Annotated in this window: 63 protein-coding genes (2 of these 63 only partly in view); 32 read left to right on the top strand and 31 right to left on the bottom strand. The window is 66.2% G+C overall.

The genetic code is table 11. From position 1 onward, the window contains the following. The 7 genes in view from E5673_RS04415 to E5673_RS04385 are tightly spaced (at most 28 nt apart) and all read right to left on the bottom strand, a layout consistent with a single transcriptional unit that may run on beyond the window. On the bottom strand, positions 1–105 hold the 5' end (the start) of the coding sequence (locus tag E5673_RS04415; protein WP_136189085.1) for a flagellar basal body L-ring protein FlgH. 585 nt of this gene lie to the left of the window's left edge; only the first 105 of its 690 coding nucleotides appear in the window; the start codon lies at positions 103–105; the stop codon falls past the left edge of the window. After that, positions 105–893 carry a flagellar basal-body rod protein FlgG gene (gene flgG, locus E5673_RS04410; protein ID WP_056061573.1) on the bottom strand — a complete coding sequence of 263 codons (789 nt, stop codon included), beginning with the start codon at positions 891–893 and terminating at the stop codon, positions 105–107. The genes E5673_RS04415 and flgG overlap by 1 nt, the downstream gene beginning before the upstream one ends. A 13-nt stretch (positions 894–906) precedes the next feature. Beyond that, the gene (gene flgF / locus E5673_RS04405) at positions 907–1659 is read right to left on the bottom strand and encodes a flagellar basal-body rod protein FlgF (RefSeq protein ID WP_136189084.1); all 753 of its coding nucleotides are present in this window, start codon (positions 1657–1659) and stop codon (positions 907–909) included. Positions 1660–1683: 24 nt separating this feature from the next. Next, entirely contained in the window at positions 1684–2952 is a 1269-nt protein-coding gene (locus E5673_RS04400) for a flagellar hook protein FlgE (RefSeq protein ID WP_056061578.1), read from the bottom strand. Between the two features lie 28 nt (positions 2953–2980). After that, a complete protein-coding gene (locus tag E5673_RS04395) occupies positions 2981–3661 on the bottom strand; it encodes a flagellar hook capping FlgD N-terminal domain-containing protein (RefSeq protein ID WP_136189083.1) in 681 nt (226 codons plus the stop codon). 2 nt (positions 3662–3663) lie between these two features. Then, positions 3664–4059 (bottom strand): flagellar basal body rod protein FlgC, encoded by a 396-nt coding sequence (gene flgC, locus E5673_RS04390; protein WP_107952494.1) that lies wholly within the window; start codon positions 4057–4059, stop codon positions 3664–3666. Positions 4060–4077: 18 nt separating this feature from the next. After that, positions 4078–4416, bottom strand: a complete 339-nt coding sequence (locus E5673_RS04385) for a flagellar basal body protein (protein WP_281727883.1) — start codon at positions 4414–4416, stop codon at positions 4078–4080. A 590-nt stretch (positions 4417–5006) separates the two neighbouring features. Here E5673_RS04385 and E5673_RS04380 point away from each other — a divergent pair. The 8 genes from E5673_RS04380 (at position 5007) to E5673_RS04345 (ending at position 11269) form a co-directional block, all read left to right on the top strand. Continuing rightward, the gene (locus E5673_RS04380; protein ID WP_136189081.1) at positions 5007–5681 is read left to right on the top strand and encodes a MotA/TolQ/ExbB proton channel family protein; all 675 of its coding nucleotides are present in this window, start codon (positions 5007–5009) and stop codon (positions 5679–5681) included. Continuing rightward, on the top strand, positions 5678–6199 hold the full coding sequence (locus E5673_RS04375) for a hypothetical protein (protein ID WP_136189080.1): 522 nt from the start codon (positions 5678–5680) through the stop codon (positions 6197–6199). The genes E5673_RS04380 and E5673_RS04375 overlap by 4 nt, the downstream gene beginning before the upstream one ends. Next, positions 6196–6690, top strand: a complete 495-nt coding sequence (locus E5673_RS04370) for a flagella basal body P-ring formation protein FlgA (RefSeq protein ID WP_136189079.1) — start codon at positions 6196–6198, stop codon at positions 6688–6690. The genes E5673_RS04375 and E5673_RS04370 overlap by 4 nt, the downstream gene beginning before the upstream one ends. Positions 6691–6790: 100 nt before the next feature. Then, positions 6791–7087, top strand: a complete 297-nt coding sequence (gene flgM / locus E5673_RS04365; protein ID WP_120299615.1) for a flagellar biosynthesis anti-sigma factor FlgM — start codon at positions 6791–6793, stop codon at positions 7085–7087. Beyond that, positions 7074–7391, top strand: coding sequence for a hypothetical protein (locus E5673_RS04360; protein ID WP_055881695.1), 318 nt, complete (start codon positions 7074–7076; stop codon positions 7389–7391). Before flgM ends, E5673_RS04360 begins: the two co-directional genes overlap by 14 nt. A gap of 210 nt (positions 7392–7601) precedes the next feature. Next, positions 7602–8459, top strand: coding sequence for a lytic transglycosylase domain-containing protein (locus E5673_RS04355; protein ID WP_136189078.1), 858 nt, complete (start codon positions 7602–7604; stop codon positions 8457–8459). A 3-nt stretch (positions 8460–8462) separates the two neighbouring features. Beyond that, positions 8463–10523, top strand: a complete 2061-nt coding sequence (gene flhA, locus E5673_RS04350) for a flagellar biosynthesis protein FlhA (RefSeq protein ID WP_121885746.1) — start codon at positions 8463–8465, stop codon at positions 10521–10523. Beyond that, entirely contained in the window at positions 10520–11269 is a 750-nt protein-coding gene (locus E5673_RS04345) for a FliA/WhiG family RNA polymerase sigma factor (RefSeq protein ID WP_136189077.1), read from the top strand. Before flhA ends, E5673_RS04345 begins: the two co-directional genes overlap by 4 nt. Before the next feature lie 35 nt (positions 11270–11304). On the opposite strand, the gene E5673_RS04340 is transcribed toward E5673_RS04345, so the two are convergent. The 3 genes from E5673_RS04340 to E5673_RS04330 all read right to left on the bottom strand — a co-directional run bounded on the left by E5673_RS04340 (position 11305) and on the right by E5673_RS04330 (position 14376). Next, positions 11305–12045: an SDR family oxidoreductase gene (locus E5673_RS04340; protein ID WP_136189076.1), complete on the bottom strand. Its 741-nt coding sequence runs from the start codon at positions 12043–12045 to the stop codon at positions 11305–11307. A 256-nt stretch (positions 12046–12301) separates the two neighbouring features. Then, a complete protein-coding gene (locus E5673_RS04335) occupies positions 12302–13195 on the bottom strand; it encodes a flagellin (RefSeq protein ID WP_136191344.1) in 894 nt (297 codons plus the stop codon). A 281-nt stretch (positions 13196–13476) separates the two neighbouring features. After that, positions 13477–14376 (bottom strand): flagellin, encoded by a 900-nt coding sequence (locus tag E5673_RS04330; RefSeq protein ID WP_136189075.1) that lies wholly within the window; start codon positions 14374–14376, stop codon positions 13477–13479. A gap of 284 nt (positions 14377–14660) precedes the next feature. Here E5673_RS04330 and E5673_RS04325 point away from each other — a divergent pair, with 284 nt between their 5' ends. The 18 genes from E5673_RS04325 (at position 14661) to E5673_RS04240 (ending at position 30073) form a co-directional block, all read left to right on the top strand. Continuing rightward, positions 14661–15962 (top strand): sigma 54-interacting transcriptional regulator, encoded by a 1302-nt coding sequence (locus E5673_RS04325; protein WP_136189074.1) that lies wholly within the window; start codon positions 14661–14663, stop codon positions 15960–15962. Next, positions 15959–16321, top strand: a complete 363-nt coding sequence (fliE, locus tag E5673_RS04320; RefSeq protein ID WP_136189073.1) for a flagellar hook-basal body complex protein FliE — start codon at positions 15959–15961, stop codon at positions 16319–16321. Before E5673_RS04325 ends, fliE begins: the two co-directional genes overlap by 4 nt. A gap of 1 nt (position 16322) precedes the next feature. Continuing rightward, positions 16323–17987 (top strand): flagellar basal-body MS-ring/collar protein FliF, encoded by a 1665-nt coding sequence (gene fliF / locus E5673_RS04315; protein ID WP_136189072.1) that lies wholly within the window; start codon positions 16323–16325, stop codon positions 17985–17987. Beyond that, positions 17984–18994 carry a flagellar motor switch protein FliG gene (gene fliG, locus E5673_RS04310; protein ID WP_136189071.1) on the top strand — a complete coding sequence of 337 codons (1011 nt, stop codon included), beginning with the start codon at positions 17984–17986 and terminating at the stop codon, positions 18992–18994. The genes fliF and fliG overlap by 4 nt, the downstream gene beginning before the upstream one ends. Then, the gene (locus E5673_RS04305) at positions 18987–19724 is read left to right on the top strand and encodes a FliH/SctL family protein (RefSeq protein WP_136189070.1); all 738 of its coding nucleotides are present in this window, start codon (positions 18987–18989) and stop codon (positions 19722–19724) included. Before fliG ends, E5673_RS04305 begins: the two co-directional genes overlap by 8 nt. After that, positions 19718–21043 carry a FliI/YscN family ATPase gene (locus tag E5673_RS04300; protein ID WP_136189069.1) on the top strand — a complete coding sequence of 442 codons (1326 nt, stop codon included), beginning with the start codon at positions 19718–19720 and terminating at the stop codon, positions 21041–21043. The genes E5673_RS04305 and E5673_RS04300 overlap by 7 nt, the downstream gene beginning before the upstream one ends. Before the next feature lies 1 nt (position 21044). Beyond that, the gene (locus E5673_RS04295; protein WP_136189068.1) at positions 21045–21470 is read left to right on the top strand and encodes a hypothetical protein; all 426 of its coding nucleotides are present in this window, start codon (positions 21045–21047) and stop codon (positions 21468–21470) included. Between the two features lie 33 nt (positions 21471–21503). Then, positions 21504–22661 (top strand): flagellar hook-length control protein FliK, encoded by a 1158-nt coding sequence (locus tag E5673_RS04290; protein WP_136189067.1) that lies wholly within the window; start codon positions 21504–21506, stop codon positions 22659–22661. 19 nt (positions 22662–22680) lie between these two features. Then, positions 22681–23310: a flagellar basal body-associated FliL family protein gene (locus E5673_RS04285; protein WP_136189066.1), complete on the top strand. Its 630-nt coding sequence runs from the start codon at positions 22681–22683 to the stop codon at positions 23308–23310. Positions 23311–23313: 3 nt separating this feature from the next. Continuing rightward, positions 23314–24276: a flagellar motor switch protein FliM gene (locus E5673_RS04280; protein ID WP_136189065.1), complete on the top strand. Its 963-nt coding sequence runs from the start codon at positions 23314–23316 to the stop codon at positions 24274–24276. Next, a complete protein-coding gene (gene fliN / locus E5673_RS04275) occupies positions 24273–24575 on the top strand; it encodes a flagellar motor switch protein FliN (RefSeq protein WP_055874438.1) in 303 nt (100 codons plus the stop codon). Before E5673_RS04280 ends, fliN begins: the two co-directional genes overlap by 4 nt. A gap of 6 nt (positions 24576–24581) precedes the next feature. Next, complete coding sequence (locus E5673_RS04270; RefSeq protein WP_056054129.1) at positions 24582–24836, top strand: flagellar biosynthetic protein FliO; 255 nt, start codon at positions 24582–24584, stop codon at positions 24834–24836. Beyond that, positions 24833–25747 (top strand): flagellar type III secretion system pore protein FliP, encoded by a 915-nt coding sequence (gene fliP, locus E5673_RS04265; RefSeq protein ID WP_136189064.1) that lies wholly within the window; start codon positions 24833–24835, stop codon positions 25745–25747. Before E5673_RS04270 ends, fliP begins: the two co-directional genes overlap by 4 nt. Positions 25748–25751: 4 nt before the next feature. Next, positions 25752–26021 carry a flagellar biosynthesis protein FliQ gene (gene fliQ, locus E5673_RS04260; protein WP_055874447.1) on the top strand — a complete coding sequence of 90 codons (270 nt, stop codon included), beginning with the start codon at positions 25752–25754 and terminating at the stop codon, positions 26019–26021. Between the two features lie 241 nt (positions 26022–26262). Continuing rightward, positions 26263–27036 carry a flagellar biosynthetic protein FliR gene (gene fliR, locus E5673_RS04255; protein WP_136189063.1) on the top strand — a complete coding sequence of 258 codons (774 nt, stop codon included), beginning with the start codon at positions 26263–26265 and terminating at the stop codon, positions 27034–27036. Beyond that, positions 27036–28178 (top strand): flagellar type III secretion system protein FlhB, encoded by a 1143-nt coding sequence (locus E5673_RS04250; RefSeq protein WP_136189062.1) that lies wholly within the window; start codon positions 27036–27038, stop codon positions 28176–28178. The genes fliR and E5673_RS04250 overlap by 1 nt, the downstream gene beginning before the upstream one ends. Before the next feature lie 57 nt (positions 28179–28235). Next, positions 28236–29678 carry a flagellar filament capping protein FliD gene (gene fliD, locus E5673_RS04245; protein ID WP_136189061.1) on the top strand — a complete coding sequence of 481 codons (1443 nt, stop codon included), beginning with the start codon at positions 28236–28238 and terminating at the stop codon, positions 29676–29678. Further along, positions 29675–30073 carry a flagellar protein FliS gene (locus tag E5673_RS04240; RefSeq protein WP_136189060.1) on the top strand — a complete coding sequence of 133 codons (399 nt, stop codon included), beginning with the start codon at positions 29675–29677 and terminating at the stop codon, positions 30071–30073. The genes fliD and E5673_RS04240 overlap by 4 nt, the downstream gene beginning before the upstream one ends. A gap of 144 nt (positions 30074–30217) precedes the next feature. Here E5673_RS04240 and E5673_RS04235 read toward each other — a convergent pair whose 3' ends face one another. Genes E5673_RS04235 through argH form a run of 5 tightly spaced genes read right to left on the bottom strand, consistent with a single transcriptional unit; the run spans position 30218 to position 34836 of the window. After that, positions 30218–31171 (bottom strand): zinc transporter ZntB, encoded by a 954-nt coding sequence (locus E5673_RS04235; protein ID WP_136189059.1) that lies wholly within the window; start codon positions 31169–31171, stop codon positions 30218–30220. Next, complete coding sequence (locus E5673_RS04230) at positions 31168–31941, bottom strand: bifunctional precorrin-2 dehydrogenase/sirohydrochlorin ferrochelatase (RefSeq protein WP_136189058.1); 774 nt, start codon at positions 31939–31941, stop codon at positions 31168–31170. Before E5673_RS04230 ends, E5673_RS04235 begins: the two co-directional genes overlap by 4 nt. Further along, positions 31938–33200 (bottom strand): diaminopimelate decarboxylase, encoded by a 1263-nt coding sequence (gene lysA / locus E5673_RS04225; protein WP_136189057.1) that lies wholly within the window; start codon positions 33198–33200, stop codon positions 31938–31940. Before lysA (E5673_RS04225) ends, E5673_RS04230 begins: the two co-directional genes overlap by 4 nt. A gap of 11 nt (positions 33201–33211) precedes the next feature. Continuing rightward, entirely contained in the window at positions 33212–33454 is a 243-nt protein-coding gene (locus tag E5673_RS04220; protein ID WP_056061645.1) for a hypothetical protein, read from the bottom strand. Continuing rightward, positions 33451–34836: an argininosuccinate lyase gene (gene argH / locus E5673_RS04215; RefSeq protein WP_247599572.1), complete on the bottom strand. Its 1386-nt coding sequence runs from the start codon at positions 34834–34836 to the stop codon at positions 33451–33453. Before argH ends, E5673_RS04220 begins: the two co-directional genes overlap by 4 nt. Here argH and E5673_RS04210 point away from each other — a divergent pair. Then, complete coding sequence (locus E5673_RS04210; protein WP_136189056.1) at positions 34835–35464, top strand: TlpA disulfide reductase family protein; 630 nt, start codon at positions 34835–34837, stop codon at positions 35462–35464. The two genes, argH and E5673_RS04210, sit on opposite strands and share 2 nt — an antisense overlap. Before the next feature lie 193 nt (positions 35465–35657). Here the strand turns inward: E5673_RS04210 and E5673_RS20210 are convergent, their stop codons facing one another. The 10 genes from E5673_RS20210 to E5673_RS04155 all read right to left on the bottom strand — a co-directional run bounded on the left by E5673_RS20210 (position 35658) and on the right by E5673_RS04155 (position 41325). After that, the gene (locus E5673_RS20210; RefSeq protein WP_348769888.1) at positions 35658–35813 is read right to left on the bottom strand and encodes a hypothetical protein; all 156 of its coding nucleotides are present in this window, start codon (positions 35811–35813) and stop codon (positions 35658–35660) included. Between the two features lie 33 nt (positions 35814–35846). After that, positions 35847–36155 (bottom strand): DUF427 domain-containing protein, encoded by a 309-nt coding sequence (locus E5673_RS20205; RefSeq protein ID WP_348769887.1) that lies wholly within the window; start codon positions 36153–36155, stop codon positions 35847–35849. Further along, a complete protein-coding gene (locus tag E5673_RS04200) occupies positions 36152–36514 on the bottom strand; it encodes a DUF393 domain-containing protein (RefSeq protein ID WP_136189055.1) in 363 nt (120 codons plus the stop codon). The genes E5673_RS20205 and E5673_RS04200 overlap by 4 nt, the downstream gene beginning before the upstream one ends. Next, complete coding sequence (locus tag E5673_RS04195) at positions 36511–37062, bottom strand: TspO/MBR family protein (RefSeq protein WP_136189054.1); 552 nt, start codon at positions 37060–37062, stop codon at positions 36511–36513. Before E5673_RS04195 ends, E5673_RS04200 begins: the two co-directional genes overlap by 4 nt. Before the next feature lie 148 nt (positions 37063–37210). Further along, on the bottom strand, positions 37211–38443 hold the full coding sequence (gene lysA, locus E5673_RS04190; RefSeq protein ID WP_136189053.1) for a diaminopimelate decarboxylase: 1233 nt from the start codon (positions 38441–38443) through the stop codon (positions 37211–37213). Positions 38444–38464: 21 nt separating this feature from the next. Then, positions 38465–38728 carry a hypothetical protein gene (locus E5673_RS04185; protein WP_136189052.1) on the bottom strand — a complete coding sequence of 88 codons (264 nt, stop codon included), beginning with the start codon at positions 38726–38728 and terminating at the stop codon, positions 38465–38467. Next, positions 38725–39240 carry a methyltransferase domain-containing protein gene (locus tag E5673_RS04180; RefSeq protein WP_247599571.1) on the bottom strand — a complete coding sequence of 172 codons (516 nt, stop codon included), beginning with the start codon at positions 39238–39240 and terminating at the stop codon, positions 38725–38727. Before E5673_RS04180 ends, E5673_RS04185 begins: the two co-directional genes overlap by 4 nt. Positions 39241–39254: 14 nt before the next feature. Beyond that, positions 39255–39437: a hypothetical protein gene (locus tag E5673_RS04175; protein WP_247599570.1), complete on the bottom strand. Its 183-nt coding sequence runs from the start codon at positions 39435–39437 to the stop codon at positions 39255–39257. A gap of 481 nt (positions 39438–39918) precedes the next feature. After that, positions 39919–40149, bottom strand: a complete 231-nt coding sequence (locus E5673_RS04170; RefSeq protein ID WP_168711561.1) for a hypothetical protein — start codon at positions 40147–40149, stop codon at positions 39919–39921. A 561-nt stretch (positions 40150–40710) separates the two neighbouring features. Continuing rightward, on the bottom strand, positions 40711–41325 hold the full coding sequence (locus E5673_RS04155; protein WP_136189050.1) for a TetR/AcrR family transcriptional regulator: 615 nt from the start codon (positions 41323–41325) through the stop codon (positions 40711–40713). A gap of 49 nt (positions 41326–41374) precedes the next feature. Here E5673_RS04155 and E5673_RS04150 point away from each other — a divergent pair, with 49 nt between their 5' ends. Then, the gene (locus E5673_RS04150) at positions 41375–42223 is read left to right on the top strand and encodes an oxidoreductase (RefSeq protein WP_136189049.1); all 849 of its coding nucleotides are present in this window, start codon (positions 41375–41377) and stop codon (positions 42221–42223) included. A 68-nt stretch (positions 42224–42291) separates the two neighbouring features. Here E5673_RS04150 and E5673_RS04145 read toward each other — a convergent pair whose 3' ends face one another. Next, positions 42292–43206 carry a LysR family transcriptional regulator gene (locus E5673_RS04145; protein ID WP_136189048.1) on the bottom strand — a complete coding sequence of 305 codons (915 nt, stop codon included), beginning with the start codon at positions 43204–43206 and terminating at the stop codon, positions 42292–42294. Between the two features lie 128 nt (positions 43207–43334). Here E5673_RS04145 and E5673_RS04140 point away from each other — a divergent pair, with 128 nt between their 5' ends. The 4 genes from E5673_RS04140 to E5673_RS19835 all read left to right on the top strand — a co-directional run bounded on the left by E5673_RS04140 (position 43335) and on the right by E5673_RS19835 (position 47858). Then, on the top strand, positions 43335–44042 hold the full coding sequence (locus tag E5673_RS04140; RefSeq protein ID WP_136189047.1) for an SDR family oxidoreductase: 708 nt from the start codon (positions 43335–43337) through the stop codon (positions 44040–44042). After that, the gene (locus E5673_RS04135; protein WP_136189046.1) at positions 44036–45046 is read left to right on the top strand and encodes an amidohydrolase family protein; all 1011 of its coding nucleotides are present in this window, start codon (positions 44036–44038) and stop codon (positions 45044–45046) included. Before E5673_RS04140 ends, E5673_RS04135 begins: the two co-directional genes overlap by 7 nt. Positions 45047–45123: 77 nt before the next feature. Beyond that, a complete protein-coding gene (locus E5673_RS04130) occupies positions 45124–46041 on the top strand; it encodes a TonB-dependent receptor (RefSeq protein ID WP_168711560.1) in 918 nt (305 codons plus the stop codon). A 14-nt stretch (positions 46042–46055) separates the two neighbouring features. Next, positions 46056–47858: a Ca2+-dependent phosphoinositide-specific phospholipase C gene (locus E5673_RS19835; RefSeq protein WP_210731803.1), complete on the top strand. Its 1803-nt coding sequence runs from the start codon at positions 46056–46058 to the stop codon at positions 47856–47858. Between the two features lie 72 nt (positions 47859–47930). Here E5673_RS19835 and E5673_RS04115 read toward each other — a convergent pair whose 3' ends face one another. From E5673_RS04115 to E5673_RS04095, 5 genes are all read right to left on the bottom strand, one after another. Then, on the bottom strand, positions 47931–50861 hold the full coding sequence (locus tag E5673_RS04115; protein WP_247599569.1) for a TonB-dependent receptor: 2931 nt from the start codon (positions 50859–50861) through the stop codon (positions 47931–47933). 144 nt (positions 50862–51005) lie between these two features. Next, positions 51006–51860 (bottom strand): FecR domain-containing protein, encoded by an 855-nt coding sequence (locus E5673_RS04110; protein ID WP_136189043.1) that lies wholly within the window; start codon positions 51858–51860, stop codon positions 51006–51008. After that, positions 51857–52408: an RNA polymerase sigma factor gene (locus tag E5673_RS04105; protein ID WP_168711559.1), complete on the bottom strand. Its 552-nt coding sequence runs from the start codon at positions 52406–52408 to the stop codon at positions 51857–51859. Before E5673_RS04105 ends, E5673_RS04110 begins: the two co-directional genes overlap by 4 nt. 102 nt (positions 52409–52510) lie before the next feature. Continuing rightward, positions 52511–54064: an alkaline phosphatase D family protein gene (locus E5673_RS04100; protein WP_136189041.1), complete on the bottom strand. Its 1554-nt coding sequence runs from the start codon at positions 54062–54064 to the stop codon at positions 52511–52513. Between the two features lie 92 nt (positions 54065–54156). Continuing rightward, on the bottom strand, positions 54157–54799 hold the 3' portion of the coding sequence (locus E5673_RS04095; protein ID WP_136189040.1) for a FecR domain-containing protein. Its footprint extends 329 nt past the window's final position; 643 of the gene's 972 nt are visible here — the last part of the coding sequence; the start codon falls outside the window, past its right edge; it ends in the stop codon at positions 54157–54159.

The following is a 54799-nucleotide window of genomic DNA, read 5'->3' as shown; positions in this document are numbered from 1 at the left end:
CTCGGGCGGTGCCTTCTTGCCGAACAGGCTGGCGTCCGCGGACGATGCGCCGAGACCGGCGATGACGAACGTGCCGGCAAGTGCGGCGATATGAGCGGTGCGCATCACAGGTTCTGGTTGACGTATTTGAGCATGTCGTCGGTCGCCGAGATCATCTTCGAATTGACCTCGTACGCGCGCTGCGTCTCGATCATGTCGACCAGCTCCTCGACGACGTTGACGTTCGACGCCTCGAGCATGCCCTGCTTGATGCCGCCACGACCGTCCTGGCCGGCGACGCCGACATTGGCTGCGCCACTGGCTGCGGTCTCGACGAGGTAATTGTCGCCGGTCGCCTGGAGCCCTGCCCCGTTCGGGAAGCTGGCGACCTGGATCTGGCCGATCTGCGACGCCTCGGTCTGGCCGGGGACCATCGCCGACACGGTGCCGTCGCGGCCGATCGTGATCCCCGTCGTCCCCTCGGGCACGGTGATGCCGGGCTGCACCTGATAGCCTTCGCTGGTGACCAGCAGGCCCTCCGCTGAGCGCGAGAAATTGCCGGCGCGGGTGTAGCCAAGCGTGCCGCCGGGCATCTGCACCTGGAAATAGCCGTCGCCGTCGAGCGCGAGGTCGAGGCTGTTGCCGGTCGTCTGCATCGCGCCCTGCGTGTCGATCCGCGCGGTGCCCTGGATACGGACGCCGGTGCCGAGGTTGAGCCCGGTCGCGTATTTGGTCTCGGCGGTGCTCTGCGTGCCGGGCGTCGTGACGGTCTGGTAGGCGAGCGTCTCGAACGCCGCACGGTCCTTCTTGAAGCCCGTCGTGTTCACGTTGGCGAGGTTGTTCGAGATGACGCGCATGCGCATGTCCTGGGCGTCGAGCCCGGTGCGCGCGATATGCATGGCTGCGGATGACATTCGTCTGTTCCTTCTAGCTCGGCAGGCGCATCAGCGATGCACCGCTTTCGTCGATTTCCTTGGCGGATTTCATCATGTTGGCCTGGACTTCGTAGCTGCGCTGGTTCTCGATCATGTCGACCAGCGCCTGCGTCATGTTGACGTTCGATCCCTCGATCGCGCCGCCCTGAACCTTCGCGTCCATATCCTCGGGCAGCGCCCCGCCGCCGCGCACGCGCAGAAGGTTGTCGAGGCCCTTGACCGTGTCCGACCCCTTGGTGTCGGCGAGCTTGAGCTTGTCGATCACCTGCGTATCCTTCGCATCGCCACCCTGCGGCACGATCGAGATCGTCCCGTCGGAGGAGATCGTCAGCGACTGATAGGGCGGCAGGGTGATCGGCCCCCCCGAACCGATCACCGGATGCCCGTCGCCGGTCTGCAGCACGCCCGACGGCGCAACCTCCAGGTCACCGCGGCGGGTGTACGCCTCGGATCCGTCCGACGCCTGCACCGCCAGCCATGCGGTGGTGCCGGTGATCGCGACGTCGAGCGGACGCCCGGTCAACTGGATCGCGCCGGGCGATCGATCGGCGTCGGTCACCTCTTCCGACGTCGGCGCGCGCGCCTCGATCGTCGAGCCGTCGCCCTTCAGGTTGAGCCGGTCGAACACCACGCGGTCGGCGCGGAAGCCGGTGGTCGACGCGTTCGCCATGTTGTTGGCGATCGCCGCCTGCGCCGCCATGTGCGCGCGCAGGCCCGTCGCCGCGGTGTAGACCAGCTTGTCCATTCAGGGTCCCCTGCTCGCTTTTGCTTAGCTGCGGATGTTGAAGATGGTTTCGGAGATCTGGTTGGCGGTATCCAAGGCCTTCGAGTTCGCCTGGAAATTGCGCTGTGCCGCGATCAGGTTGACCAGCTCCTCGGTGATGTCGACGTTCGATCCCTCGATCGTCCCCGACATCAGCTTGCCGAAACCGTTGGTGTCCGCCGAGCCGAGCTTCGCCGAGCCGGAGATGCCCGTCGACTGCCAATAGCTGCTGCCGAGCTGGCGCAGGCCTTCGGGGTTGGAGAAGTTCGCGAGCATCACCTGCCCGAGCACCTGCGTGTCGCCGTTCGAGAAGCTCGCATTGACGAGGCCCTTCTCGTCGACCGTCACGCCTTGGATCTGGCCGACCGCCTTGCCGTCCTGCGTGCGCGAAGCGACGTTGAACGCGCTCGACAGCTGCGTCGTGCCGCTGCCGAAGGTGAAGGCGATCGCCTGGGGATCGGTCGAGTTCGCGGTGGTGAACTGGTCGAACTTGATCGCGGCGGTCGGCGCGGTCATCTTGCCGGTCGGGTCGAACGTCATTGCCGTCCCGGCGGTGCCGTTCGTCGTCAGCTCCTTGTCGCCGACGAAGCTGTGGACTTCCCAGGTGCTGTTCGCGTTGGTCGTGGTCGGCGCCGAGGTGCGCTTGAAATAGTTGGTCAGCGTCATCGCGTTGCCGCTGGCATCGTACACCGTGGTCTGCGCGGACTGGTTGTAGCTCGACGGATCGAACCGGTCGAACGTCGCCGTCGTCGGCAACGCCGAATTGGCGTTGAGGTTGAGGGTCATCGTAACCGCCGAAGTCGGCACCGGCGTCCCGCTCGTCTCCGGCAGGCGTAGGCTCACCGCGGAATCGGAGCCGGTCGCAACCACCGCGCCCGAGCCGTCGACCGGGAACACCTGCAGATGCGAGCCCTGCGAGTCGACCACATAGCGGTTCGAATCGACCAGGAAGCCGCCGTTGCGCGTATAATTGATCGAGGCGGATTCGATGCTCGGCTTGACCGCGAAGAAGCCGTCGCCCGACACCGCAAGATCGAGGCTGTTCGAGGTTTGGATCAGGCTGCCTTGCGCGAACTGCTGGCGATTGGCCTGGACGATCGCACCCGAACCGATCTGCTGCGACGGCGCGACCGACACGCTCGAGGCGATGACGTCGGCGAATTCGGTGCGGCTCTTCTTGAAGCCGTTGGTGGCGACGTTCGCGAGGTTGTGCGAGATCGTCGACATCTCGGCTTGCGAGGCCTGAAGACCCGAGAGCGAAGTATAGAAGGACATGGCGATTTAGCTCCTGGAAACTCTGGGTTCAGCCGATCTGGCGGACGGCGCTGGCGGGAATCTCGCCGAGGCCGGGAAGCGTGAGGATGGCGGCGCCGGTGGTGGTCGACACCGACTGGACGGGGGACCAGACCAGGCCGGTCGCGCCGACCGTGGTGCCGGCATTCTGCGCGTTGACCTGAACCGTGAACGGGCCGTTGCCGGTTTCCGCACCGGCAGCGTCCTTGCCGTCCCAGTCGTAGCCGATCGTGCCCTTGGCCTGCTTGCCGAGCGACATGGTCTTCAGGACCGCGCCGTTCGCGTCGCTGATCGTGACGTTGACGTCGGTCGCGGCGCCGGCCAGCTCGACCGAACCGGCGATGCCGCCGGCTGCGCGACCATAAGCGGTGCTGCCCGGGGTCAGAACGGTCTTGCCGACATAGGACAGCGCGTCGCTGGTGCTGGTGACGCCCAGCTTGTCGGCGATCGCCTTCATCGTCGTGTTCATCTCGGAGATGCCCGAGGTGGTCGAGATCTGCGCCATCTGCGCGACCATCTGAGTGTTGTCGACCGGGTTGAACGGGTCCTGGTTCTGCATCTGCGCGGTCATCAGCTTCAGGAAATCGGACTGACCGAGCGACGTCGACGACTTGGTCGTGGTGGTCGCCGCAGCCGCCGAGGAGCGCGTGATGCCGAGGTTGGAGAGCGTGGTATCGAAGGAGGTTGCCATGATCAGCGGCCTAGCTTGAGGGTATCGATGATGAGCGACTTGGCGGTGTTCATCACTTCGATGTTGTTCTGATAGCTGCGGGCGGTCTCCATCATGTCGACCATCTCGCGGGTTTCATCGACCGCCGCCTCGAAGATGTTGCCATCCTTGTCGGCCATCGGGTTGTCTGGGTCGTAGCGCTTGGTTGGCGCTTCACCGGCTGTGACGACGCGCTCGACGTCGACCGTGGACATGCCGCTCGCCGCGTCGAAGCTGGTGCGGAACACCGGCTTCATCGTCTTGTACGCGGTCTCGGCGGAGCCCGTGGTGCCGCCGGCATTGGCGAGGTTGGACGCCGTGGTGTTCATCCGGACGAGCTGCGCGGACATCGCGCGGCCGGCGACCTGGAAGATCGTCATGGGCTGGTTGGACACGCCTTATTCCCCCTTCAGCGCACGGGTGATCTGGCCGATCCGCCCGTTCAGGAACGACAGCGTCGTCTGGTACTGGACGGCGTTCTCGGCGAACGCGGTCTGCTCCTGGCTCAGCTCGACGGTGTTGCCGTCCATCGAGGTCTGCGTCGGGATGCGGTATTTCGTGGCCGCATTGGTGCCGCCGTCATTCTCGACCGACGCGAGCGCCGACTGGAAATCGATGTCGCGCGCCTTGAAGCCGGGCGTCGAGGCGTTGGCGATGTTCGACGCCAGCACACCCATGCGCTGCGAGCGCACCTCGAGTGCCGCCCCGTGAACTCCGAAAAGCGTGTCGCCTGACACAAGCCCATCTCCTGGCGCACCCATTGCGCAACCGGACTTAAGCAATGGGCGTGCCAGTTTTCGTGGCGAGGGTGGCGGATGGTGGTTTGCCGGGTGGTGGAGGGCGGGCGGCAAGGGGAGCGGCAAGAGATTGCCGGTGTTGCAGGGGTGGACGGCAAGGGGGTTGCCGGTTGGCGTGTTTGGGGCGGCAAACCGAACCACTGCCTCCTGCCTCACTATGTTTCCCCGCGAAGGCGGGGACCCAGTCTGGGCTCCCGCCTTCGCGGGAGAACAAGGAAGCGGGTGCTGCTGCTCACCCACTGCCACCACCCCCGCGAAGGCCGGGGCCCAATTGGAAAGGTCGCAGCAACAAAGCGTACCCTCAGTTAACGACGTCTCCCAATTGGGCCCCGGCCTCCGCCGGGGTGGAGATATGAGCAAAAGCACCCTTCTCCCCCCTCCCTCGTGAAGGGAGGGGTCGGGGGTGGGTGGGCCGCTTGGCGAACTCCAGGGCCTGCAACGAGCCCACCCACCCCTAGCCCCTCCCTTCACGAGGGAGGGGAACAGAAGACTACACCAATCCGGCACACCCCTTGCATCACCCCACGCACATGATCACGCTCGCCCAACTCCTCGACCCCGCAGCACTCGCCATCGTCGCCGGCGGCACGACGCTGGCCGTCATCCTCCGCACCCCCTTGCGCGATCTCGGCCGCGCACTAGCCGCCGTCACCACGCTCGGTCGCGGACGGTTCGATGCCGATCCACTGCTGCTCCAGATCACCGCCCTCGCCCGCATCGCCAAGCGCCACGGCGTCATGGCGCTCGATCGCTCGGTCATCACCGACGCGGACGTCGCCGCGGGCATCGCCGCGATCGTCGACGGCGCCTCCGCAACCGACGTCGCGACACTCGTCCAACACCGCCGCCGCGCCCGCATCGAACGCCACGTCGCCGCCGCCGACGTCTGGGCCGGTGCCGCCGAAGTTGCACCGGCGATGGGCATGGTCGGCACGCTGATCGGCCTCGCGCAGATGTTCGCGACGATGAGCGATCCCGGCGCGATCGGTGGTGCGATGGCGGTGGCGCTACTCGCGACGCTGTACGGCGCGCTGTTCGCCAATTTGCTCTTCATGCCGATCGCCAACCGCCTCCGTGCGCAAGGGCGTAACGAGGCGTTCGAGCGGGCACGCATTGAATCACCGCTCGTGGCGCTTGCCGAACGCGAGACGCCGCGCGGCTATGTCGCGCCCAGTTCGACGCCGACGCTGGCAACCGTCGCATGAACGCCAGCGAATATCCCGACGCGCCGACCGGCAAGCCGCTCTGGCTGATCACGCTCGCCGATCTCGCCCTGTTGCTCGTCGGCTTCCTCGTGCTCCTGCAAGCCACGCAACATATCGGCGGCAAGGATCTGGCCAAGGGTATCCGCGCAGGCTTCGGCGCGAACGACACCGAGCCGACGCCGATGCCCGTCGCGGCCGCCGGCATCCTCGATTTCGCGCCCGGCTCGGCGATCCTGCCGACCACGCCGGGGGCGCTCGTCGCGTGGGCGCGGGAAGCGGCGCGCGACCCGCGCGTGATGCTCACCGTCACCGGCTCGACCGACGGCACGCCCGGCGATATCGACCGCGTTACCGGCAGCGCCGCGATTCTCGCCGCCGACCGCGCGCGCACCGTCGCCGCCGCGCTCGCCGCCGTCGCGCCGTCTCGCGTCGCCATCGTCACCGCCACCAAGCCCGGCCGCCGCGCCGCCATCGTCTCCGTCGCCTTTGTCGGCGAAGCCCCAAGGACCGCTCAATGATCATCCCGTTCCTGCTCATGGCCGCAAGCTTCCAGGATACCGCCGCGCTCGACGCTGCGGTCGCCGCGTTTACCGGCCGCCCGACTGGTGCAGAGGGGGGCGCGCGCACGCCGGTCGACGCGCGGCTGCGGCTCGCGACCTGCCCGACTGTGTCGCTGTCGTGGCGCTCCGAACAGCATGACGCGGTCGTCGTCTCGTGCGCCGGCCCCGCGTGGCGGATCTTCGTACCCGTCATCCGACCGGCTAATGCGCCGGCCGCGGTGGCCGCTTCGTTCGCCCCCGCCGCGAAGGCTGCACCCGTCATCAAGCGCGGCGATCCGATCGTGATCGAGGCGGGCACGGAGGGATTCTCGATCAGCCGCGAAGGCGTCGCGATGGGCGATGCCGCGCCCGGCGGGCGCTTCATGGTCAAGGTCGACGACACCCGCACGCCGGTTCAGGCGATCGCCGTCGATGCCGGTCGCGCGACGCTGCCCGGTTGGTCGAACTGAGCCTGATCGAACTAATTTCAGACGAACAGATTAATTTTGCTAAAGGTTTTGCCGGTGCGGCCGTTTCTCCTGATGTCAGCGCAAACCAGAGGATGCGGACATGGTGGACTCGATCGGCGCGAAGCCGTCAGTAGCAGGAGATCGTTCCGTCGCGCGCATCGCCGCGGCGACGCCGACGACGGTCGTACAGACGCCGGTTCTGCCCAGGCAGATTTCGGTGGTGCCGGAATCGATCGCGCTCGCCAAGTCGATGGCCGCCTCGCCGCCGATCGACGCGAGTCGCGTCGCCGCGATCAAGAAGGCGATCGCGACAGGCACCTTCCCGATCCTCCCCGCGACCATCGCCGATCGCCTGATGGCGCTTCGCCTGGACTGGAATTCCAATGAAACGGCGTGATGCCCTGATCCGCGTGATCGACGCGCTGCATGCCGAGATCGCCGCGCTGAAGTCGAACGACGTCGCCAGCCTGGAGCGCGCGACCGCGGACAAGCTCGCCGGGATCGAACAGGTCGCGCTGCTCGGCACCGGGCCCGCGGGCACCGAGATCCGCGAGCTGGCCGACGAGGCGAACCGGCTCAACGAGACCTGCCGGATCTATACGAACCTGATGGCGGCAAATGTTCGCCGCCGCCTGCAAACCCTGACCGGCGACGGTGCCGTTGCCGGGTATCGGCCGGGGTTGAGGGCGGCGTACGCTTAATTCTTACGCCCCTCCCTGGAAGGGAGGGGTTAGGGGTGGGTCGGCTTCCGCAAACTCCGAACCGTAGAGGCTCAAGCCGGCCAACCCACCCCCTGCCCCTCCCTTCCAGGAAGGGGAGACCGTCGCGGATCGAACGATCGTAGCGGCAACCCCGAAAACTGGCACGCCCCTTGCTGAGCATCCCCTGAACCAGGGGCACCGCACACGGGCATGACCGTCAATCCTATCACTACCGGCCGGATCCAATCCGCGATCGCGCTTGCGAGCAGCAAGACGGGCGTGGATTTCGACTATCTGCTGGGCCAGGCGAAGCTCGAGAGCGGGCTCAACGCCAACGCCAAGGCCGGCACGTCGAGCGCATCCGGTCTCTACCAGTTCATCGAACAAAGCTGGCTCTCCGTCGTCAAGAAGCACGGCGCGGAGCACGGCATGGCGTGGGCCGCGAACAGCATCGGCCAGTCGTCGAGCGGCCGCCTCTCGGTCGGCGATGCCGGCACCAAGGCGGCGATCCTCGCGCTGCGCAACGATCCCAACGCCGCCTCGCTGATGGCCGCCGAATACGCCTCGGACAACAAGGCGTCGCTCGAAGGCACGCTGAACCGCCCTGCGTCCGGCACCGATCTCTACATGGCGCACTTCATGGGTCTCGGCGGCGCGACCAAGTTCCTCAAGACGATGCAGGCCAACCCGCAGGCGAGCGGCGCGGCGCTGTTCCCCGCTGCCGCCCGCGCGAACCACAACGTCTTCTACGATTCGCACAATCAGCCGCGCACGCTGTCGGCGATCTACGACCGCTTCGCCGACAAGCTCGGCGGTGCCGCCGCCGGGGCAAGCGCGACCGCGACGCCCGCCAACTACGCCGCGCAGGCGCTCGAGCTGGGGGGCGACATGAACGGCAGCACGGTCATCACCGGCAACAACGAAAGCGCCGACGACGCGCTGGCGTGGGCGACCACCGCGATGGGCAGGTTCACCGGCAAGACGACGCAGGCCGCCGCCAGCATCCTGCGCCCGACCCCCGACACCGCGCGCCTAGCGTACATGATGCTCGCACGGCTGGGCGGCTAAGCGATGAACCGCATCCTCTCCAATGCGCGCGCGTCGGTCCTGCCGCTCGCGATCCTGCTGCTCGTGCTCGTCATGGTCGTGCCGATCCCGGCATTCATGCTCGACATCTTCTTCGTGGCGAACATCGCGATCAGCCTCGCGGTGCTGATGGTCGCGCTCAACGCGCAGAAGCCGCTCGATTTCTCCGCCTTCCCGACCGTTCTCCTGTTCGCCACCCTCTTCCGCCTAGGCCTCAACGTCGCCTCGACCCGCATCGTGCTGGTCCATGGCCACGAGGGCGAAAGCGCGGCGGGTCACGTCATCGAGGCGTTCGGCACGTTCCTGATCGGCGGCGATTACGTCGTCGGCATCTTCGTGTTCGCGATCCTGATGATCATCAACATGATCGTCGTGACCAAGGGCGCCGGCCGCGTGTCCGAAGTCAGCGCGCGCTTCACGCTCGACGCGCTCCCCGGCAAGCAGATGGCGATCGACGCCGACCTCAACGCGGGCCTCATCACCCCCGACGAAGCGAAAGCACGCCGCGTCGAAGTCTCGACCGAAGCCGATTTCTACGGCTCGATGGACGGCTCGTCGAAGTTCGTGAAGGGCGATGCGGTCGCCGCCATGCTGATCCTCGCCGCCAACATCATCGGCGGCCTGATCCTCGGCCCCGTCAGCCACGGCATGACGATCGCCGACGCCGCACACAATTACATCCTGCTCGCGATCGGCGACGCGCTCGTCGCGCAGCTGCCGAGCCTGATGCTGTCGATCGCGGCCGCCTCGATCGTCACGCGCGTCACCTCCGACAAGGATCTCGCCGGCCAGATCGGCGGCCAGTTCGGGTCGCCCCGCACCTGGACACCCGTCGCAGTGATCCTCGCGCTGCTCGGCATCCTGCCCGGCATGCCGCACATGGTGATCCTGCCCGCCGCGGCGATCGCCGGGTTCGCCGCGTGGAAGCTGCGTCAGATCGAGCGCCGCCCTGCCCCCGTCGTGGTCGTCCCCGTCGAGACGATCGACCAGTCGAAGATCGGCTGGGAGGAAGTTACGGATGGCATGCAGGTCAATCTCGACATCGGCTACGGCCTGGTGCCGCTCGCCGACGAGCGTCGCGGCTCGCCGTTGATGGGACGGATCACCGGCGTCCGTCGCCAGCTGTCGAAGGAACTCGGCTTCGTCGTGCCGCAGGTCCGCGTCCGCGACGACATCAACCTCGCGCCGTACGTCTACCGCATCCTCGTCAACGGCGTCGTCGTCGGCGAGGACACCGTGTCGCCCGACGAGATGCTCGCGCTCGATACGGGGCAGGCGTTCGGCGACCTGTTCGGCAAGAAGGTCAAGGATCCGACCTTCGGGCTCGACGCGACCTGGGTCGATGCAGGCGACGCCGATGCCGCGACCGGTGCGGGTTATCTCGTGGTCGATCCCGGCACGGTGATGGCGACGCATCTCAACCATCTGCTCGGCCAGAACGCGGCCGAACTGCTTGGCCAGGACGAGGTGCAGGCACTGCTCGACGGCCTCAAGGAGCGCGCCGCGCAACTGGTCGCCGCACTCGCGCCGCTGCCGATCACGACGCTGACGCAGGTCCTGAAAGGCCTGCTCGCGGAGAACGTGCCGCTCAAGGAATTCCGCCGCATTGCAGGGGCCATCGCGGTCGCCGCGCAGCGTACGCAGGACGCCGAGGAGATCATCGAGACGATCCGTCCCGAGCTCGGCGCGCTCATCATCCAGAAACTGTGCGGCGTGCGCGAACCGCTGCGCGTCATGACGTTGGAGGGTCAATTGGAAGGTCTGCTCGGCCAGGCGATGCGCGCCGATCAATCGCGCCGCCACGTCATCGAACCCGATCTCGGCCGCCGCATCGTCGAGGCGCTGCAACGCGCCGCCGAGCCGCTGATCGCGGAGGCGAAACCGTTCGCGCTGGTCGTCCAGCCGACCATCCGCATCGCGATCCGCAAGCTCGTGCGGACGTGCCTGCCCGATACGCCGGTCATGTCGTTCTTCGAAGTACCCGAGGAGAAGGCGGTCGAAGTCGTCGCGGTCATCGGTGCCTCGCAACAGGCGCTGGCGGCATGAGCGCCCTCCCGATGCGCGGCGCCTTCGAAGACGCCCAACCCTTGACCTATCGGCCCCATCAACGCCCCGGCGGCGACGCGGACCAGCTCGTCAAACAGCATCTCCCGCTGGTCCGCCGGATCGCCTGGCACGTCCACGGCAGCATGAGCAGCAGCGTCGAGGTCGAGGATCTGATCCAGGTCGGCCTCGTGGCACTGGTCGAAGCCGCGGCGAATTTCGACGAGCGCGGCATGCCGTTCAAGACCTACCTGATCACCCGCCTGCGCGGCAGCATGATCGACGAACTCCGCCGCCAGGCGACGTCGACGCGAGGCGCAATGCGCCGCCGCCGCCAGTACGCCGAGGCCATCTCGACGCTGACCGCCCGCACCGGCAAGGCTCCCGGAGAAGACATAATCGCAGACCATATCGGCGTCACGATCGAGAAACTCCGCACGGACTACGTCACCGCCGACTCGATCCGCTTCGACTCGATCGACGAGATGTATGCGGACGACCTCCCCTGGTTCGCCGACGACACCCCGGACGCGTTCGAGCAGCTCGCCGACAGCGACATGCGCGAAGCCCTGATCGCCGCGATCACCGCCTTGCCGGAACGCGAAGCGCAAGTGATCCAGCTCTATTACGTCGAGGAACTCAACCTCGAGGAGATCGGCGAAGTCTTCGGTGTCGGTTCGGCCCGCGTCTGCCAGATCAAGGCGTCCGCGCATGCGAAACTGAAGAAGGCACTCGCCCGAGCGCTATAGAGCGACTGATGGGCAAAGCTTCAAAGCATGCCCCTTCACGCGCTCCAGCCGCCGTCGATGTTATACACAGCGCCCGTGATGAACCCCGCTTCGTCCGATGCGAGATAGGCGACCAGCCCGGCCACCTCGTCGGGCGTGCCGTGCCGGCGGATTGCAAGCGGCGCCCTGTTCGCCTCCGCATTGGGACCGTCGGCAGGATTGCGTTCTGTGTCGACCGGTCCCGGCTGCACCAGGTTTGCGGTGATGCCGCGCGCGCCGAGATCGCGCGCCAGACCCCGGGTCATGCCAGCAAGCGCCGATTTGCTGGCGGCATAGAGCGTAACGCCCTCGCCGGGCGCACGGTCGGCGACGATGCTGCCGACCGTTATGATCCGTCCGCCGGTAGACATCGCAGCTGCAACCCGCTGCGCGGCAATGAACGGCGCACGGACGTTGACCGCAAACACCCGGTCGAACGCATCGTCGGCATAGCTCGCAAGCGTGCCGTTCTCAGACATGCCCGCGACGTTCACCAGGATATCGACCGTGCCGTAGCGCGCGATCACCGTGTCGATCGCGGCGCGCAACGCGGTGGCATCGCTCACATCGGCCTGAACCGCGAAGAGCGCGCGTCCACCGTCCTCCATTCCGCGAACGAACTGTCGCGCATCGTCCGCACGCGATCGATAGATCACCGCCAGCGACGCGCCATCGGCAGCGAGGCGGCGTGTGATCGCGGCCCCTATGCCGCGCGTCCCGCCGATCACCAAAGCGATCTTTCCGTGCAATGCCGTCATCGCTCTTCCCAACCAGCCTATGCTGCGACGCCGGTACTGGCACACACAGAGGAGGACAGTGTACGCCTAACCTCCACGTGCAGACCAGTTGCACGCTATGGGGCCACGATAACGCCTTTCCTCGATCGCCCGCAAACATGCAAAAACCCCGGCAGCTTGCGCCACCGGGGTCTTTCCCGCTCGCGCTTCGGGGAAGCGAGGCGGGTCCGACCGGCACCGTCACCCTGCGGGGGGCTGGTGCCGGTGCCGGTCCGGATTAACCCAGAAGCTTCAGCACGCTCTGCTGGCTCTGGTTCGCCTGGCTCAGCATCGCGGTCGATGCCTGGCTCAGGATCTGTGCCTTGGCGAGCGCGGTGGTCTCTGCCGAGAAGTCGGTATCTTCGATACGGCTCTTCGCGTCCGACAGGTTGGTCGCGTTCGAGGTCAAGTTGTTGACCGCCGACTGCAGCTGGTTCTGCGACGCGCCAAGCGAGGCACGACGGTTCGAGACGAGCGAGATCGCGTCGTCGTAGTTCTGAAGCGTGCCGCCCGAAGCGATGGTCGTGGTGCTGTTGGCCGTCGTGGCGACAACGACGGTGCCTACACCGCCGCCAGTCAACGAGGCGCCCGTGCCGGTTGCGACCTCACTCAGGCTTGTCCCGAGATTGAGGCTAATCGCATCAGCGGCGTTTGCACCCGCCTGGATATTGACCGTCTTGGCAACCGTAGGGTCGTTGGCGGTTGCGCCGGGCTTGCCGTCGAACAGCTTCACGCCGTTGAACGTTGTGTTGGTCAGCACGTTCGAGATCTGCTTGGCGAGCGCATCCTGCTCGGTCTTGATGTTGGCGATGTCGCTGGTCGAATAAGTGCCGTTGCTCTTCTGCACTTCCAGCTCGCGCATGCGCTGCAGGTTGTTGCTGACCTCGTCGAGCGCGCCCTCAGCGGTCTGTGCCATCGAGATGCCGTCGTTCGCGTTGCGGACGCCCTGATTCATGCCCTTGATCTGCGACGTCATCGACGACGAAATGGCGAGGCCGGCTGCATCGTCCTTGGCCGAATTGATGCGCTTGCCGGTCGACAGCCGCTCCATCGAAGTTGCGAGCAGGTTCGACGCCTTGGTCGAGGCATTGGTCGCGCGCAGCGCGGAAACGTTCGTGCCGATGACAGTCATTGTGAAACTCCAGTGATCTTCGGCGATCCCCGCCGCCCCCGTGGCGAAGGGCCGTGCCGCCATAAGAAGTAACGGCGGGATCGCATCGAACTTAAACGTGACCGGCCAAATTCTGCCGTTTTTTCTTATGGTTTACAGTATCTTGCAGGGCAACGCGCCGTGCCTAACGGACGAAACCCCCGACAGCGGATGCTGCCGGGGGCTCTCACGCGCATGATGCATGCGGCGACGTCTATCGGCGCCGTCACCCAAGGGGGGCGGTGCCGGCGCCGAAAGAGGGATTAGCCGAGGAGCTTCAACACGCTCTGCTGGCTCTGGTTCGCTTGGCTGAGCATGGCGGTCGATGCCTGGCTCAGGATCTGTGCCTTCGCGAGCGCAGTGGTCTCTGCCGAGAAATCGGTGTCTTCGATGCGGCTCTTGGCGTCCGACAGGTTGGTCGAATTCGACGTCAGGTTGTTGACGGCCGACTGCAGCTGGTTCTGCGACGCGCCAAGCGAGGCGCGACGGTTGGAGACGTTGGCGATGGCCGTATCATAATCGGCAAGGCTCGTCGACGTCGATGCGGCGGCGGCCGATCCGCTGACCACGCCGCCGATGCCACCGGAAGCAGCGGTGCCCGTCAGGTTCGAACCCAGGTCGAGCGTGATCGAATCGGACGCGTTGGCGCCCGCCTGGATCGAGACCTTGCCCGTTCCGGCAACGGCCGCGGTCTGTGGGGCGGCGGTCGTTCCGGTGCCGACGACTGCAGGCGTACCGCCGGCGCTGCCGTCGAACAACTTCACACCGTTGAATGTCGTGTTGCCCAGGACGTTAGTGATCTGCTTGGCCAGTGCATCCTGCTCAAGCTTGATGTTCGAGATATCGCTCGACGAATAGGTGCCGTTGGTCTTCTGCACTTCCAGCTCGCGCATGCGCTGCAGATTGTTCGTGACCTCGTCGAGCGCGCCCTCTGCGGTCTGCGCCATCGAGATGCCGTCATTGGCGTTGCGGATGCCCTGGTTCATGCCCTTGATCTGCGACGTCATCGACGACGAGATGGCGAGGCCGGCGGCGTCGTCCTTGGCCGAATTGATGCGCTTGCCGGTCGACAGGCGCTCCATCGAGGTTGCGAGCAAGCCCGATGCCTTGGTCGAAGCGTTGGTCGCGCGCAGCGCCGAGATGTTGGTACCGATGACAGTCATTGCGAAATCTCCGTGATCTTCGACGATCCGCGCCGCCCCCATGGCGAAGTGCCGATCCGTCAAAGTGGGTAACGGCCGGTTCGGGACGGACTTAAGCGAAAAAATGCAGCCGGGGCCGGGCTTCGCACACGCCCGTACGTGGGCACGCGCGCGCGATCGTGCGTCCGAGCGCGCGCCAGTGTGCCCGCGGAGACGCGCCCGGAAATAATCTGCCGGGGGCGGCAGGGTTTAACCGCGCGTTTACCACCAATGCTGCATTCCCCGAATCGTTCAGGGGGAACTCCATGCGTTCAATTTTTCCATCGGCTGCAGTCACTTCGCGGAAATACGCGCTTGTTTCGTCATTGCGTGCGCAGGGCTTCGGCGTGGGCTCGTTCGAGACTGCACAGCCCGGCGCGAACGACCTCTTCCTGGTTGCGGACGGCGAAGGCATCACCGCCCCTGCCCGCACCGTGGTGATCGGTTGCGAAGGGCGCGAAGTGACCCCGTCGCGTGCTGGCGCACCGGCGCGGATCAGCTTTGCCGCCGAGGATACCGCGGTCGGCAACGGCTTCGCCCGTGCCCTGATCGGTGGCCCGGAAATGCCGACTGCCGCCGACCCTGAGTCGCTCGCGCTGCTCGCCCTCGCGGAGCGCGTCGCCACCGCCGACATCACCGTGCTGATCAACGGACCGACCGGCACCGGCAAGGAGGTGCTCGCCCGCGCCATCCACAATGGCTCCGCGCGGAAGGACAAGCCGTTCATCGCGATCAACTGTGCTGCGCTCCCCGAATCGATGCTCGAGGCCCTCCTGTTCGGTCACCAGAAGGGTGCGTTCACCGGCGCGTCATCCGGCGGCGACGGATTCTTCCGCGCAGCCAATGGCGGCACGATTTTGTTGGACGAAATCGCCGAGATGCCGCTCCAGTTGCAGGCGAAGCTCCTCCGCGTGTTGCAGGAGCGCGAGGTCGTGCCGCTCGGCGCATCTGTGCCGCAGCCAATCGACGTCCGCGTGATCGCCTGCGCCAACCGCGATCTTCACGCCGAAGTCGCCGCCGGCCGCTTTCGCGCCGATCTCTATTACCGCCTTGCCGTGTTCCCGCTCGCGACCAAGTCGCTGGCCGAGCGCCCCCAGGACATTCCCGCGCTCGCCGCGACGCTGATCCTGCGTCACGCCGGCAGCCGCAACGTCATTCCCTGGCCGAGCCATGCGGCGATCGAGCTGCTGATGCTGCACGGCTGGCCGGGCAACGTCCGCGAGCTGGAGAACGTGATCCAGCGCGCGCTGCTGTTCTGCGGCGGCGATACGATCGAGGCGAACCACATTGTGTTCGACCGCCCGGTGACGATGACGTTCCAGCGTACCGCGGTGGTGACGCCGATCGCACCGGTCGCACCGCCTGCGGAGCCAGAGACGCTCGGCAACATCGTCCAGATGAGTGAGTTCGCGGCGATCCGCGAGACGCTCAAGGCGTGCAACGGCAGCCGTATCGAAACCGCCAAGCGCCTCGGCATTTCCGAGCGCACGTTGCGCTACCGCCTCGCCAAGGCGCGCGAGCAGGGCGACGATATCGGCAGCGTCCAGAACTGGGCAGCCTCGGCATGAGCGGCGTATCCGGCATCGGCGGCGGCGCGATGAGCGTCGACCGCGTCATGGCGCTGCGCTCGCAGATCCTCGAACGCAACCAAGCGCTCTCGCGCGCCGGTGCCGCCGGGACCGTCACGCCGACCGAGACGGTCAAGCCCACCAGCTTTGCCGACTCGATGGAAACCGCGCTGAAGAGCGTCAACGACGGCCAGACCCAGGCCGCCAAACTCAGCGAAAGCTATGAGCGCGGCGAGACGGTCGACATCGCGAAGGTGATGCTCGCCCGCCAGCAGGCGTCGGTCGGGTTCGAGGCAACGTTGCAGGTCCGCAACAAGCTGCTGTCCGCCTACAAGGATATCATGAGCATGCCGGTCTGACATGAGCACCGCACTCATCCCTTCGCCCGGCGGCACCGAACGGTTCGCCAATCCCCTCCAGCAGATCAAGGGCGTCATGGCGCAGCCGGCGGTCCGCCGCTCGCTGCCGATGGCGTTGATGGTCGGCCTGATCGCCGCCGCCGCGCTTGCGTGGATGAGCCTGTCGACGCCGACGCAGAAGACGCTGTTCAGCGGCCTCCCCGATTCGGACAAGGCCGCGGTGACGTCCGCGCTGACGACCGCCAACATCAAGAGCCATATCGACGAAGGCACCGGCGCGCTGACCGTCGGCGAGGACGATTACAGCCGCGCGAAGATGCTGCTCGCGGGCCAGGGCCTGCCGAAAGCGGCGCCCGGCGGCTATGCGATCCTCGACCAGCTGCCGATGGGCGTTTCGCGCGCCGTGGAAGGCGAGCGTCTTCGCCAGGCACGCGAGTCCGAGATGGCGAAGTCGATCGAGGAGATCGACGCGGTTGCCGAGGCGCGCGTGCATCTGGCCATGCCCGAAGCCTCCGTGTTCGTTCGCGACAACGCTGCGCCCTCCGCGTCGGTGATCCTGAAGCTTCAGGGTGGCCGTTCGCTGAGCGATGCGCAGGTCAGCTCGATCATCAACCTCGTCGCCTCGTCGGTGCCGGGGATGAAGCCCGAGGCAGTGACGATCGTCGACCAGATGGGCGCGCTGCTCACCAAGGCCGGCGGCAACGAAGGCGCTGGGGCGGCCAGCGATGCGCGGATCGATATCCAGCGCCGCGTCGAGGACAAGTATCGCACGCAACTGATTGCGTTGCTGACGCCGCTGGTCGGCGCGGGCAATTTCACCGCGGAAGTCCAGGCCGACGTCAATCTCGACGAAAGCCAGGCGACGCGCGAAAGCTATGAGAAGCAGGGCGTGCTGCGCGCCGAGACGGGCAACTGGACCGGCAACCAGAAGGACGGCGGCGCCGGTGCTCCCGGTGGTATTCCGGGCGCGCTGAGCAATACGCCGCCTGCCGCCAGCACGCTGTCCGCACCGCAGGCCGCGACGGGCAATCCGGGTACGGCCGCACAGCCGGTCGCCGGTGGCGCAGCGCCCGATGCGATGAAGCAGTCCGACCAGTATCAGCGCGCCTACGACCTCGGCCGCGAAGTCTCGGTCACGCGCGCCACGCCGGGCGGGGTCAAGCGCCTGTCGGTCGCCGTCCTCCTCCGCGATCCGGACAAGACCCGCCGCACAGCGATGGAGATCAACCAGATCACCGATCTCGTGAAAAGCGCGGTCGGGTTCGATCAGGCGCGCAACGACAACGTAACGGTCATCAGCCGCAAGTTCGCCGGTGCCACCGATGCCGCCGCCGGTCCCGCCTGGTACGACAACGCCTGGCTGCCGGTGCTCGCCCGCAACGGCACCGCGATCCTGATCGCGCTGCTTGTGCTCCTCCTGGGCGTCCGCCCGATCGCCAAGGCGCTGACGAAGAAGCGCGACGATGCCGGCACGCGCCCCGCGCTCGGCCAGCCGATCGGCGCGGCTGCAGACGGCATGGCGGTCGCGGCCCCCGTCAGCCTCGACCAGCTCGAGAACACGCGCGGCTATGACGACCGGATCGGCGCGGTTCGCGGCTTCACCCGCGACAATCCGACGCGCGCTGCGCTCGCCGTGCGCGACATGATCAAGGCGGACGCGAAGTGAGTGAAGTCGCCATCCGTACCTACACCGGCGTCGAGCGCGCCGCGGTGCTGATGATGCTCGTCGGCGAGGAGGAGGCCGCGGCCATCCTCCAGAAACTGGAGCCCGAGGAAGTCCGCCAGCTCGGCGCGGCGATGTTCAAGGTCGCCGACGTGTCGGAGCAGGAGGTCGAGGACGTGCTCGACGATTTCGTCGGTCGCGCGCGCGAGCGGACTGCGATCGGCTTCGACCCGCGCCCGCAGATCGAGGCGGTGATGAACCGCGCGCTCGGTCCCGAGAAAGCGGAAAGCGTGCTCGCGCGGATCACCCCGCCGGAAGCCGCGTGCGAACTCGAACTGCTCGACTGGCTCGACGCGCCCGAGATCGCCGCGATGATCGAGAAGGAGCATCCGCAGATCGCCGCGGTGTTGATCGCCAATCTCGACGCGTCGATCGGTGGCCAGGTGCTCGAACTGCTGCCCGATGCGGTCCAGCCCGACATCCTTCACCGCATCGCGCGGCTCGGGCCGATCACGCCCGAGGCAGTCGAGACGTTGAAGATCGTACTCGCCAACCGCACCGCGGCGGCGCCCGGCTCGGTCGGCGTCACGCTCGGCGGCACGCGCGAGGCGGCCAAGATCCTGTCGGGTGCGCGCAAGGCAACCGAACAGCGCGTCATGCCGAAGCTGTTCAAGATCGACCGCGAAGTGGCGAAGGCGATCGAGGAGGCGATGTTCGTCTTCGACAATCTGCTCGCGCTCGACGACAAGAATCTCGGCACGCTGATCCGCAACGTCGACAGCGAGATCCTGACCAAGTCGCTCAAGGGCGTCGACGAGACGATTCGCAACCGCTTCCTCGGCTGCATGTCTGCACGCGCGGCGGACGGCATTCGCGACGAGATGGAGGCACGCGGGCCGATGAAGCTCGCCGAAGTGCTCGAGGCGCAGAAGGCGATGATCGCGATCGCGCGTGGGCTGGCGAAGGACGGCACGATCCAGATGGGCGGGGGGGAAGACGATTATGTCTAACGGCTTCACCGCGGGCTTCGCGTCGCGTCACACGACGACGGCGAACGTCCTGGCGAGCGCATTTGCACCGCCCGCCGGGTTCGCCGCTGCGGATATCTGCGAGCGTGCGACGGTGCGTCCGACCAACTTCGCGTCCCCGAACTTCTCGTCGGAGCCGAGTTCGCCACGCCACTTCAGCCCAGCGGACAAGGACGTGAACCCGACCGCCGGCTGGGATCCGCTCGATCCGGTGAGCGAATCGTCGTTCATCGACCCGCTCGCCGACGCGCATGCTGCCGGCTATGCGGAGGGTCTCGCCGCTGCGGCCGCGGCTGCGCAGGAGACGGCTACACGCGACGGCGCGCTGCTCGGCGACCTCGCCACCGCGCTCGGCAACGACCGGATCGACCGCGACCGCGTTGCGGCGCAGCTCCGCCAGACGGTGCTCTTCCTCGTCTCGAAACTCGTCGGCGAAGTCGGCATCGCGCCTGACGTCCTTGCCGGCCGGATCGAGACCGCCGCCGAACTCCTGTCCGACTCTGCCGAATCCGCGCTGCTCCGCGTCCACCCGGACGATGTCGCGCTGCTCGAAGGCCGGTTGCCCAAGTCGATCTTCGCTGCCGGCGACCCCAACGTCGCGCGCGGCAGCTTCGTGCTCGAAAGCGCGTCGACGATCGTCGAGGACGGTCCGGAACTCTGGCTCGATCAGCTCGCGCAGGCGATCGACCGCGTGCCGGTGCCCAAATGCTGAATCGCTTTACCGCCGACTATCTCGAAACCCTCTCCAACGCCGATTTCGTCGCCAAGCCCAAGGTCTCCGGCCGCCTCGCCTCGTTCGACGGGCTGCTCATGGAAGCGGTCGGCCTGACGCTACCCGTCGGCACCGTCTGCCAGGTCGGCGAAGGCGCGGCGAGCGTCGAGGCGGAAGTCATCGGCTTCCGCAACGGCCGCACGTTGATGATGAACCTCGGTGGCCCCGCCGCCCTCCTCCCCCGCGCACCGGTCAAGCCGATCGGCGCGCCGGGCGAGGCCGAAGTCGGGGCGGCCATGCTCGGCCGCGTCGTTGACGGCGCGGGCAAGCCGATCGACGGTCTCGGCCCGATCCGCGGCGCCGGGCGCTGGCCTCTCGCGGGGAAACTTCAGTCGCCGCTCGATCGTGGCCGCGTGCTCGAACCGCTCGACGTCGGCGTGCGCGCGATCAACGGCCTGCTCACTATAGGCCAGGGCCAGCGCGTCGGCATCATGGCGGGCTCGGGCGTCGGCAAGTCGGTGCTGCTCGGCATGATCGTCCGCGCCGCGCAGGCCGACGTGATCGTGATCGGCCTGATCGGCGAGCGTAGCCGCGAAGTCGCCGACTTCCTCGAAACCAAGGTCGCGGGTGCAGCGCGGAAACGCTCGGTCGTCGTTGCGGTCCCTGCCAACCACTCCCCCGTCCTCCGCATCCGCGGCGCGCTAAGGGCGCACGCGATCGCCGAATCTTTCCGCGACGAGGGGAAGAAGGTCCTGCTGATCATGGACTCACTCACCCGCGTCGCCCACGCCGGTCGCGAGATCGGTCTCGCACTCGGCGAGCCTGCATCCGCGCGCGGCTATCCGCCCAGCGCCATCGCGATGCTGCCGAACCTGATTGAGCGCGCGGGCGTCGACGTCCACACCGGCGGCTCGATCACCGCGATCTACACGGTGCTGGCGGATGGCGACGACGGGAACGATCCCGTAGTCGACTCCGCGCGCTCGATCCTCGACGGCCACATCGTCCTCAACCGCCACCTCGCCGAGCGCGGGGTGTACCCAGCGATCGACATCGGCCCGTCGGTCAGCCGCGTGATGACCGACATCGTCCCCTCGCACCACGCCAAGGCCGCGCGGACGCTCCGCCGCCACCTCGCGACGTACGAGGAAAACCGCGATCTCGTGCTGATGGGCGCCTATCGTCACGGCGCCGATCCCGCGATCGACGCCGCCATCGCCTGCCACCCCGCAGTCATGGAATATATCCGCCAGGACGCCGACGAAAACGTCTCGCTGAACGATGCGGTCGCCGAACTGACCGGCGTTTTCGGCGGCTGAGATGGCGGATGCCCGCGGCAAGACCCTCGCGCGCATCCACCGCGTCCGCACGCTACAGCTCGGGCTGACCCGCGCAGACGAAGCGCGCGCGCATGACAAGTTCGCCAGCGAACAGGCGCTGTCCGGCCGCATCGCCTTGCTCGCCGAAGCGGTCGCGCCGGTCCATGAAACGCAGGTCGCCGTATCGCTCGGCGCCGCCGCGCACTACCGCGACCGCCTGCAGCAATCCGCCAACGCTGCCGTAGAACGCGTGCAGGCGGCCGAATTTCATGTCGAGCGCGCAGCGGAAGCAACGCGCGCCGCCAAGCGCGACCAGAGCGCGGTCGAGAAGCTCCTCGCCCGCGCCGACGCCGATGCGGTGTTGAAAGCGATCCGCGCGATGGAAGAGGCACCCGCCTTTCGGAAGGTTCGGCACGATCCTTGCTGAGTGTCGGGGAGAAGCCCGAACGCGAGTGCCCGAATGATCCAGACCGCGACCCTTTCCCGTACCGTTCCCCTCCATCCTCGCGCCTCTGCTGCGAAGAGTGGCGGCGAGTCGGGCGATTTCGCGGGCGCCTTCGAGCAGGTCAGCGACGAAGCGAAACCCGAACCTTCCGCCGTAGCGCCGGAAGACGAGCCCCGGCAGGACGACGCCGCGACCGGCAACGCCTTGCCGCTGCCGGATATTGCGCCTGACCTCACGTTCGTGTGGCAGCCGATCGTCGTAACGTCCGCCCCCGTTTTCCCTACTCCCTCGGCCGTTGCGAGCGGTGTGAGTGGAGCCGGCACCCTGCCGACGACCGTGCAACGGCCGGTGTTCACGCAGTTGCAGCCGCAAGCCGCCACGCCAACGCCCATGCCGACCGGGCCCCAACCGCCCCTGCCTTCCGCGCCGACTCAAGCCGAGGGCACACCCGCAACGCAGTTCGCCGCCGCGATCATGGCCGCGTTGCCCCCGGTAAAGCCGACCGCGCAGGCCGTGGCTATACCGACCACGGATACGCCCGCCACCGACGCGCCGCGGTGGAGCATGCCCGATACGTCCCCCGTCACGCTCGTCGCCGCGCAACCCGATGTCGTCCAGCCGCAACCCGGCACGGTCGCGTCGGCCGCGATGGTATTCGGTGCGGCGATCCAGGCGGCGACCAAGAAGCATGAAGAGCCAGATACCCTCGCCGCGCCTTCCGACACGCCGCTGACCCCGGTCGGTGCCGCCGCAGCACATGAGATCAAGGTCGCCGACGCGCAGCAGGCGCCACTAGACATGCGCCAGGAGCGCTGGCCGCACGCGATGATTGAACGAATCGAGATGCTCCGCGACGCCGCCGATGCAGTCGACACGCGCATCCGCCTTGTCCCCGATGCGCTTGGCGCGATCGACGTTTCGGTGAAGACGGAAGGCGATACGGTCCGCGTGCACTTCAACGCCGAGCAGGCCGCGACGCGGACGTTGCTGGCGGACGCGCAGCCGCGGCTCGCCGAACTCGCCGAAGCGCGCGGGTTGAAGCTTTCGCAAGGATCGCTCGGCGACAGCGGTGCCCAACAGCAGCGCGCGCCCGCGACTCCGCAAACCCCGAATCGCCCCGCGCCGGTCTCGACCGTGATCGCGGACGCGCCCGACGACATCCGAATCGCTTGAACCGAAGGACCCTGAAATCATGAGCGACACAAAAGAAACGCCCGACGCCGCCCCGAAGAAAAAGGGTAAGATGAAGACGATCCTGATCGGCGGCGTGGCGCTGCTGGTGCTGGTCGGCGGTGGCGTCGGCGCGGGCGTCTATGCGTCCAGTGCTGGGCTGATCGGCGGTGGCGGTTACGCCGCCGAAGCCGAGGATGGCAAGCCCAAGCTCGTCCCAAAAAGTGAGCAGAAGCACGCGACCGAGGGCGGCGAAGGCGGCGGTCACGGCGGCGAGGAAGCAGCTCCCGAAAACCACGGGATGAAGCCCCCCGCAGGGCAGGGCGGCGATAAATACGCCTCCACCTATTACCCGCTGGAGAAGGATTTCACCTCGAATCTCCAGGACTCGGTGCACTTCGTCCAGGTCGGTGTCGCGGTCTCCACGCCGTACGACGACACCGTCATCACCAACCTCAAGACCAACGACATCGCGGTCCGGTCTGCGATCCTAATGGCGCTCGGCGACACCACCGAGGAGCAGGTGATGAGCAGCGACGGCAAGCGCCAGCTGCAGGTCCGCCTCGCCAAAGCGATCAACGATACGCTCAAGCAGAAGGAAGGATTCGGCGGCATCGGTAACGTTTACTTTACCAGTTTCGTCGTTCAGTGAGTCATGGTTAACGAGGCCTCAGCAAAGACACGCGAGCGACGCGACCGGGATCGCTCCGGCTCGCCCAAGGAGGGCGTTCTGCATCAGGGCGTGCTCGGCGGGGCCAAGCTCAATCCGTTCGGCGACCTGCATTCGTTGCAGCACCTCTCGGCACGGTTCGCGCGCGGTTTGCGCGGCGTGTTCGAGCCGTTGCTCCGCCAGGAAGTGCGCTGCTGGGCCGAGCCGTTGGTGGTCCAGCGCTTCACCGATTACCGGGCGGAACGCAGCGATGCGCTGACCGCGTGGCTACCGCTGATCATGACACCGGGGATGGCGCAGGCGCTGTGCATCATGGACGGCAAGTTCGTGCTCGAGATGCTCGACATGTTCTTCGGCGGTATCGGTGCCGCGCCCCATACCCTGCCGACCGAGTTCTCCCCCGCCGCAGAAGCGATGGTCGCGCGGATCGGCCAGATGATCGCCGCGCCGCTGAAGACCGCATGGGAGCCGATGGCGCGGTTCGACTTCCTGCCGACTCGCGTCGAGGTGAACCCGGCGATGATCGCCGATCTCGACGGCGAGGATGCAATGATCGTCACGCGCTTCGGGATCGCCGCAGGCACCGCAAAGCCCGTGTTCCTCGATCTCGTTTACCCCGTGTCCGCGCTGAAGCCGCACGCGCCGTCGCTGACCGCGAAGGTCGTCGGCAAGTCGGCCGAGCCGGATCCGGCCTGGCGCACCGAACTGACCCGGGCCGCCATGAACGTGCGCTTCCCGATCCGCTCGGTGCTCGCCGAGCCGGTCGTCAAGCTGACGATGCTGATGGACCTGAAGCCCGGCGACGTGATCCCGATCACCATCTCGGGCGACGTGCCGGTAATGGTCGGCAACAACCGGCTCGGCTGCGGCACGGTCGGCACATCCAACGGCTTCGCCGCCATCCAGCTCACCTCGATTACAAGTTTCGACGAAGGATTTGCAGCATGAACGACATGACCGGAGGCTTCCCAGTCGACGCCGCCGTGGCCGCCAATTTCCGGCTGCTCCAGGATGTCGACGTCAAGCTGACCGTTGAGATCGGCTCGACCAGCCTGACGTTGCGCGAACTGCTCGCGCTCGGCGAATCCAGCGTGATCGAGCTCGATCGCCAGGCCAACGAACTGCTTGATGTATTCGTCAACGGCACGCTGATCGGGCGCGGCGAAGTCGTGACGGTCGGCGAGCGCTTCGGCGTGCGGATGACCGAGCTCGTCAGCCCCGACAAATCACTCGTTGGGCGCGGCTGAACCACGATGCTTTGGACCTATATCCTCAAGCTCGTCATTCTGCTGCCACTGGTGTGCGGACTGATGTTCGGCTGCCTGTACCTGTGGCGCAAGTTCGAGAGCCGGATCCCGGGCAAGCCCTCGACGCGGCTGATCGGCGTCAAGGAAACGATGATGATTTCGCCGGGCCTGCGCCTCGCGGTGATCGATTTCGAGGGCCGCCGGCTGCTCGTCTCGGTCGGCCGCGGCGGCGTGCACCTGATCGACAAGGTCGACGCATGAGCGCGGTCGCTCGTCCGACGGTGACGCGGAAAGGCTCAGGTCCTGCCCTGTTCGCCGCATCCTCCGCCAAGCCGTTTTCCCGCATACGCGGGAATCCAGGAGCCAAGCGCGCGAACGCGTGGCTGTGGATAGGCCTCGCCATTCTACTAGCCCTCTTCCTCGCAATGCCCGCCTTCGCGCAAGGCGTCCCCGCCCCGACCAACCCCGCCGTCGGCGACGCGGTCGATCGCGCGCTGGGCCAACTCGGCGGACAGGCTGCGGGCAACACCGGCCAGAGCGGCTCGCTGTCGCTCAGCTTGCAAGTCCTCATCATCATGGGGCTGCTTACGATCCTGCCGGGCATCCTGCTGATGATGACCAGCTTCACGCGGATCATCATCGTGCTCGCGATCCTGCGACAAGCGCTCGGGCTTCAGCAGACCCCGCCGAACCAAGTCCTGCTCGGGCTGTCGCTGTTCCTCAGCTTCTTCATCATGGCGCCGACGATCAGCCAGATAAACACGACCGCGATCCAGCCCTATGCCGCCGGACAACTCGCCGGCACGCAGATGATCACGACGGCCGGCGTCCCGCTGCATGCGTTCATGGTCAAGCAGACGCGGATCAAGGACGTCACGGTGTTCGCGCAGATCGCGAAATCGGGCCCCTATGCGACGCCGACCGACATCCCCTTCTCGGTGCTGCTTCCCGCGTTCGTCACGTCCGAGCTTAAGACCGCTTTCCAGATCGGTTTCCTGATCTTCCTGCCGTTCATCGTCATCGATCTCGTCGTCGCGACCGTGCTGATGTCGCTCGGCATGGCGATGTTGAGCCCGACGATTATCTCGATGCCGTTCAAGCTGCTGTTGTTCGTGCTGGTTGACGGCTGGGCGTTGACGATGGGCAGCCTCGCCAACTCGTTCGCGACCTGAGAGCATGGACGCGCAATATTTCCTGACCGTCGCCAACCAGACGATGTGGGTGCTGGCGCTCGCCAGCGCGCCGATCTTGATTCCGGCGCTATTGGCGGGGCTGATCCTCGGGATGATTCAGGCGGCCACGTCGATCAACGAGCAGACTCTGTCGTTCGTGCCCAAGTTGGTGGTGGTGGCGGTGTCGATCCTGATCTTCGGGAGCCTGATCCTGGGGTTGCTGAGCGATTTCACGATCGGGATCTTCGAGCGTATTCCGGATCTGGTGAAGTGAGGCGCAGCGCCAGCGCGGCAACGCCCGCGCTGCCAGCGCAAGCCCGGCCGGCCTCGGCACCGCCGAGGTCCGACGACGCGGCTTTGCCGCGGCGCGGCCATGCTGAACACGCGACCGCCTCTTCTGCTCCCCTTCCGCTTGCGGGAGGGGTCGGGGGAGGGGCGTGCCCCACCGACCAGACGCCAGTACGTACGTTGCACCCTCCCCTAACCCCTCCCGCAAGCGGGAGGGGAATTTTACAGTGCTAGGCTTCGGCCTCTCGATCGAGCCGCAGCTTTGGGCGCTCGTGTTCGTGATGATCCGCATCGGTGCGACGTTCATCGCCGCGCCGGTGTTCGGGTCCGTCTCGGTACCGCTCACCGTGCGCGTCACGCTGTCGGGGGCGATCGGTTTTCTCGTGCTTGCTGCACATCCAATCGTGCCGCCGCAGAACATCTTCGCGGTCACCACGATCCTCTCCGCCGCCGCCGAAGCCCTCGTCGGCCTCGCGCTAGGCTTCGTCCTTCAGATCGCGTTCGCCGCACCGATGATCGCCGCCGAAGTGATCGGCGGCGCGATGGGGCTCGGTTTCGCGTCCTCGATCGACCCGCAGAACGGCAAGTCCTCCCCCGCGCTCGGCCAGTTCTTCTCGATCATGCTGACGCTGCTGTTCCTGTCGGTCGACGGCCACCTGATCCTGATCGACCTGCTCGTGAAGAGCTATGATGTCCTCCCCCCCGGCGCCGCGTGGATCGGCGTCGAGCGGCTTAAGGCGATAGCGTTCTTCGGCGGCTATGCGTTTCTCGCCGGGCTGCTGCTCGCGCTGCCGGTCGGCTTCCTGCTGCTCTGCCTCAACATCGTCGTCGGCATGCTGAGCCGCGCCGCGCCCTCGCTAAACCTGTTCGCGGTCGGCCTCCCCGCCAGCCTCGCGGTCGGCGTCGTCACGCTGGCGATCGCGTTCCCGACGATGGGCGACTACATGCTCGTCATCGTCCGCGAAGGCCTCGCTGCCACCGATAACCTGGTCCTCGGCTGATGTCGGAGGATTCGGGCGAAAAAACCGAAGCACCAACCGCCAAGCGCAAGAAGGATGCGGTCGAGAAGGGCGACATCCTCAAATCGCGCGATTTCGCGACCGCTTTGAGCATGCTCGCCGGGGTCGCCTGGCTGATCTACGCAGGGCCGACTTTAATTGCCGCCTGCAGGGCGATCATGACGTCGAGCTTCCAGTTCACGCACGCCGACGTCGAGGATTTCTCGCCCTGGCGTCCGCTGATGGAAGCCGGCGGCAAGCTCGCGCCATCGCTCATAACCTTGTTCATCGTCAGCATCGGTGCTGCGATCCTGAGCCAGGCGGGGCTCGGGTCGCTTGGGTTCAACGGCGGTCTGCTCGCGCCCAAATACAGCCGTGTCGATCCAGCGGCTGGACTCAAGCGCATCTTCGGCGCGAACGGCTGGATCGAACTTGGCAAGTCGTTGCTGAAGGTGATCCTGCTCGGCACGATCGGCGGCTGGATGCTGTGGAACGCCGCGCATTCGACGATGGGCCTCGCCTCTTCCGCCGATCTCAACCAGGCGCTGTCGACGCTCGGCGGGATCTTCAAGGGCATCCTGATCGCGATGGCGTTCGGGCTGTGTGCGATCGCCGGCATCGACCTGCCGATCCAGATCATCCGCCGGCTAGGCAAGATGCGGATGTCTAAGCAGGAGGTGAAGGACGAGCACAAGTCGACCGAGGGCAATGGCGAAGCGAAGGGCCAGATGCGGGCGAAGATGCGCGCGATGGCCAGCGGCGGCCTGCGCAAATCGGTCGCGGAAGCGCATGTCGTGCTGACCAACCCGACGCACTTCGCCGTGGCGCTACGCTACGATCGCGGCAGGGACCAGGTGCCGGTGGTGGTCGCCAAGGGGCGCGGCGCCACCGCACTGGCGATCCGCGAACTCGCCGGCGAAGGCCGCGTGCCGATCCTCGAATATCCGATGCTAGCCCGCGCCGTCTACTACACGAGCAAGGAGGGGCAGGAGGTCCGCGACGACCTCTACACGGCGATCGCGACCGTGCTGGCGTTCGTGTTCGGGCTGAACGCGGCGGCGGGTGGGACCACGCCGGGAGTCCAGCCGTTCGTCACCGTGCCGAAGGATGCGCGCTTCGACGAAAACGGCATGAAACAGGCCTAAACATTCGCGCCGCATGGCCGTTCTAACAGACGAGCGCGGACGTGCAGGGATTTCACGATGGTAACTTCGACCACCAGCACGACCGCCACGCCGACACCGACACCCACTCCTACCGCGCAAAGTGCCGTCAACGACGCGACCCAGGCACTGCTTAAGGGGCTGAGCGCGGGCTCCGGCGTCGATACCGGCACGTTGGTCACCTCGCTCGTCTCCGCGCAGTTCGCCGCGCGGACGGCCGCGTTGAAGACCAAGTCCGATACGCTCACCGCGCAGATCTCGGGCGTCGGTACGCTCAAGAGCACGATGACCGGCTTTTCGACCGCGCTCGCCAATCTGGTGAAGGGCGGCAGCCTGCAGACTCAGCCGACCAGCTCGAACGGTGCGATCCTGTCGGCCACCGCGCAGTCGGGTGCCAAATTGTCGGGGCTGTCGTCGAGCATCACGGTGACGCGCCTCGCCACGGGACAAGTTGCGCGGACGACGACACCGGTCGCCGCGGCGGACCGCACCAAATCGCTGAACACCGGTGCGCTAACGCTGACCATCGGCGGCAAGGACACGGCGATCGACGTCGGCGACGGCAGCATCGACGCGATCGTCGCAGGTATTAACGCGTCTAAGACCGGCGTCACCGCCTCGGTCGTGACCGACGCGAACGGCGGCGCGTATCTCTCGGTCAAGGGCGCGACCGGCAGCGCCAACGCCTTCACGCTTAAGGGAGAGAAGGGCGACGCGCTCGACATCGGCGGCTTTGCGACGAAGACCAGCCTCGTCTCCACCGCGCAGAACGCACAGCTGACCGTCGACGGGATCGCCGTCGAGCGCCCGAGCAACACCGTCAGCGACCTGGTGACCGGCGTGACGCTCCAGCTCAACGGCATATCCACCGTCCCCGTTTCGCTTACCAGCACGCCCCCGACCGACGCGCTAACGCAAGCGGTCAACGATGTCGTCACGACCTATAACGAGGTCCTGAAGACAATCACCGAACAGACCGATCCGATCACCGGCAACCTTCGCGCGGATCCCGCCGCGAAATCGCTGCTGCGGTCGTTGCAGGCCCTGGTGTCGAAGCCGCTGGTCGGTGGCGCGATCGCCGGACTCCCGCGGTCGCTGTCGGAGATCGGCGTCGCCACCAACACCGATGGGACGCTACGGGTCGATTCCGCGCTGCTCGCCAAGCAGCTCGCGGCGAACCCCGACACGGTCGAATCGATGTTCGCGCCGTCGGGCACCAACGCGCTCGGCCTGTCCGCGACGTTGACGGCGTTGACCACCAGCGCGACCAGCACGGTGACCGGTCTCGGCGCATCGACCGTGCGCTACACCGCGGCGGAGGCCGATGTCGCCAAGCAGCAGGACAAGGTCACCGACCAGTCCGCGCAGCTGACCACGCGCCTGACGCAGCAATATGCCAGCATGAATTCGCGCGTGTCGGCGTATAAATCGACGCAGACTTTCCTCACGAACCAGATTGCCGCGTGGAACAAGGATTCGTGACCTACGCCAGCACGTTGATGCGCGACCCGTTCGCGACCTATCGCCAGATCGACGCGGTCGGCCAGACTGCTACCGCGGACGGCCCTGCGCTCGTCCAGTTGCTCTACAAGGAACTGGTCGCCGCCCTGCGCGCTGCCGCATGGGCCTGCGAAAAGCGCAAGTTCGCGATCAAGAGCGAGCGGATCACCCGCGCCACCGCAATCCTGTTCGCACTCGAAGCCGGCCTCGACTTCGAGAAAGGCGGGCAGGTCTCGGAAACGCTCGCACGACTATATGGCGGCGCACGGAAGACCGTGATCAACGCCTCGCTGGGCCACGACCCGCAACCGTTCCGCGACGCTGCCGACATGCTCGACGAGATCGCGCAGGCGTGGCGAACCGCCAGCGCAGCCTGAGCTTTCCATCGTCCCCCGCAGGGGGAGGTGGCTGGCGCTTGCCAGATGGAGGGGGCGAACACGGAACAGCGGTTGTCGCCCCCTCCCCCTCCGTCGCCGTTGGCGCCACCTCCCCCTTGCGGGGGAGGATTGACGGTAAAAGTCCTAACGATTGAACCAGTGGCGCATCGAAAAATACGCCACGACACCGACCGCAATCAACACGCAGGCTCCTGCAATCGCATCGAACGCCCAGGGTTCCTCGGCATAGGGCAGGCCCTTGACGTTCATGCCGTACAGGCCGGTCAGGAACGTCAGCGGCAGGAACACCATCGCCGCGATCGAGATGATCAGCGAGCGGTTGTCGATCTGTTCGGCGCGCAGGTCGGTCAGCGTCTCGTGGATCAGCGCCGAGCGTTCGCGGATCGATTCCAGTTCCTCCGCCATCCGCGCGGCGCGGTCCGCCGCCGCCGCCAGATGCAGCCGGTCGTCGTCCGCCAGCCAGTCGCCGGGTAGCGCGGCGAGCTTCTCGAGCGCCGCGCGTTGCGGGCTGAGGAAGCGTTTGTAGCCGATCGCCGCGACGCGCACCTTGCTGACCGCGCGGCGCAGTTCGAACACACGGTTGGCGTCGAGCTGCTCCTCGCAATCGTCGAGTTCGTCACCGAGCGTCGCCACATCGGGATCGAGATCGGTGGTGATCGCGGTGGCGAACGCGGCAATCAGGTCGCCCGGATCGCGCACCTCATGGCGCTCGACCATCTTCTCGACCTCGGCGACCGCGATCAGCGGCTTCCGCGTGACCGAATAGACGCGGCCCTTCACCGCCCAAATCCGCACCGACGCGAGCAGGTCGGAGGTGTCGAGCTCCTCCTTCGATCGCCCGCGCAAATTGAGGAACGCGCCATCACCGACCGCCTCGCAGCGTGGCCGGGTCTCGGTCGCGGTGAGCGCATCGACGACATAGTCGAGCAGCTTTGCCTCGTCGCGGAGCCAGGTCTGCGCATGTTCGGCGGTGGTCGACAAATGCACCCAGACGAGGTCGGCGGTGCAGGTGAGCGCTTCCTTGACGTCGACGCGGGTCGCTTTCCCATCGACGATCCGGAATGCGAAACCGCTCATCGTGCCATCTCGACTTCGACCGACAGGCCGGTGCCGGGATCGGCGGGCATCGCCTCGCACAGTCGTGCGGCATCGGCGCGGGCGCGGTCGAGGATCACCGCGGGGACATCAGCGCCGTGATAGACCCGGTCGGCGCTGGCGAGCGCGCGCGCCTGGCGGAGCGTCAGGTCCTCAGGATCGTCGGACAGGAGAACGAGGGTTATCGCTACGTCGCGCTTTCCAGGTAACTCAGCGGTTGGGGCCAGCCATGCGTCGACATCATGCGTCGGCGATAGCGGGTCGAGCATACCGCCCGCCCCCATCGCCGTAGCAAGCGCACGGCGGCGCTCCCCCATGTCGGGCCAGCGCTTCCGCAACGCGCCACGCGCAGCCTGCAACGCCAGCGCGAGCTTGCCGAGATCGGCCGGAATGAGTGCCTCTAACCGCTGCCGCAACGCCGCCGCCAACCCGGCCGATACGCCGCTCGTGCCGATCGCGATCAGCACCGGTGCGCGGTCGACGATCGCGGGCAGCGTGAAGTCGCAATAGGCCGAGCGGTCGACCGCGTTGACCAGGATGCCCCGCGCCTTCAGCCGCGCGACTGCCGCGAGCGCGTCGTCCTCGTCGTCGATCGCGACGATCGCGAGCGCGGCCGGAGCATCCTCGCCGACGACGTCCGCGCCTGCACGATTGAGCAACCGCCGTTTCGCATCCGCCGCCTCACCCTCGCCCAGCAGGATTACCGGGCGACCCGCCAGCCTCACGAACAGCGGCAGGCTTTGTAACGTCACCGCTTCAACCATTCCGGCACGCGCTCGGCGGCCAGGATCGTCTCGGGGTGGATGCGGTCGGCGACCACCGCGAACCGGTCGCCGTCCACCAGCACTTCGGGCACCAGCGCGCGACTGTTATAGGTCGACGCCATCGTCGCGCCGTACGCGCCGGCGGTGCGGAAGATGCCGAGATCGCCCGACTTCACGACATCGATGTCGCGACCCATCGCGAACGTGTCGCCGGTCTCGCACACCGGCCCGGCGATGTTCGCGGTCATCCGCTCGCCAGTCGGTTCGACCGCGACGAAGTCGTGATACGCGTCGTACATCGCGACGCGCGCGAGGTCGTTCATCGCCGCATCGACGATCACGTACGGGTTCACCACGCCCGGCTTTACCCAGATTACTTCGGTCAGAAGCACACCGGCATTGCCTGCGATCACGCGACCGGGTTCGAACATGAGTTCGACGTCCCAGTCGGCGGTCGCGCGGGCGACCATCGCGCCATAGTCGGCGGGGCTCGGCAGCACGTCGTCGGGCTTGTAGGGAACGCCGAGCCCGCCGCCAAGATCGACGCGCCTGATCGTGTGACCCGCAGCGCGCAGTTCGGCGACTAGCTCGCCGATCCGCGTGTAGGCGGCCTCGAGCGGCGCGAGATCGGCCAGCTGGCTGCCGATGTGGATCGCGACACCGCGCAGGTCGAGGCCGTCATGCTTCGACAGGCGGTCGAACATCGCCACAGCCTGGTCGATTGCGACGCCGAACTTGTTCTCCTTGCGCCCGGTCGATATCTTTGCGTGCGTGCCGGCATCGACGTCGGGGTTCACCCGCAGCACCGTCGGCGCGCGTTCGCCGCGCGCATGGGCGAGCGCGGCAAGGACTTCGCCCTCCTCCTCCAGCTCGAGATTGAACTGGCCGATCCCCGCATCGAGCGCCTGCGCCAGTTCGCGCCGCGTCTTGCCGACGCCCGAGAACACGATGTCCGACGCAGGAATACCCGCCGCGAGCGCGCGCTGCATCTCGCCGGCCGAAACGACGTCGGCGCCGTAGCCCTCGTCGGCGAGGACGCGCAGCACCGCGACGTTGGGGTTCGCCTTGATCGCATAGGCCAGGTGGACGCGCCCGGCGCCCTTCAGCGCGTCGCGAAACACCTGTGCGTGACGGCGGAAGGTGGCGGTCGAATAGACGTAGACGGGGGTGCCGACGGCCTCGGCGATCGCCGGCAGGGCGACGTCCTCGGCGTGCATGACACCGTCACGATAGGCGAAATGATCCATGGTTCAGGTCTTCAATTCGGCGGCGGCAGGTCGAACTCGTCGCTGCGGCGCGGCTGGGACGTGGTGAGCAGCTCGTCGCTGCGCTGAGGGCGTTGCTGCGTGGTGGGGGTCAGCAACTGCTCGGGAGTCGGCGGCGTTTTCGCACCGTAAGGCGCGATCGGGAGCGTCTTGCCCTCCGCCGGCACGAGGCCGTCCGCTGCGCCGCAACCCGACAGGGCCAGTGCCAATCCCACGATGCCGAAAAGCCGTTTCATGCTACCTCCCCCCGCGCCGTACGGATCGCAGCGCGCACATTGTCCGGCGCAGTGCCGCCGAAGCTGGTCCGGCTGGCGACCGACGCATCGACCGAGAGCACGCCGTACACGCGTTCGTCGATCCGCGCATCGATTGCCTTCAGGTCCTCGATCGGCAGCGCATCGAGCGCGACTTTCCGGTCCTCGGCCAGCTTCACCGCGCGCCCGGTAACATGATGCGCCTCGCGGAACGGGAGCCCCGCCTCGCGCACCAGCCAGTCGGCCAGATCGGTCGCGGTCGCAAAGCCGCTCTCCGCCAGCCCGCGCATCCGATCGGTGCGGAACGTCGCGCTCTCGACCATGCCGGTCATCGCCGCGATCGACAGCGCGAGCAGGTCGTGCGCCTCGAACACCGGCGGCTTGTCGTCCTGCATGTCCTTCGAATAGGCGAGCGGCAGGCCCTTCATCGTCACCATCAGCGCAGTCATGCAGCCGAGGATGCGTCCGGCATGCCCGCGCACCAGCTCGGCCGCATCGGGATTGCGCTTCTGCGGCATGATCGAGCTGCCGGTCGACCATTGATCGCTCAGCGCGACGAACCCGAACGGCTGCGACGCCCACAGCACGAACTCCTCGGCGAGCCGCGACAGATGCAGCGAGGTCTGCGTCGCGGCGGTGAGATACTCGATCGCGAAATCGCGGTCGCTGACGCCGTCGAGCGAATTGGTCATCGGCCCGTCAAAGCCTAGCGCCTCGGCGGTCATTTCGCGGTCGATCGGGAAACCCGTGCCTGCAAGCGCAGCCGAGCCCAGTGGCGAGCGATTCATCCGTGCTCGGGCATCCGCGAACCGCCCGACGTCACGCGAAATCATCGCGTGATACGCCATCAGGTGATGCCCGAGCGTCACCGGCTGCGCGGACTGGAGGTGCGTGAAGCCTGGCATGACGCTCGCCGCATGCTCTTCGGCCCGCGCCAGCAACGCGGCTTGGAACCCGGCCAGCGCCGCCAGTGCCTGGTCGATCGCATCGCGCACCCAAAGCCGGAAATCGGTCGCGACCTGATCGTTGCGCGAACGTGCGGTATGCAGTCGCCCCGCAACCGGCCCGATCGCATCCGCCAGCCGCGCCTCGGTCTGCATGTGGATGTCCTCGAGAACCAGATCCTCCTCGACGCCGTGCTCGGCATAATGCGCTGCCACCGTATCGAGGCCTGCCGAGATCGTCGCGGCGTCCTCGGCCGAAACGATGCCCTGTCTGCCGAGCATCGCGACATGCGCCTTCGAACCGGCAATATCCTGCTGCCAGAGGCGCTTGTCGAAGGGAATGGAGGCGTTTATCTCGCGCATGACCGCTGCCGGCCCCTCGGCGAACCGCCCGCCCCACATCGAATTGGAACCGTCCATGTTCTCGCGTCCTGTGTTCAATTCGCGCCCAATCATCTGTTTCGTCGGGATGGGCCTGCTGGTCGCCGGCTGCGATAGGAAATCGCCCGCGCCGGAGCAAGCAAACGTCGTCGCCGCGAACACGGTGTCCGCCGACGAGGTCGCGTCCGGCCCAGCCCCCGACGAAGCCACCGGGCCTGCCGCCAGCACAGAAAAGCTCGACCGCAGTTACAAGGGCGAGAGCGGCCCGACGGTCGCCTTCACCGCGCCCGACGGCAAGTCGGTCACGCTCGCCTCGTTCAAGGGCAAGCCGTTGCTGCTCAACATGTGGGCGACCTGGTGCGCGCCGTGCGTCGCGGAAATGCCGACGCTCGACGCCGCCGCCAAGTCGCTGGCCGGCAAGGTCCAGGTGATCGCGGTCAGCCAGGACATGCAGGGCGCGGAGAAGGTGACGCCGTTCTTTGCCGAGAAGACGTTCACGACGCTCAAGCCGTATCTCGACCCGAAGCTCGGGCTCAGCCTCGCCTACCAGGCGAACCTGCCGACCACGATCCTGTACGATTCGGCGGGCAAGGAAGTCTGGCGGATGACCGGCGGCTATGAATGGAACACGCCCGCCGCCGCAAAGCTGATCGCCGAAGCATCGTAACGCGTTGATCCGACCCACTGATGTTGAACAGGTTGTGCCGACCCGCCTTGGTGACGAGCCAAAGGTTGATGGCGAGCCGGCACACCCCTCTAACGCGTCCGGCTATGCCAAAGGCGTAAACAACATCGAAATGCGATGAACCGAGTAACGCCCATATTGGCAGGCGAACGCATACGGGTCGTCGCGCGGCGACCTACCAGTAGCGGCTACCCGGCACGCCCTTGAACGGTCCGGCGAGATCGGCGGTGATCCAGCCGCCGTAAAACTCGCCGGGTTGTGGGATTACCCGTTCGCCGTCGACGAAGCAGCCGTCGAACGGGCCCGCATAGAACGCGATGTAGTCGCGCAAAGTTGCAAACGCAGCGGTCGGCGACGGATAGCTCTAGGCGACATCGCGCAGGACATCGCCCGCGATCTCGACGTCGTAATAGATCGCGTTGCCCTTCCATTCGCAGAAGGATTGCCGGGTGGAGCGCCGAAGCGCCGACATCAGGATATCGGAGGGCGGGATATAATAGCTGGGCGGATGGCTCGTCTCGATCGTGCGGACGCTGTGCCGCGTGTCGGCGAGCGTAACCCCGCGGTGCTCGATCAGGACATTACGATCGCTGCGCTGCGCGATCGCCGGACGCGGATAGTCCCAGACGCTTTCTTGGCCCGGTCGCGCGGTATCGGGAACGACCGGCCTCATGCGGTGCGATCCACCTTCCGGGCGAACGACTGCAAGCGAGGTCGGACGTGGAGAAACGCTCGATACACCCGTTCAAGACCAGCCAGGACGACCGGATTGCGCGCTGCCAACCCCAGCGGTCGCAGCAGCGGGATGGCGCGCCACATCGCCGCGAAGGCCGCGGCGCCGGACAGCATCCGGTCCCCTTCTTGCGCATGGAACCGCGCCAGCATCGCATCGCGGTCAATCGGACAGCTCGTGTCGTCGTTGCTGGCATCGACGAAATCTATCGCGCCACGTCGATCGAGACGACGCATCAGCGCGATCTCACGTCGGCACAGCGGACATCCGCCATCGTGCCAGACCGTCAGGCGGGTCATGCCTTGTCCGGGCCGTCGGACCGGTTCCGCTCCCAGATGCGCTCGGCAAGCAGGGTCGCGAAACCAAGCCAGGCTACGAACGGGACCGCAGTCGCCGCCGCGGTGCGATCGACCTTGCCCGCGGCCGCGACATAGCCGGCACCGCTGGCGATCATTGCACCCGACGCGACCGCGCTGGGGCCGAGCGCCTTGCGACGGAAGAACAACTCGGTCCAGCCGCCGACTATGCCGGTATTCAGCAACCAAAGTCCGACCGCGAGGTTGCGCGGCGCATCGGCGGGGCGGCGCAACAAGCGATAGCCGCCGACCGCAAGCCCGGTCTCGAGCACCGGCCATACCGCCCCGAAGGCGGCATCGGGCGGCGTGTAGGCTGGTTTGTCGAGCCGTTTGTACCAGCGGCGAATACCGGGATGCGACGGGTCGGGCGCGTTACGGCGCCCGAGCACCGCGCTGGCGCCGAGCACCCCCATGACGACCGCGAGCGCAGCTGGACGGGACAGGCCACCGCCACGTTCGTCCGTGATCGCATCGCTCGGTTTCTGGGTCATGCTCGCCGTCCTCATCCCCGGGCACGCCGCCCGCTGACATCACAGCGAAGCAGCGGCCGCGACGTTCCGTGGCCGGCGCGGCGATCGTTACCGTCGCAGCGTTAGGATGCCCGTAGCTTGCTCCCCTCCCGTTCGGACCCGGTACGACCTACGCCGCGAACTCTTCGGGCAGGAAGCGGTCGGCGACGATCTCGAAATAGTCGCCGTCGATCAGGACCTGTGGGCTGAGCGGGCAACAATTGTAGCTCGACGCCATCGCGGCCCCGTACGCCCCGGTCGCATGGAAGACCGCGAGATCACCGCGGCGGACCCGGTCGATATCCCGGGCGAGCGCGAACACGTCGCCGCTTTCGCAGATCGGTCCGGCAATGTTCGCGACCATGCGTTCGCCGTCCGGCGCGACGGCTTCGAAGCGGTGGAAGGCATCGTACAGCGCTGGTCGAGCTAGGTCGTTCATCGCGGCATCAACGATGACGAAGGGGCGGTCCGCGCCGGGCTTTACCCAGATCACCCGCGTCATCAGGACGCCGGCAAGTCCTGCGACCACCCGCCCAGGCTCGAAAATAAGGTCGACGTCCCAGTCGCGCGTCACCCTAGCGACCATGGCGGCATAGGCGTCGAGCGTCGGAACCACGTCGTCGACACGGTAGGGAATGCCAAGGCCGCCGCCGAGATCGACGCGGGTTATGCCGTGCCCCCGCGCGCGCAGGTCGATCACCAGCGAACCGATGCGCTCGTACGCGGCCTCCAGCGGAGCAAGATCGTGGAGCTGGCTGCCGATGTGGAGCGCGACCCCGACCAGATCGAGGCCACCGAGTCGTGACAGGCGATCGTACATTGCGGGCGCATCGGCGATCGCCACGCCGAACTTGTTCTCGCGCCGGCCGGTAGAGATCTTGGCATGCGTGCCGCCATCGATGTCGGGATTGATGCGCAATACCGCGCCCGCCCGCTTGCCACGCGCCTGGGCAAGCGCGGCGAGCACCCGCCCCTCCTCCTCGAGCTCGAGGTTGAACTGCCCTATGCCGGCGTCGAGTGCATCGGCGAGCTCCCGGTCGGTCTTGCCGACCCCGGAGAAGACGATGTCCGATGCGGCGATACCGGCTCCGAGCGCGCGGCGCATCTCTCCGCCCGAGACGATGTCGGCACCGAAGCCGCAGCCGGCCAGCAGATGCAGCACCGCGCTGTTCGGGTTTGCCTTGACCGCGAACGCCGTCCGCGTCCGCGGCAGGATCGACAGCGCCGCTGTGAAACGCCGGGCCGCGTCGCGCAGTGCAGCCGCCGAATAGACGTGGACGGGCGTACCGACGGCTTCGGCTATGGCCGACAACGGCACGCCTTCGGCACACAGGACACCGTCCCGCCGATCGAAATACATCATGATGATCCTGGAGGCTCGAGGTCAGGGATGCGGTTGGTCGAGTCGGCGGCGATAGCGACGGACGCGGACGGCATGGATCGCTTCGGCGGTTCGTGCATGACCGTGGCGTTCGGCGCGAAGTGCGATGATGACCCGCTTGCCGTTGATCGCCAGCGTCAGGCCCAGCAATGCGAAGGGGAATACGAGCATCGCGCGTGCCGAGCCGCCCATTGCAACCGCAACGCTGCACGCGCCCACGCACAATGCGAGGCCGATCCCCCGCCATAGGATGTCACGCTTCGTCATGCTTCGGTACCGACGGCAAGCCACGTCGCGTCGTCGCCGATGACGATACGCGCTGCATTCCCCAACGCCGACGCCACCTCCGGCCTCCGGTCTTGCGCCATGCCGTGACAGATCACGAGATCGGCTGGCAGGTCGTGCTCCTCCAGCAAGGCGATGACCATGTCCGCCACCTCGAACGTCGTGCCGATCGCGAGGTTGGTGCAACGGCTCGCCGCCGCGCGGGCGCGACCGATCAGCGCAGGCGATCCGTCGATCCCGCGCCCTTCGATCGCCGTGAAACCGAGCGCCCGGGCATGATGCACCGCTTGCAGGAGGAGCGAGCCCGCGCCGCAATCGGCATCGACGATGCGGACCGCGTGGCGACCGTCTTCGCGCAACGTTGCAAGGGCGGCAGCGATGACCGGCCAACGCGGATCGTGGGTCGCGGTTTTCGACCCTGGCATCGCGGTTTTGGTCGCGATCTTCGGGCTTGGGCCGGGGTGAAGACGGTTCGGGCGAGTTTGCGTGTTCATTGCCATCCCGTCCGTCATGCCGCCCGCGGCAGTGCGCGCTCGTCGCGCCCGACGGGCGCGAACGCGATGACCGGGACCAGCGGCGCCTTCGCGATTTCGACGGTTGCCTGATAGATGTCGCGCTCGGCTTGGGCGTAGCTCATCGCCGCGCCGTAGGAGATGAAACGCCCTTCGAGGTTGCGCCTGCTGTCCTGCACGAGCCAATGCCCTGCGCGATCCTGGCCGACATAGATGACGAGCCGGTAGGATCGGGTTCCGATATGGTTTCAGACGACATGTCGCCTCGTTGCCTTTCATATCACGAGCATCGTGCCCGCGCTCATGATCTACGAGCCGCGACATAGCGCTGCGAGATCGATCCCCGCGGATCGCATAGCGCGCGCATAGCGTTGCCCTCGCTTCACCGCGTTTCGGATGTCTCGAGGTACTTGAGCCTGATAGCTGGGCAGTGGCCTGCTGGTCCCGGCGAGGGTTGGCTCAAACCGCCGCGCGTCGCTTGGCGATCGACGCGATAGAGCCTGCCGACTGCGCGTTGCCGAGGGATCGCTACGCCATTGCACGCGCTACGTTTTCCGGCAGGCAATGCCGAAAGCCAACTTCCAGCGACCTCGTTAAAGCGCGTCGCCCCGTCGATAGCCAACGCCCATGCCGTACGTGAACTGTCGTCCACGTCGGATTTCAGCTGCGCCCGCGATTGCCGCTGCAGGGTAGCGAAATCAGCAATTCGACCAGATCCTGCTCCAGTCGCCCGGCGTCGTGCAGGACGGTTTCGGCAAGTTCCACGTTCGCCACGACCATAACGTCCCGCAATACCGCATCAACGGCAAGGACGATCGCTGGCCCCAGCCCCGACTGGATCATAGTCGGCCCACCTGTCCAGTTCAGTCGTGATTGGATTTGCGACGTCATGGTTTCTCACGACGGAGTCCACTCCAGATCTTCTCGCCACGAAAACACCTGCTCAGCCTTCGGGCTTCGCAGCGTCACTTGGCTACATACAAACAGGACCGTTCGGACACGTTATCAGCTCGAGCCGGCGCCTATAGGCCGCGCCATGCGAGTGGGTGTGGCAGGACGTCAGCGGAATAGTCGACCTGGAGCACGCGGCGTCGCCGCGGCTGGTCGGCAGGAGCGATGCGTGGACGATAGGCTTAGCGTAGAGCCAGGGCGTGTCGATCGGAAGCGCGGCCAAAGCGGTCTCGAGGCGAACAAGCGCTGGTTCGTCCAGCGCCTGCGGGAAGAATTCGCGCCGTCTTGGTCGAGATTGAGATCGAAGGGTTGATCGAGCCTTTCAAACATGTCGATGCGGGTAGCCGAGGCCGCCGCCGCGGTCGACCTGACACCGCTTCTCGACAGCTGCTGCCCGAAAGTTCGCGTTTACGACACGTCCCGACGGTGCACTCTTGAGCGTACCCGAACAGATGATTTTGGAAAACGGGTTGATGGAGGGCGACATAGACATACCAAGATCTAGCCAAATGACATCGATGGCTCGGTAAAGCCCAGTAGCAGGGTACTTGCGACGGCGCGTGCGTCGGGGCCGAGCGCCTCGTCAGGCAGTTCGCCGGCGCTCCAGAACGACAGGGCGCCGCGAAACCCTAGGGCGAGTTGCCTCGGCAGGCAGTCTAGCGCGTAGGTCCGGCAATTCTCCGGGATGCCCTCGCCCGCTCCCAGCGCGAGCGTCCACAATGCGGTAGAGCGCGCCCAGGCCTGACCCGCCGAACCACCGGTCGTGCCGATCCAGCTCATCACGGCGCGGTTCACACCGGGTTCCTCCAGCATCACCGCTACCGCCGTGTCGACAGCGAGCAGCACGCGGGATGCAGCGTCAGTAGGAAGCCGCGCCTCGGCGAAGCGCATTGCCATCGTGTCCGTCCGACGTTCGGACAGCGCGTGCATGATCGCCCCCTTGCTTCCGAAATGATTGAACGGAGTGGCGAAGCTGACGCCGGCTTCGGCGGCGAGGTCGCGCATGGAGAAGTCGGCCTTGCCACTCCGCAGCAGTCGTTCCGCAGCGTCGATCACCCGTTGGCGCACGGGCTCACCCCGGATCGCAATGTTCTCCCGCGTCTTGTCCCGTGCCATATCGCTATCTATATCATGATATACAAACCTAGTATTTTGGAGTTAGCCCGTGGCAACCATCACCGCCAAGACTTTCCTCATCACCGGCGTGAGTTCCGGCCTCGGCCGCGCGTTTGCCGAGGGTGCGTTGGGCGCCGGCCACCGCGTGATCGGCACTGTGCGGAACGAGGGCGACGCCGATACGTTCGCCGCGCTCGCAGCAGCGGGCCGTGCATATCCCCTGATCCTCGACGTGACCGACTTCGCAGCGATTCCAGCCGCCGTGGCCGAAGCGGAGCGGCACGCCGGTGCGGTCGAGGTGTTGGTGAACAATGCCGGATACGGTCACGAAGGTGCGTTGGAGGAATCGTCGATGGACGATCTTCAGCGTCAATTTGCGGCCAATGTGTATGGGCCGGTGGCGATGATGAACGCCGTGCTTCCCGGCATGCGCAAGCGTCGTAGCGGCCACATCGTCAACGTGACCTCGATGGGTGGCTTTATCACGATGCCGGGGATCAGCTTCTACTGCGGTAGCAAGTTCGCGTTGGAAGGCATCTCCGAGGCGCTCGGCAAGGAGGTGGCGGATTTCGGCATTCGGGTGACGGCCTTGGCACCCGGCCAGTTCCGGACGGATTGGGCAGGACGCTCGATGGATCGCACCCCGCGCAGTATTCCCGACTACGACGCCGTGATGGATCCGATCCGTGCAGCCCGCCAGGCCAAGAGCGGCAATCAACCCGGCGATCCGGCCAAGGCCGCACAGGCTTTGCTCGCGATAGTCGATGCCGAGACCCCACCGGTACGCTTGTTCCTAGGCGAGGACGCGCTGGGCGTGGTCCATCAGAAGCTCGACGCGATGAAGGCCGAGATCGCCGCATGGGATGCGCTCTCCCGTTCGACCAGCTTCGCATCGTGACCGCCTGAGCGCCGGTGGGTTAGCCGGTGTCGCTGCTTGAGGATGGAACTTCGGCAGAGCCACCCGCCTCAGCTGTCCGGCACCATCTTTTGGCAAATCCCGATCACGGTCTCTCGCAGCCACCGGTGAGCGGGATCGGCGTCCATCCGTGGATGCCAGATCGCCGACACGGCAATCTCGGGGGTAGGAACGGGAAGCGGGAACGTGCAAATTCCCTCCGCACCCGGTGCTTTGCGACGAAAACCCAAACCGGGCACGAGCGCGATCAGGTCCGACTGCCTGGCGATCCGCAAGGCGTCGGAGAAGCCCGGCACGACGACCATCGTATCGCGGCTCAGCCCCAGGTCGGCCAGCGCGGCATCGACCGGGCCGGTGAACGCGCCACGGCGGGACGCGGCGACATGCCGGCAGGCTGCGTAGCGCTCAGGCGTGATCGCGCCCGAAAGCAGCGGATGCCCCGTTCTCGCCGCCCCGACAAACCGGTCGCGGAAGATGAGGCGCGTGCGCATTTCGGGCGCGGAAACACCAAGTACGCCGATTTCGAGGTCGATCTCCCCCGCGCGTAGCGGCTCGGCGTTCTTATCAGGCTTGGGCGCGAAGCGCAGGCGGACACGGGGCGCCGCCGATGCGATGCCGGCCACCAACGGACCGCAGAACATCTCGACGAAACCTTCACTCGCGCGGATTGTGAAGACGCGGTCGAGCTCCGCCATGTCGATCTCGCCAGTTGGCGGCTTGAGGACTGTGCGAACGTCACGCACGAGTGCATGAACGACATCGCGCAACTCGATCGCCCGCGGCGTCGGCACCAGACCACGCCCTGCTCTGACGAGGAGCGGATCGCCAGTAGCGTTGCGAAGCCGCGTCAAGGTCCGGCTCATCGCCGACGGGCTTAGTCCCAGCTTTCGCGCGGCCCCGGTCACGCTCCCCTCGGACAGAAGTGCGTCGAGTGCATCAAGCAGGTTCAAATCGAGGTCGGTCATAGCCGCGACCATGCTCGATCCAGCTGCAACACGATAGGCGTCTGGTGCAATGATACTGTGCATCCGCTGCGTCTGGCGCATTGATCGCGGCTGAGTAGATATTGCCCCGACATACTTCGGAGCATCCCATGACCCAAGACACCTCCAATCCCGGCACAATCCTGCTGATCGGCGCATCGCGCGGCCTGGGTCTCGGTTTGGCCGGTGAGTTCGCGAAGCGCGGATGGCATGTCGTCGGCACCGTGCGCGCGGGCGCCCGAACCGAACTGCACGATCTGGCCGAGGCGCATCCCGATCGTATCGAGATCGAGACCGTCGATATCGCGCAACCGCAACAGATCGCCATGCTGCGCGACCGTCTCGCCAACAGGGTGTTCGACCTGCTGTTCGTCAACGCCGGCACTGCGAACATGAAGGACGAAATCGCTGGCGAAATCGCGACCGAGGAATATGCGCGCGTGCTCGTGACGAATGCGCTCGGTCCCATGCGCGTGATCGAAGCCTGCCGGAATCTGGTCGCAGCCGACGGGCTGATCGGGGTCATGTCCTCGGGCCAGGGCAGCATCACCAACAACACCAACGGCCTTCACGAGGTCTATCGCAGCAGCAAGGCGGCGCTCAATCAACTCGTACGGAGCTACGCGGCGCGACATGCAGAGGATCGCCGCGCACTGGTGCTGATGGCACCCGGCTGGATACGAACCCGGCTCGGAGGACCAAAGGCGCCGTTCGGTGTAGACGATAGCGTGCCCCTGATCGTGGACGTGCTGCTCGGCCGTCAGGGCAAGCCGGGTCTCGCCTTCCTCGATCGCGACGGGAACACGGTCCCATGGTGACCGAGCCAGCAACGAAGCTGATCGGCATCGAGGAACACTTCCTGACGCCGGCGATCGAACACGCATGGCATGCGATCGGGCTGGAAGCGGCCGATCCGAGCGTCGCCTACCATCAAGGCGCGTTCGGACGGCGCCTCGTCGACCTCGCAGACGAAAGGCTCGCGCTGATGGACGAAACCGGCCTCGACGTTCAGGTGCTGTCGTTGACCACCCCCGCGCTGCACGATCTCGGCTCGGAAAGCGTGGAGCTGGCACGGCGCACCAACGACGCCTTGGCGGAGGCGGTCGCACGGCACCCGACCAGGTTCCAGGCGATGGCGACCCTGCCGGTGTCCATGCCTGACGAAGCCGCGATCGAGCTCGAGCGCTGCGTTTCGACGCTAGGCTTCAAGGGCACGATGTTGTGCGGCCGGGTTGGCATGCGCCACCTCGACGACCAGGCATTCGCGCCCGTTCTCGATTGTGCAGCAGCACTGGGCGTGCCCGTGCTGCTGCACCCCCGCACACCACCAGCGCCGGTACGAGAAGCCTATTACGCCGGCTTCTCGCCGATCGTGGACGCCGCGTTCGCGACCGTGGGACTGGGCTGGCACTATGACGCCGGCATCCAGTTCCTACGCCTCGTCCTGGCGGGCACATTCGATCGCTTGCCGAATCTCCAGGTGATCCTCGGCCATTGGGGCGAACTAGTTCTCTTCTACGCGGAACGCCTGGCGGTCATGGACCGCGTCGCGGACCTGTCCAACCCAATCGCGCACTATCTGCGCCACAACCTGTACGTGACCGCCAGTGGCATGTTCCTGCCCCACTATCTGGAGCGAGCGATGGCGGTCGTCGGCCCGGACCGGCTGCTGTTCTCGACAGACTATCCTTACCAATACCGCGAAGGCGGCGACGCACGTCGCTTCCTTGCAGGCTGCGGTCTGAACGATGCTGACAAGGCGGCGTTCGCGCATGGCAACTGGCTCCGGTTGACCGGCTATGCATCTGCATTACGTTCCTGATGCCACCCATTGCGCAGACCAAGAATCACGACCCTGTGGCCGATTTTGCAGGTGCCTTGAGCAGGGTGTTCGCCCGCATGATCGCCCATCGCGCAACGGAAGGCGTGAAGAGCTCCAATCTCGGCAATCCCGATACGCTGGCCGACGACAACGTCCTCTACGGCTCGGACGTTTTCAACCGCTTCGACCCGAAGTTCAGCGACCACAGCTACACGATCGGCGCCAACTGGCAGTTCATGCCCGAAGCCGGCATCTTCGGCCGCTACACCAGCACCTACCGGTTGCCGCAGATCGGCCAGTACCGCGACAACGTGCTGCCGACGGGCATCCGCAGCCAGTCGATCGAACAGGCCGAGGCGGGCGTGAAGTTCCAGAAGCCCTGGGGCAGCCTCTACGCCACGCTGTTCTACAATTCGTTCAAGGACGTGCAGTTCACCAACACGTATATCGACCCGGCGACGCTCCGGATCGTCCAGGAGATCAACTATGGCGACGTCAGCACGACTGGGGTCGAGCTGGAGGCGAACCTGAAGCCGGTGCCCTGGTTCGACGTCTCGGCGACCGCGACGTACCAGGATCCGAAGTTCAAGAACTATACCTACAACACCATCGTCGCCGGGGCGCCCGTCACCACCTCGTTCGACGGCAATCGGCCGTCGAGCATGCCCAAGGTGATGGCGAGCATCCGGCCGCGCGTATCGCTGATCGGTGGCCGCCTGCGCGTGCTGGGCGAATGGCGGTATGAGGGGGACAAGTTCAACGACGACTCCAACCTCGTGAAGCTGCCGGCGTTCTCGGTGTTCAATGCCAGCGCGGAGCTGGACGTGACGCAGAACGTCACCGTGCAGGTCAAGGGCACCAATTTGTCGAACGCGCTCGGACTGGGCCAGGGCGGCGGGCAGCAGCTCGTGCCGGGGGCGGCGGACGGTGCGGTGATCCTGGCGCGACCGATCTTCGGCCGCGCGGTGCAGGGTTCGGTGTTGTTTAAATTCTGATCGGGAGAGTATCTGTGAAGCGATCGATCGTGGCTGGCCTGACGCTTGGTCTTCTTACTCAGGCTGCAGCAGCACGCGAAACGTCGCCGCCGCTGCGGATCAACGACGTGGGGGTGATCGGCACGCACAACAGCTACAAGCAGCCAATGCCCGCCGCGACGATGGCGAAGGTGCGTGCGGTCGATCCGGCGATGGCGGATGCGCTCGACTACTCGCATCGGAACTTGACCGAGCAGCTCGACGCCGGTGCTCGGCAACTCGAGATCGATGTGAACTACGATCCGCAGGGCGGGCACTACGCGCGAGGGTCGGACGATCCGAAGCTCAAGCGGCCGGGCTTCAAGGTGCTCCACATCCCCGGCATCGACAACGCCTCGAGCTGCATCCTGCTGACCGAATGCCTGACGATCATCCGCGACTGGTCGGCAAAGCATCCGCGGCATGTGCCGATCCTGCTGATGTTCAACGCCAAGGACGAGCAGAACGCGGCGCGTGGCGGGATCGATGCGTTGCCGTTCGACGCGGCGGCGTATGACGCGCTCGATGCTGAGATCCGCTCCGTGATGGCACTCGGCAAGCTGATCGTGCCCGACGACGTGCAGGGCAGCTATCCCACGCTCCGGGAGGCGGTGCTGGCGGACAACTGGCCGTTGCTGGAACGCTCGCGTGGGAAATTCCTGTTCGCGCTGGACGAGCCGCCGGCCAAGGTCGCGGTGTACCGCGGCAAGCGGCGCTCGCTCGAAGGGCGGGTGTTCTTCATCAACACCGACGAAGCGTCGCCCGCCGCCGCGTATCTGACGCTCAACGACCCGGTCCGCGATGCCGATCGCATCCGCCGCGATGTCGCCGCCGGGTTCATCGTTCGCACGCGTGCCGATGCCAACACGCGCGAGGCCCGTGCCAACGACATCGTCCCTCGCGACACCGCACTGACGGGGGGGGGCGCAGTTTGTATCGACCGATTATCTCTGGCCCGATCCGCGCCTGGCCGGAGGGTATCACGTCGCCCTGCCCGGTGGTGTGGTCGCTCGCTGCAATCCGGTTCGCCGTCCAAAGGGTTGCGGCGATCTCGACACGGGTCCCAAGTGATGCGGACGCTCGCCCTCATTACCGTGCTGGCGCTGGCCACCGGCGCGACCGCATCGACGGATTATCTGCGGAACCGGTCGATGCCGGACCTGATGAAGGTTCTTCCTGCGCCGCCCAAGCCCGGATCGCCGCAGGATCTGGACGACCGCGCGACCTTCCGCGAGACCCGCGCGCTGCTCGGCACGCCACGTGGCGACATGGCGAAGCGCGACGTGACCGACGATCGCTTCACCGTTTTCGCGTGCGCGATCGGCCGCAAGCTTGACGCGAAATCGTCCCCTGCCCTCACCCGCATCTTCGCGCAGATGAGCGACCAAAGCATCGTCGGCCGCGCCAAGGATGGCTTTGCCGTCAAGCGTCCGTATCTGAAGGACGACCTGCCGATCTGCGAACCCAAGACCGAGCATCTCGCAAGCAATGGCGATTACCCGTCGGGGCACACGACTTCGGGCTGGTCCGCCGCGCTGATCCTGGCGGAACTGATGCCCGACCGCGCTACGCAGATCCTGCGCCGCGGACGCCAATATGGCGAGAGCCGCTACATCTGCGGATCGCATAGCCGAAGCGCGGTCGAGGCGGGCTATATGGCGGGATCGGTGCTGGTCGCGATGCTGCACACGTCGCCGGACTTCAGGCGCGATATGGACGCGGCACGGGCGGAACTTCGGCATGGGGCCAGCTCCGCACCCAGCGCGGCGCAATGCACCGCCGAAGCTCAAGCCGCATAGCAGCAACACACCGTCCGTTGTCCTAAATATGGCAGCACGCCGTCCGCGCCGTTGCCGGCGCGGACGTGGAGTTCAGAAACTGGTCGTCACGCCGAAGGTGAAGATGCGGCCGCTCCGGGTGTAGACGAGCGTCCGGTCGGTCGAGAGATCGGTGAACTGCTCGATCGGCCGGTTGGTGACGTTGATCCCCTCGACGACGAAGCGCAGGTTCTTGACCGGGCTGTAGCGGACCTGGAAATCGACATTGTTGGTCGGGCGGATGCCGTCGCCGACATTCGCGTTGCCGCCTGCCCCCGTCAGATACCGGCTGCGATACGCGGTCGAGACACGCGCACCGAAGCGTTCGGTCTCGTAATAGAGCGTCGCGTTGGCCGCCCATTTCGACAGATTGTAGAGCGGGATGCTCTTGACGACGCCGTTGTAGACCGCGGTCTGATCACCATCGATCCAGGTGCCGTTCGCGACGATGCCGAACCCGTCGAACGGCGCAGGCAGGAAGGTGAAATCGTGCTGGAACGCCGCCTCGATACCTTTGATGCTGGCGCCGTCCCCGTTGATCGGGCGCGTGTAGTTGTACGGCGTCGTACCGTCCTGGCCGGGCAGCAGCAGCGAGACCGGGAAGCCCGTCGCGCTATAGGGAACCTGCGACGTCTCCGACGTGATGAAGCTGTTGAGGTCCTTCCAGAAGAACCCGACCGACGCGAAGCCGTTGCGATCCATGTAATATTCGAGCCCCGCCTCCGCCGAGGTGGAACGAAACGGCTGTAGATTGGGGTTGCCGACGGAGACGGACCCACCGAACGGCGCCACGGTCAGCGTTCCCGCTGCGGCAAGTTGAGGGAGGCCGGGGCGATTGACGTTGCGGCTGGCGGAAGCGCGCGCGATCAGCTTCGGCGTGATGTCGAGCGCGACGTTGAGCGCGGGCAACCAGTCGTCGTTGCTGGTCCCGACCGTCACCGGCTCAAGCGTGGTCACGCCGTTGGTCGCCGTAGCCAGCGACCCGCTGGAGACCAGGTCGGTATGATAGTAGCGGACGCCAGCATTACCGCGCAGCCGCATCGACCCAATATCGGTATCGAGATCGAACTGCGTGAAACCCGCCCAGGTCTTTTCGCGAATGCGAAAGTCGCTGCCCGCGGTCAGGTTGGCGGCGGTCAGGTCCCGGTTGTTGCCGAGCAGCGCGTAGATCCCGGCAACGTCGCCGCCGATATACGGAAGCAGGCTGTCGCGGTTGATGACGTATTTCAGCGCGTCGGGTATCGCGCGGTCGCTGGTCGCTGCGGTGCCGTAGAAGATGTTGGTGAGATACTGATATCCGCTGTTGGTGAAGCGCTTATACTCGCCGCCGACCTCCAGCTTCAGGATCGGTGTGAGGTCGTAGACCGCCTGGAGCTGACCGTTGAGATAGTCGCTCTTGATCATGTTCTCCTGCGTCACCAGCCGCTGGACGTTCCAGTTCGCGGGGTTGGTGAGGTCGAAGCCGTAGGTGTTCACGGGGATCGTCGGCTGCATGTCGAAACTGAATGCGGTGTTGCGCGCCTGGAGGAAGATCTTGTCGAACGTAGGCTGGACGAAATTCGACTTCTGGTACCCGCCGAGCGCGGTCAACTTCAGCCGATCGCCGACGTCCCAGCTCACATTCGCCACCGCCTGGTAGAAGTCGGTCTGATTCTCGACGCGGTGATGCTCGCTACGCTGATCGATGCCGGTATAGCTGGCGGCGACGAGCGAATTGCCCTGGATCGTCGCGGACCGGATGACCTGCGTGCCGCTGACGTTGCCGGTCAGCGCGTTGTAGCCGCCGGCTGCGATCGCCCAGTCGTCGCGCTTGTCGGCGAGGTGTCCGTACAGCAGGTCGACGTCGATCTTGAAATTGTCGCCGGGATGATATTGCAGCGCGCTGGTGACGCCGATCCGCTCGCGATCGGTGTACCAGGTCGACGGGGATTGCGCCTGAGGTGCGAAGATCGTGCCGCCGCGCAGCAGCGCCCGCGTCGGCGCGTCGATCTCTGGGCCGATATTGTTGGCGCCGTAGGTGACCTTGCCCCAGTTCCAGTTGCGATAACCATATTCGTTGTTGCGAACCTTCGAATAGGCGACCGAGACGAGCGCACCGAAATCGCCCTGACGCTGCGAGAACAGGCCGACGAGCCGCGGGGTGACGCCGCTGGTCTGATCGTTGGTCTGGGCCTTCGCGGACAGCACGACCTTCTGGCCGTCATAGTCGAACGGCTTGGCGGTGAAGAGTTGCACCGTGCCAGCGATGCCGCCCTCGTCCTGGTTGGCGGCGTAGCTTTTCTGGACGCTGACGCGGTTGAAGAGCTCGGAGGCGAACAGGCTGAAATCGAAGCCGCGGCTGCGGCTGACGTTGCCACGATTGTCCATGCCGGAGGCGGTGTTGCCGAGCACTTCCATGCCATTGAGTTGCGTGCGGGTGAAATCGGGGCCAAGGCCGCGCAGCGCGATCTGACGTCCTTCGCCGGTGTCGCGCGTGATGGCGACGCCGGGGACGCGTTGCAGCGCCTCGGCGAGGTTCATGTCCGGAAACGCGGCGATGTCCGACGCCACGATGTTATCCTCGGTCCCGACCGCGCGACGCTTCAGGTCTTGGGCGGCCAGCAAGCTGCTACGATAGCCGTTGACGACGATGTCCGGGGTGGCCTCCGGCGTTTCACGCGCGAGCGTGGTTGCCTGCGCCGCAGCGGCTACGAAGACTGGCGCACGCAAGCCGACGATGCTTGGCGTTGGCGGTGCTTGGTTCCGGCGGAGGATCGTCACGCCGTTGCTCTCGACCGGACGCAGACCCGTCCCGCGTAGCAGCATGGTGAGTGCTGCCGATGTTGTGAGCCGGCCGCTGGCCCCCCTGGTCCGCTGCCCCCGAATGAGCGCGGGCGCGGCGATGACCTGCATGCCGGTGACGCTCGAATAGGCCGACAGCGCCTGTGCGAGGTCGCCTGCCGGAATGGCGAACATTCGTGCGCCCGCCGATTGTGCGTCGGCCACCGCAGGCGAGGTTAAAGCGAACGCTACCAAGGCCAGTGCCGACGTTCCGTGAAACCGCGTCATCATATTCCCCCGTCTTGGCGCCATCAGACGCCACCCGGTGGGAAGACGGCCAAGGCCGCCAAATCCGGACAGTGTTTTTCGTCAATCCGCAGGTTTAAGCGTCAACGCCCCCTGCCCCTCGACGACCGTGAAGCCGAACCCGCTGCCGATGGCGTTCAGAAGCTGATGCGGATGGTCGGTGCGGAACCGACCGAATATTGTGGTCGATGCTAGTGGCTCCACCGGACGTGCGATCCTGACACCCCCCTGGCGGTCGAGAGTTTCGACCAGATCGTCGAGGCGCATGCCCGCCGTGTCGATCCAGCCTTTACGCCAGTCGGGTAACACCGGATCGAACTTCGTCGGCGCTGCCGCCACGCCGCCGCGTACGGCGCTGCGGTACCCAGCCCGGACCACGACGCCGCGCGGCGACCCGACCGGATCGAAGCCGACCGCGCCGCGATAGACCGCTAGCGCAACCTGAGTCCGGGTCAGGTCGAGGTCGAACGCGGTGCCGAGGACGCGTGTGTCGCTGGCGCCGGCGCGCACGACGAAGGGGCGGGCTACGTCATGCCGCACGTCGAAGAACGCCTGGCCCGCGAGTAGCTCGGCACTGCGCTGCCCGTCGCCATAGACAATTCGAAGCCGCGTCGCGCCATTGAGTGCGACAGTCGAGCCGTCCGCCAGTGTTACGGTCGAGCGTTCCCCGGCACGGGTGGCGAACATGCGCGTCGCAACCCGCGGCGCGGTCGGTGTCCCGACGAACCCGTCACTGGCCATGAACAGCAGGGCGATGGCGACCGGGGCGGTCGCGACGGCCGCGATGGCCGATCGCCGCCGACGCCTGAGGGACCGGACCTGCCCGTCCGACAATCGGCCGCATCGCATCGCCGCGGTTTGCAGTGCATCGGCAAGCGCGGCTTCGGTCACCGGTGTTGCACCACCCGCTACGGTCACGCGCCGGCCTCCATCGTGAAGCCGCGCTCCGCCAGCGCGCCGCGAAGGTCCTGAAAGGCGCGGACGACGTGCTTCTCGACGGCCGCCATGCTCATGTCCAAACTCTTGGCGATCGCGTCGGTCCTAAGTCCGTCGAGCCGTTTGCGCAGGAAAATCTCCCGCCGTAGTGGCGGCATACGCTCGAGCGCGTCCGCCATGATCACCACGGCACGACGGAAGGCAAGCACCCTGTCCGCAGTGGGTTGCTGGCAGACGATCGCGTCATCCAGTTCGACATGCGCTGAGCGCCGCGCGGCACGGTGATGATCGAGCAGCAGGTTGCGCGCGATCGCAAAACACAGCGCTTTCATGTCGTTGACCCGCGCGGTCGCCTGGTACGCGAACAGCCGCAGATAGGTCTCCTGCACCACGTCGTCGCCATCCGCATGGTGATCCAACCGACTGCGCACGAACCGACGCAACGCCCCCGCCAGCGCCGCATCCGGATATTCCAGCGTCAGGACATGCGCAGGCGACGGCCCTTCGCCGAGAGATCCTCTGCTGCTCACCAAGCCCCCATCTGCCGTTCTGGAGCGTCTTATGAGGCGATCGTGAAGGCAGCATGACAGCACCGGGATGGTTCCGCATGATCGGACTTGGCGTCCAGATCATCAGGCTGGTTGCGGACCAGGCTGCTTGGGATCCACGACGAATTTGGCGATCGTCGCAATCGTGCCACCCGGCCGATCGACCTGATCCATGACCCTCACTTCGGCGAGCCAGCGATCCGGCGTCACGGTGAAGAGCTGGTAGCCGCGCTGGTTGTTGAGCAGGCTGACGTTCGGATTATTGTCCAGCGCGCGACTTTCTCCCGCATAATGCGCACCGCCCGTTCCGCCCGACGAAATCGACGTCGCCAGAAATTCCGTCGCGATCGCCGGCCCGCCCACATCTTCCGCCTTTCGCGGCACCGATCCGACGACATGCTGGTGCAGATCGCCGCTGCCGATCACGACGTTGGTCAGGCCCCGGTGGGCGATACCGTCGACGAGCCGTTGGCGCGACAGCGGATAGCCGTTCCAATTGTCCTTGCCGATGACGGGCGTGGGGGCGCCGTCCTTGCGGGCGTCGTACGGCATGAACAGCACCTGTTGCGCGATGAAGTTCCAGCGCGTGTCGTTGGCAAGTCCGCGATCCAGCCAACTCTCCTGCGCTGCCCCCATCATCGTACGCTCTCGCCGATCGACGGGAATACAGGCGTCGAGTTCCGCGCGATCTATACCAGGACGCTCGCAGAGCTGATCGCTGCGGAACGAGCGCGTGTCGAGCACGTGCATGCGAACGAGATTGCCGTAATCGAGCCGGCGATAGGCAACCCCCGCCCCGGGGCGTTGCGCGCGGCGAACGGGGACGTGTTCGTACCAGGCCTGCATCGCGGCCGCCTTGCGCAGCGCGAACACATCGGGCCGGTTGCCGTCCTTGTCGAATTCGCCCGCCCAATTGTCGTCGATCTCGTGATCGTCGAACGACATGATGAACGCGACCGCGGCGTGTGCCGCCTGGAGGTCGGGATCCGCTTTGTACTGAGCGTAACGGCGGCGATACTGATCCAGCGTATAGGTCTCGACGCCGAGGTGCTTACGCGGGCTGGGTTCGGTGCGCGGGGCCATCTCGTAGATATAGTCGCCATAATGGAACACCGCGTCGAGATCGGGCTCGCGCGCGACATGCGCATAGGCGGTGAAGAACCCCGTCTCGAAATCCTGGCAGCCCAGCATCGCCAGCCGCAGCCGGTCGAGCGATGCGCCCGCCGCAGGGGCGGTGCGCGCGGTGCCGATCGGGCTTGATCCGGCACCCGTGACGAGGAAGCGATACCAATAGGGGCGATGCGGCCGCAACCCGTCGATCTCGACATGGACCGAGTGTGCCAGCGCGGCCTCGGCCATCGCCGGACCTGCACGAACGATTTTTTGAAAACCGGGATCTTCGGCGACTTCCCAGCGGACCGCGACATCGTGCGCCGGCATGCCGCCATCGGGCGTCTGCGGCTCGGGCGCCAGCCGCGTCCAGATCACGAACCCGTCGGGCAAGGGGTCCCCCGAGGCGACGCCGAGCGTGAACGGATCACGCGTGAACGTTGCACGCGCGAGCAGGCGGGGGGCACTTCCCAGCAACGCGAGCGAGAAGCCAGCCTTGACCAGATTGCGGCGATCGAACTGAGGCACAAGGACACTCCCTCACGGCAGGCGCGGGTCGCGACCACGTATGCCGGGAAGACGGAGCAGCCGGGCGAAACCCGACAGGCTAAATGACGGGACTATCGGTCCGCGTTGCCTGCGGGACGGATGGCGATCGTTTTCGGACCATAAGCGACGTCGACGTGATAGGCAGTCTCCACCGCCTTCAGCACGCGGTCGGTATCCGAAACATGGAAGCGTCCGCTGATCGGGAGCGCCTGTAGGGCGGCATCCTGCAACAGGATCGGCCGCGCCGAATACCGTTGCACCTTGCCGATCAACACCCCGAGCGGAATATCGGACGCCTCGAACCATCCGGACTTCCAGTCGGGCACGCTGACCGCGATACGCGGTTGCGCCGTGACATGGCCGTCCACGACGCGCGCGCCGTCGCCCTTGCGCAGCACGAGGTCGGCCTGATCGGCCACGCCGACCTCCACCGCGCCGCGATACACTGCGACGGCGGTCCGCGTCGGACCCTGGCGATCGACGTTGAACGCCGTGCCCAGGACGCGCACCGTAGTGGAGCCGCTCTCGACCCGGAAAGTTCGGGCACTTTCATGGCGAACGTCGAAATACACTTCGCCTCGCACGAGCTCGGCGTTGCGTTTCCACGGCAAGATCTGCACGCGAAGCTCGGTATCGCCGCTCATGTCGATGCGAGAACCGTCCGCCAGAACAACGGATTTGCTCTTGCCGGCCAGGGTACGATAGGTCGTCGTC

The organism is Sphingomonas sp. PAMC26645 (genome assembly GCF_004795835.1).
In the GTDB taxonomy this organism is placed as follows: Bacteria; Pseudomonadota; Alphaproteobacteria; order Sphingomonadales; family Sphingomonadaceae; genus Sphingomonas.
This window is presented reverse-complemented; position numbering and strand designations above follow the sequence as displayed.

Excerpts from the sequence above, each read along its gene's own strand:
- E5673_RS04170 (WP_168711561.1), bottom strand. The coding sequence starts at position 40,149 with ATGACGTCGCAAATCCAATCACGACTGAACTGGACAGGTGGGCCGACT.
- E5673_RS04220 (WP_056061645.1), bottom strand. The coding sequence starts at position 33,454 with ATGAAACGGCTTTTCGGCATCGTGGGATTGGCACTGGCCCTGTCGGGT.
- fliE (WP_136189073.1), top strand. The coding sequence starts at position 15,959 with ATGAGCGGCGTATCCGGCATCGGCGGCGGCGCGATGAGCGTCGACCGC.
- E5673_RS04155 (WP_136189050.1), bottom strand. The coding sequence starts at position 41,325 with ATGGCACGGGACAAGACGCGGGAGAACATTGCGATCCGGGGTGAGCCC.
- E5673_RS04395 (WP_136189083.1), bottom strand. The coding sequence starts at position 3,661 with ATGGCAACCTCCTTCGATACCACGCTCTCCAACCTCGGCATCACGCGC.
- E5673_RS04250 (WP_136189062.1), top strand. The coding sequence starts at position 27,036 with ATGTCGGAGGATTCGGGCGAAAAAACCGAAGCACCAACCGCCAAGCGC.
- lysA (WP_136189057.1), bottom strand. The coding sequence starts at position 33,200 with ATGGATCATTTCGCCTATCGTGACGGTGTCATGCACGCCGAGGACGTC.
- fliQ (WP_055874447.1), top strand. The coding sequence starts at position 25,752 with ATGGACGCGCAATATTTCCTGACCGTCGCCAACCAGACGATGTGGGTG.
- E5673_RS04200 (WP_136189055.1), bottom strand. The coding sequence starts at position 36,514 with ATGACCCGCCTGACGGTCTGGCACGATGGCGGATGTCCGCTGTGCCGA.
- E5673_RS04355 (WP_136189078.1), top strand. The coding sequence starts at position 7,602 with ATGACCGTCAATCCTATCACTACCGGCCGGATCCAATCCGCGATCGCG.
- E5673_RS04135 (WP_136189046.1), top strand. The coding sequence starts at position 44,036 with ATGGTGACCGAGCCAGCAACGAAGCTGATCGGCATCGAGGAACACTTC.
- E5673_RS04285 (WP_136189066.1), top strand. The coding sequence starts at position 22,681 with ATGAGCGACACAAAAGAAACGCCCGACGCCGCCCCGAAGAAAAAGGGT.
- flgC (WP_107952494.1), bottom strand. The coding sequence starts at position 4,059 with ATGACGATCTTCCAGGTCGCCGGCCGCGCGATGTCCGCGCAGCTCGTC.
- E5673_RS04145 (WP_136189048.1), bottom strand. The coding sequence starts at position 43,206 with ATGACCGACCTCGATTTGAACCTGCTTGATGCACTCGACGCACTTCTG.
- fliD (WP_136189061.1), top strand. The coding sequence starts at position 28,236 with ATGGTAACTTCGACCACCAGCACGACCGCCACGCCGACACCGACACCC.
- E5673_RS04340 (WP_136189076.1), bottom strand. The coding sequence starts at position 12,045 with ATGACGGCATTGCACGGAAAGATCGCTTTGGTGATCGGCGGGACGCGC.
- E5673_RS20205 (WP_348769887.1), bottom strand. The coding sequence starts at position 36,155 with ATGAGGCCGGTCGTTCCCGATACCGCGCGACCGGGCCAAGAAAGCGTC.
- E5673_RS04270 (WP_056054129.1), top strand. The coding sequence starts at position 24,582 with ATGCTTTGGACCTATATCCTCAAGCTCGTCATTCTGCTGCCACTGGTG.
- E5673_RS04290 (WP_136189067.1), top strand. The coding sequence starts at position 21,504 with ATGATCCAGACCGCGACCCTTTCCCGTACCGTTCCCCTCCATCCTCGC.
- E5673_RS04370 (WP_136189079.1), top strand. The coding sequence starts at position 6,196 with ATGATCATCCCGTTCCTGCTCATGGCCGCAAGCTTCCAGGATACCGCC.
- E5673_RS04235 (WP_136189059.1), bottom strand. The coding sequence starts at position 31,171 with ATGAGCGGTTTCGCATTCCGGATCGTCGATGGGAAAGCGACCCGCGTC.
- E5673_RS04130 (WP_168711560.1), top strand. The coding sequence starts at position 45,124 with ATGATCGCCCATCGCGCAACGGAAGGCGTGAAGAGCTCCAATCTCGGC.
- flgM (WP_120299615.1), top strand. The coding sequence starts at position 6,791 with ATGGTGGACTCGATCGGCGCGAAGCCGTCAGTAGCAGGAGATCGTTCC.
- lysA (WP_136189053.1), bottom strand. The coding sequence starts at position 38,443 with ATGATGTATTTCGATCGGCGGGACGGTGTCCTGTGTGCCGAAGGCGTG.
- flgF (WP_136189084.1), bottom strand. The coding sequence starts at position 1,659 with ATGGACAAGCTGGTCTACACCGCGGCGACGGGCCTGCGCGCGCACATG.
- fliF (WP_136189072.1), top strand. The coding sequence starts at position 16,323 with ATGAGCACCGCACTCATCCCTTCGCCCGGCGGCACCGAACGGTTCGCC.
- E5673_RS04325 (WP_136189074.1), top strand. The coding sequence starts at position 14,661 with ATGCGTTCAATTTTTCCATCGGCTGCAGTCACTTCGCGGAAATACGCG.
- E5673_RS04345 (WP_136189077.1), top strand. The coding sequence starts at position 10,520 with ATGAGCGCCCTCCCGATGCGCGGCGCCTTCGAAGACGCCCAACCCTTG.
- flgG (WP_056061573.1), bottom strand. The coding sequence starts at position 893 with ATGTCATCCGCAGCCATGCATATCGCGCGCACCGGGCTCGACGCCCAG.
- E5673_RS04360 (WP_055881695.1), top strand. The coding sequence starts at position 7,074 with ATGAAACGGCGTGATGCCCTGATCCGCGTGATCGACGCGCTGCATGCC.
- E5673_RS04335 (WP_136191344.1), bottom strand. The coding sequence starts at position 13,195 with ATGACTGTCATCGGCACGAACGTTTCCGCGCTGCGCGCGACCAATGCC.
- E5673_RS04300 (WP_136189069.1), top strand. The coding sequence starts at position 19,718 with ATGCTGAATCGCTTTACCGCCGACTATCTCGAAACCCTCTCCAACGCC.
- fliP (WP_136189064.1), top strand. The coding sequence starts at position 24,833 with ATGAGCGCGGTCGCTCGTCCGACGGTGACGCGGAAAGGCTCAGGTCCT.
- E5673_RS04380 (WP_136189081.1), top strand. The coding sequence starts at position 5,007 with ATGATCACGCTCGCCCAACTCCTCGACCCCGCAGCACTCGCCATCGTC.
- E5673_RS04210 (WP_136189056.1), top strand. The coding sequence starts at position 34,835 with ATGTTCTCGCGTCCTGTGTTCAATTCGCGCCCAATCATCTGTTTCGTC.
- E5673_RS04140 (WP_136189047.1), top strand. The coding sequence starts at position 43,335 with ATGACCCAAGACACCTCCAATCCCGGCACAATCCTGCTGATCGGCGCA.
- argH (WP_247599572.1), bottom strand. The coding sequence starts at position 34,836 with ATGGACGGTTCCAATTCGATGTGGGGCGGGCGGTTCGCCGAGGGGCCG.
- flhA (WP_121885746.1), top strand. The coding sequence starts at position 8,463 with ATGAACCGCATCCTCTCCAATGCGCGCGCGTCGGTCCTGCCGCTCGCG.
- E5673_RS04375 (WP_136189080.1), top strand. The coding sequence starts at position 5,678 with ATGAACGCCAGCGAATATCCCGACGCGCCGACCGGCAAGCCGCTCTGG.
- fliN (WP_055874438.1), top strand. The coding sequence starts at position 24,273 with ATGAACGACATGACCGGAGGCTTCCCAGTCGACGCCGCCGTGGCCGCC.
- E5673_RS04180 (WP_247599571.1), bottom strand. The coding sequence starts at position 39,240 with ATGAACACGCAAACTCGCCCGAACCGTCTTCACCCCGGCCCAAGCCCG.
- E5673_RS04305 (WP_136189070.1), top strand. The coding sequence starts at position 18,987 with ATGTCTAACGGCTTCACCGCGGGCTTCGCGTCGCGTCACACGACGACG.
- E5673_RS04400 (WP_056061578.1), bottom strand. The coding sequence starts at position 2,952 with ATGTCCTTCTATACTTCGCTCTCGGGTCTTCAGGCCTCGCAAGCCGAG.
- E5673_RS04280 (WP_136189065.1), top strand. The coding sequence starts at position 23,314 with ATGGTTAACGAGGCCTCAGCAAAGACACGCGAGCGACGCGACCGGGAT.
- E5673_RS04330 (WP_136189075.1), bottom strand. The coding sequence starts at position 14,376 with ATGACTGTCATCGGTACCAACATCTCGGCGCTGCGCGCGACCAACGCT.
- E5673_RS04185 (WP_136189052.1), bottom strand. The coding sequence starts at position 38,728 with ATGACGAAGCGTGACATCCTATGGCGGGGGATCGGCCTCGCATTGTGC.
- E5673_RS04195 (WP_136189054.1), bottom strand. The coding sequence starts at position 37,062 with ATGACCCAGAAACCGAGCGATGCGATCACGGACGAACGTGGCGGTGGC.
- E5673_RS04295 (WP_136189068.1), top strand. The coding sequence starts at position 21,045 with ATGGCGGATGCCCGCGGCAAGACCCTCGCGCGCATCCACCGCGTCCGC.